The 56,591-nt window shown below is 69.9% G+C and carries 51 protein-coding genes (2 of these 51 only partly in view); 22 read left to right on the top strand and 29 right to left on the bottom strand.

Features of this window, described 5'->3' with window-relative positions:
* Positions 1-703, top strand: partial view of a toxin-antitoxin system, toxin component gene (locus ACIBGM_RS26815; protein WP_360534697.1) — the 3' portion only. 107 nt of this gene lie to the left of the window's left edge; 703 of the gene's 810 nt are visible here — the last part of the coding sequence; the start codon falls outside the window, past its left edge; its stop codon occupies positions 701-703.
* Positions 704-722: 19 nt separating this feature from the next.
* On the opposite strand, the gene ACIBGM_RS26810 is transcribed toward ACIBGM_RS26815, so the two are convergent.
* Both ACIBGM_RS26810 and ACIBGM_RS26805 read right to left on the bottom strand, forming a co-directional pair.
* Positions 723-1,148: a nucleoside deaminase gene (locus tag ACIBGM_RS26810; protein WP_396387061.1), complete on the bottom strand. Its 426-nt coding sequence runs from the start codon at positions 1,146-1,148 to the stop codon at positions 723-725.
* On the bottom strand, positions 1,145-1,993 hold the full coding sequence (locus ACIBGM_RS26805) for an LLM class flavin-dependent oxidoreductase (protein WP_396387060.1): 849 nt from the start codon (positions 1,991-1,993) through the stop codon (positions 1,145-1,147). Before ACIBGM_RS26805 ends, ACIBGM_RS26810 begins: the two co-directional genes overlap by 4 nt.
* A 94-nt stretch (positions 1,994-2,087) precedes the next feature.
* Between ACIBGM_RS26805 and ACIBGM_RS26800 the strand changes: the two genes are divergently transcribed.
* Both ACIBGM_RS26800 and ACIBGM_RS26795 read left to right on the top strand, forming a co-directional pair.
* Positions 2,088-2,567, top strand: coding sequence for an Lrp/AsnC family transcriptional regulator (locus tag ACIBGM_RS26800; protein ID WP_360534703.1), 480 nt, complete (start codon positions 2,088-2,090; stop codon positions 2,565-2,567).
* Positions 2,564-3,367, top strand: a complete 804-nt coding sequence (locus ACIBGM_RS26795; RefSeq protein ID WP_360534705.1) for a sugar nucleotide-binding protein — start codon at positions 2,564-2,566, stop codon at positions 3,365-3,367. Before ACIBGM_RS26800 ends, ACIBGM_RS26795 begins: the two co-directional genes overlap by 4 nt.
* A 54-nt stretch (positions 3,368-3,421) precedes the next feature.
* On the opposite strand, the gene ACIBGM_RS26790 is transcribed toward ACIBGM_RS26795, so the two are convergent.
* Both ACIBGM_RS26790 and ACIBGM_RS26785 read right to left on the bottom strand, forming a co-directional pair.
* Positions 3,422-3,856, bottom strand: a complete 435-nt coding sequence (locus ACIBGM_RS26790) for an OsmC family protein (protein ID WP_360534707.1) — start codon at positions 3,854-3,856, stop codon at positions 3,422-3,424.
* A gap of 30 nt (positions 3,857-3,886) precedes the next feature.
* The gene (locus ACIBGM_RS26785; protein ID WP_396387059.1) at positions 3,887-4,537 is read right to left on the bottom strand and encodes an SDR family oxidoreductase; all 651 of its coding nucleotides are present in this window, start codon (positions 4,535-4,537) and stop codon (positions 3,887-3,889) included.
* Between the two features lie 42 nt (positions 4,538-4,579).
* Between ACIBGM_RS26785 and ACIBGM_RS26780 the strand changes: the two genes are divergently transcribed.
* Complete coding sequence (locus ACIBGM_RS26780) at positions 4,580-5,362, top strand: alpha/beta fold hydrolase (RefSeq protein ID WP_396387058.1); 783 nt, start codon at positions 4,580-4,582, stop codon at positions 5,360-5,362.
* Here ACIBGM_RS26780 and ACIBGM_RS26775 read toward each other — a convergent pair.
* Positions 5,330-7,213 carry a propionyl-CoA synthetase gene (locus ACIBGM_RS26775; RefSeq protein ID WP_396387057.1) on the bottom strand — a complete coding sequence of 628 codons (1,884 nt, stop codon included), beginning with the start codon at positions 7,211-7,213 and terminating at the stop codon, positions 5,330-5,332. The two genes, ACIBGM_RS26780 and ACIBGM_RS26775, sit on opposite strands and share 33 nt — an antisense overlap.
* A gap of 26 nt (positions 7,214-7,239) precedes the next feature.
* Here ACIBGM_RS26775 and ACIBGM_RS26770 point away from each other — a divergent pair, with 26 nt between their 5' ends.
* Positions 7,240-8,160 carry a threonine/serine dehydratase gene (locus ACIBGM_RS26770; protein WP_396387056.1) on the top strand — a complete coding sequence of 307 codons (921 nt, stop codon included), beginning with the start codon at positions 7,240-7,242 and terminating at the stop codon, positions 8,158-8,160.
* On the opposite strand, the gene ACIBGM_RS26765 is transcribed toward ACIBGM_RS26770, so the two are convergent.
* A complete protein-coding gene (locus tag ACIBGM_RS26765) occupies positions 8,157-8,765 on the bottom strand; it encodes a rhomboid family intramembrane serine protease (RefSeq protein ID WP_360534717.1) in 609 nt (202 codons plus the stop codon). The two genes, ACIBGM_RS26770 and ACIBGM_RS26765, sit on opposite strands and share 4 nt — an antisense overlap.
* Before the next feature lie 108 nt (positions 8,766-8,873).
* Between ACIBGM_RS26765 and ACIBGM_RS26760 the strand changes: the two genes are divergently transcribed.
* Positions 8,874-10,073, top strand: coding sequence for a Cmx/CmrA family chloramphenicol efflux MFS transporter (locus tag ACIBGM_RS26760; RefSeq protein WP_360534719.1), 1,200 nt, complete (start codon positions 8,874-8,876; stop codon positions 10,071-10,073).
* On the opposite strand, the gene ACIBGM_RS26755 is transcribed toward ACIBGM_RS26760, so the two are convergent.
* The gene (locus ACIBGM_RS26755; protein WP_396387055.1) at positions 10,015-11,433 is read right to left on the bottom strand and encodes an APC family permease; all 1,419 of its coding nucleotides are present in this window, start codon (positions 11,431-11,433) and stop codon (positions 10,015-10,017) included. The genes ACIBGM_RS26760 and ACIBGM_RS26755 overlap by 59 nt on opposite strands.
* Positions 11,434-11,545: 112 nt before the next feature.
* Between ACIBGM_RS26755 and ACIBGM_RS26750 the strand changes: the two genes are divergently transcribed.
* Positions 11,546-12,505: a DUF389 domain-containing protein gene (locus ACIBGM_RS26750; protein ID WP_396387071.1), complete on the top strand. Its 960-nt coding sequence runs from the start codon at positions 11,546-11,548 to the stop codon at positions 12,503-12,505.
* 189 nt (positions 12,506-12,694) lie between these two features.
* Positions 12,695-13,642: a LuxR C-terminal-related transcriptional regulator gene (locus tag ACIBGM_RS26745; protein WP_360534723.1), complete on the top strand. Its 948-nt coding sequence runs from the start codon at positions 12,695-12,697 to the stop codon at positions 13,640-13,642.
* A 1-nt stretch (position 13,643) separates the two neighbouring features.
* Here ACIBGM_RS26745 and ACIBGM_RS26740 read toward each other — a convergent pair whose 3' ends face one another.
* Complete coding sequence (locus tag ACIBGM_RS26740; protein ID WP_396387054.1) at positions 13,644-14,273, bottom strand: HNH endonuclease family protein; 630 nt, start codon at positions 14,271-14,273, stop codon at positions 13,644-13,646.
* 241 nt (positions 14,274-14,514) lie between these two features.
* Here ACIBGM_RS26740 and ACIBGM_RS26735 point away from each other — a divergent pair, with 241 nt between their 5' ends.
* A complete protein-coding gene (locus tag ACIBGM_RS26735; RefSeq protein ID WP_360534727.1) occupies positions 14,515-15,843 on the top strand; it encodes an acetamidase/formamidase family protein in 1,329 nt (442 codons plus the stop codon).
* A gap of 20 nt (positions 15,844-15,863) precedes the next feature.
* Here ACIBGM_RS26735 and ACIBGM_RS26730 read toward each other — a convergent pair whose 3' ends face one another.
* Both ACIBGM_RS26730 and ACIBGM_RS26725 read right to left on the bottom strand, forming a co-directional pair.
* Positions 15,864-16,619 (bottom strand): YaaA family protein, encoded by a 756-nt coding sequence (locus ACIBGM_RS26730; protein ID WP_396387053.1) that lies wholly within the window; start codon positions 16,617-16,619, stop codon positions 15,864-15,866.
* Positions 16,620-16,734: 115 nt separating this feature from the next.
* A complete protein-coding gene (locus ACIBGM_RS26725; RefSeq protein ID WP_396387052.1) occupies positions 16,735-17,679 on the bottom strand; it encodes an aldo/keto reductase in 945 nt (314 codons plus the stop codon).
* A 34-nt stretch (positions 17,680-17,713) separates the two neighbouring features.
* Between ACIBGM_RS26725 and pepN the strand changes: the two genes are divergently transcribed.
* The 3 genes from pepN to ACIBGM_RS26710 all read left to right on the top strand — a co-directional run bounded on the left by pepN (position 17,714) and on the right by ACIBGM_RS26710 (position 22,184).
* Positions 17,714-20,170 carry an aminopeptidase N gene (gene pepN / locus ACIBGM_RS26720; RefSeq protein ID WP_396387051.1) on the top strand — a complete coding sequence of 819 codons (2,457 nt, stop codon included), beginning with the start codon at positions 17,714-17,716 and terminating at the stop codon, positions 20,168-20,170.
* A gap of 186 nt (positions 20,171-20,356) precedes the next feature.
* The gene (sepH, locus tag ACIBGM_RS26715) at positions 20,357-21,562 is read left to right on the top strand and encodes a septation protein SepH (protein WP_396387050.1); all 1,206 of its coding nucleotides are present in this window, start codon (positions 20,357-20,359) and stop codon (positions 21,560-21,562) included.
* A gap of 208 nt (positions 21,563-21,770) precedes the next feature.
* On the top strand, positions 21,771-22,184 hold the full coding sequence (locus ACIBGM_RS26710) for a hypothetical protein (protein ID WP_396387049.1): 414 nt from the start codon (positions 21,771-21,773) through the stop codon (positions 22,182-22,184).
* A 63-nt stretch (positions 22,185-22,247) separates the two neighbouring features.
* Here the strand turns inward: ACIBGM_RS26710 and ACIBGM_RS26705 are convergent, their stop codons facing one another.
* Positions 22,248-22,616: a helix-turn-helix domain-containing protein gene (locus tag ACIBGM_RS26705; RefSeq protein WP_360534739.1), complete on the bottom strand. Its 369-nt coding sequence runs from the start codon at positions 22,614-22,616 to the stop codon at positions 22,248-22,250.
* A 94-nt stretch (positions 22,617-22,710) separates the two neighbouring features.
* Between ACIBGM_RS26705 and ACIBGM_RS26700 the strand changes: the two genes are divergently transcribed.
* From ACIBGM_RS26700 to ACIBGM_RS26690, 3 genes are all read left to right on the top strand, one after another.
* The gene (locus tag ACIBGM_RS26700) at positions 22,711-23,508 is read left to right on the top strand and encodes an NAD(P)H-binding protein (protein ID WP_396387048.1); all 798 of its coding nucleotides are present in this window, start codon (positions 22,711-22,713) and stop codon (positions 23,506-23,508) included.
* A gap of 121 nt (positions 23,509-23,629) precedes the next feature.
* Positions 23,630-27,421 (top strand): discoidin domain-containing protein, encoded by a 3,792-nt coding sequence (locus ACIBGM_RS26695; RefSeq protein ID WP_396387047.1) that lies wholly within the window; start codon positions 23,630-23,632, stop codon positions 27,419-27,421.
* A 7-nt stretch (positions 27,422-27,428) separates the two neighbouring features.
* Positions 27,429-28,520 carry a Gfo/Idh/MocA family protein gene (locus ACIBGM_RS26690; protein WP_396387046.1) on the top strand — a complete coding sequence of 364 codons (1,092 nt, stop codon included), beginning with the start codon at positions 27,429-27,431 and terminating at the stop codon, positions 28,518-28,520.
* Here the strand turns inward: ACIBGM_RS26690 and ACIBGM_RS26685 are convergent.
* The 8 genes from ACIBGM_RS26685 to ACIBGM_RS26650 form a co-directional block, all read right to left on the bottom strand.
* Positions 28,517-29,074, bottom strand: coding sequence for a GNAT family N-acetyltransferase (locus ACIBGM_RS26685; protein ID WP_396387045.1), 558 nt, complete (start codon positions 29,072-29,074; stop codon positions 28,517-28,519). The two genes, ACIBGM_RS26690 and ACIBGM_RS26685, sit on opposite strands and share 4 nt — an antisense overlap.
* Entirely contained in the window at positions 29,071-30,324 is a 1,254-nt protein-coding gene (locus tag ACIBGM_RS26680) for an ROK family transcriptional regulator (protein ID WP_360534749.1), read from the bottom strand. The genes ACIBGM_RS26685 and ACIBGM_RS26680 overlap by 4 nt, the downstream gene beginning before the upstream one ends.
* Positions 30,325-30,386: 62 nt before the next feature.
* Positions 30,387-31,640 (bottom strand): enolase C-terminal domain-like protein, encoded by a 1,254-nt coding sequence (locus ACIBGM_RS26675; RefSeq protein WP_360534751.1) that lies wholly within the window; start codon positions 31,638-31,640, stop codon positions 30,387-30,389.
* Complete coding sequence (locus tag ACIBGM_RS26670; protein WP_396387044.1) at positions 31,641-32,516, bottom strand: NAD-dependent epimerase/dehydratase family protein; 876 nt, start codon at positions 32,514-32,516, stop codon at positions 31,641-31,643.
* Positions 32,513-33,394 carry a carbohydrate ABC transporter permease gene (locus tag ACIBGM_RS26665; protein WP_396387043.1) on the bottom strand — a complete coding sequence of 294 codons (882 nt, stop codon included), beginning with the start codon at positions 33,392-33,394 and terminating at the stop codon, positions 32,513-32,515. Before ACIBGM_RS26665 ends, ACIBGM_RS26670 begins: the two co-directional genes overlap by 4 nt.
* The gene (locus tag ACIBGM_RS26660) at positions 33,391-34,269 is read right to left on the bottom strand and encodes a sugar ABC transporter permease (protein ID WP_360534756.1); all 879 of its coding nucleotides are present in this window, start codon (positions 34,267-34,269) and stop codon (positions 33,391-33,393) included. Before ACIBGM_RS26660 ends, ACIBGM_RS26665 begins: the two co-directional genes overlap by 4 nt.
* Before the next feature lie 52 nt (positions 34,270-34,321).
* On the bottom strand, positions 34,322-35,701 hold the full coding sequence (locus ACIBGM_RS26655; protein WP_396387042.1) for an ABC transporter substrate-binding protein: 1,380 nt from the start codon (positions 35,699-35,701) through the stop codon (positions 34,322-34,324).
* Between the two features lie 129 nt (positions 35,702-35,830).
* Complete coding sequence (locus ACIBGM_RS26650; protein ID WP_396387041.1) at positions 35,831-36,607, bottom strand: alpha/beta fold hydrolase; 777 nt, start codon at positions 36,605-36,607, stop codon at positions 35,831-35,833.
* Between the two features lie 111 nt (positions 36,608-36,718).
* On the opposite strand from ACIBGM_RS26650, the gene ACIBGM_RS26645 reads away from it, so the two are divergent.
* Both ACIBGM_RS26645 and ACIBGM_RS26640 read left to right on the top strand, forming a co-directional pair.
* A complete protein-coding gene (locus tag ACIBGM_RS26645) occupies positions 36,719-38,635 on the top strand; it encodes a hypothetical protein (RefSeq protein WP_396387040.1) in 1,917 nt (638 codons plus the stop codon).
* A 40-nt stretch (positions 38,636-38,675) separates the two neighbouring features.
* The gene (locus ACIBGM_RS26640) at positions 38,676-39,143 is read left to right on the top strand and encodes an N-acetyltransferase (RefSeq protein WP_360536362.1); all 468 of its coding nucleotides are present in this window, start codon (positions 38,676-38,678) and stop codon (positions 39,141-39,143) included.
* Here the strand turns inward: ACIBGM_RS26640 and ACIBGM_RS26635 are convergent.
* Both ACIBGM_RS26635 and ACIBGM_RS26630 read right to left on the bottom strand, forming a co-directional pair.
* Positions 39,140-40,195, bottom strand: coding sequence for a DUF4185 domain-containing protein (locus ACIBGM_RS26635; RefSeq protein ID WP_396387039.1), 1,056 nt, complete (start codon positions 40,193-40,195; stop codon positions 39,140-39,142). The genes ACIBGM_RS26640 and ACIBGM_RS26635 overlap by 4 nt on opposite strands.
* Before the next feature lie 65 nt (positions 40,196-40,260).
* Entirely contained in the window at positions 40,261-41,043 is a 783-nt protein-coding gene (locus ACIBGM_RS26630; RefSeq protein ID WP_396387038.1) for an AraC family transcriptional regulator, read from the bottom strand.
* A gap of 55 nt (positions 41,044-41,098) precedes the next feature.
* Here ACIBGM_RS26630 and ACIBGM_RS26625 point away from each other — a divergent pair, with 55 nt between their 5' ends.
* Positions 41,099-42,070 (top strand): zinc-binding dehydrogenase, encoded by a 972-nt coding sequence (locus ACIBGM_RS26625; protein WP_396387037.1) that lies wholly within the window; start codon positions 41,099-41,101, stop codon positions 42,068-42,070.
* Here the strand turns inward: ACIBGM_RS26625 and ACIBGM_RS26620 are convergent.
* Both ACIBGM_RS26620 and ACIBGM_RS26615 read right to left on the bottom strand, forming a co-directional pair.
* Positions 42,067-42,885, bottom strand: coding sequence for a sulfurtransferase (locus ACIBGM_RS26620; protein ID WP_396387036.1), 819 nt, complete (start codon positions 42,883-42,885; stop codon positions 42,067-42,069). The two genes, ACIBGM_RS26625 and ACIBGM_RS26620, sit on opposite strands and share 4 nt — an antisense overlap.
* Positions 42,882-43,535: a thymidine kinase gene (locus ACIBGM_RS26615; RefSeq protein WP_396355888.1), complete on the bottom strand. Its 654-nt coding sequence runs from the start codon at positions 43,533-43,535 to the stop codon at positions 42,882-42,884. The genes ACIBGM_RS26620 and ACIBGM_RS26615 overlap by 4 nt, the downstream gene beginning before the upstream one ends.
* Before the next feature lie 121 nt (positions 43,536-43,656).
* Here ACIBGM_RS26615 and ACIBGM_RS26610 point away from each other — a divergent pair, with 121 nt between their 5' ends.
* Entirely contained in the window at positions 43,657-45,300 is a 1,644-nt protein-coding gene (locus ACIBGM_RS26610) for a S8 family peptidase (RefSeq protein WP_396387035.1), read from the top strand.
* Here ACIBGM_RS26610 and ACIBGM_RS26605 read toward each other — a convergent pair.
* The 5 genes from ACIBGM_RS26605 to ACIBGM_RS26585 form a co-directional block, all read right to left on the bottom strand.
* On the bottom strand, positions 45,297-46,409 hold the full coding sequence (locus tag ACIBGM_RS26605) for an alkaline phosphatase family protein (RefSeq protein WP_396387034.1): 1,113 nt from the start codon (positions 46,407-46,409) through the stop codon (positions 45,297-45,299). The genes ACIBGM_RS26610 and ACIBGM_RS26605 overlap by 4 nt on opposite strands.
* A gap of 16 nt (positions 46,410-46,425) precedes the next feature.
* A complete protein-coding gene (locus ACIBGM_RS26600) occupies positions 46,426-47,037 on the bottom strand; it encodes a DUF5998 family protein (RefSeq protein ID WP_396387033.1) in 612 nt (203 codons plus the stop codon).
* 57 nt (positions 47,038-47,094) lie between these two features.
* A complete protein-coding gene (locus ACIBGM_RS26595) occupies positions 47,095-48,744 on the bottom strand; it encodes an FtsX-like permease family protein (protein ID WP_396387032.1) in 1,650 nt (549 codons plus the stop codon).
* Positions 48,741-49,439: an ABC transporter ATP-binding protein gene (locus tag ACIBGM_RS26590; protein WP_360536384.1), complete on the bottom strand. Its 699-nt coding sequence runs from the start codon at positions 49,437-49,439 to the stop codon at positions 48,741-48,743. Before ACIBGM_RS26590 ends, ACIBGM_RS26595 begins: the two co-directional genes overlap by 4 nt.
* 108 nt (positions 49,440-49,547) lie before the next feature.
* The gene (locus tag ACIBGM_RS26585; RefSeq protein ID WP_396387031.1) at positions 49,548-50,609 is read right to left on the bottom strand and encodes a P1 family peptidase; all 1,062 of its coding nucleotides are present in this window, start codon (positions 50,607-50,609) and stop codon (positions 49,548-49,550) included.
* A 57-nt stretch (positions 50,610-50,666) separates the two neighbouring features.
* On the opposite strand from ACIBGM_RS26585, the gene ACIBGM_RS26580 reads away from it, so the two are divergent.
* On the top strand, positions 50,667-51,173 hold the full coding sequence (locus ACIBGM_RS26580; protein WP_360536388.1) for a DUF2087 domain-containing protein: 507 nt from the start codon (positions 50,667-50,669) through the stop codon (positions 51,171-51,173).
* On the opposite strand, the gene ACIBGM_RS26575 is transcribed toward ACIBGM_RS26580, so the two are convergent.
* Positions 51,166-53,865, bottom strand: a complete 2,700-nt coding sequence (locus ACIBGM_RS26575) for a GNAT family N-acetyltransferase (protein ID WP_396387030.1) — start codon at positions 53,863-53,865, stop codon at positions 51,166-51,168. The two genes, ACIBGM_RS26580 and ACIBGM_RS26575, sit on opposite strands and share 8 nt — an antisense overlap.
* A gap of 157 nt (positions 53,866-54,022) precedes the next feature.
* Between ACIBGM_RS26575 and ACIBGM_RS26570 the strand changes: the two genes are divergently transcribed.
* On the top strand, positions 54,023-55,072 hold the full coding sequence (locus ACIBGM_RS26570) for an SLC13 family permease (RefSeq protein WP_360536392.1): 1,050 nt from the start codon (positions 54,023-54,025) through the stop codon (positions 55,070-55,072).
* Positions 55,073-55,082: 10 nt separating this feature from the next.
* Positions 55,083-56,591: the 5' portion of an AMP-binding protein gene (locus ACIBGM_RS26565; protein ID WP_360536394.1), read on the top strand. It continues 201 nt past the right edge of the window; the window shows 1,509 of its 1,710 coding nt (coding positions 1-1,509); it begins with the start codon at positions 55,083-55,085; the stop codon falls past the right edge of the window.

The following is a 56,591-nucleotide window of genomic DNA, read 5'->3' as shown; positions in this document are numbered from 1 at the left end:
GCAGCCTCAGCAGTACCAGCAGCCGCCGCACCAGCAGCCGTTCCCGCAGCAGGGCCAGTTCCAGCAGCAGGGTCAGCCGATGCAGCAAGGTGCGGTGCAGTGCCGGTTCTGTGGTGGGTTCCCCGCCGTGCAGGCGACGGTGCGCGGGCACCAGGGCATGATCGTGGTGATGCGGCTCCTGAAGCTGCAGGGCCCGTTCTGCCGGACCTGCGGGATCGCGACCGTCCGGGACATGACCTCGAAGAGCCTGTGGCAGGGCTGGTGGGGTATCGGCTCGATGATCGTCAACCCGATCACGATGCTGATGAACCTCGAGCCGTGGTCGAAGTTCCGCAAGCTCCCCGAGCCGGCCCCCGGCGCCCCGGGCCGGCCGATGAACCCGGGCAAGCCGCTGCCGCAGCGCCCGGCGATCGCGATGCTGCTGCTCCCGATCGCGCTGATCGTCGCGTTCGTGGCGATCCAGCTGAGCATCACCACCGCGTCCGAGGCCACGGTCGGGTCCTGCGTGGTGAACAAGGGCACCTCGACGACCCCGGACGTCGAGGTCGTCGATTGCGCGTCGTCCGAGGCGGAGTACAAGGTCGTCGGCAAGCTCGACGACACCGTCGACGACACCAAGTGCGAGCAGTTCCCCGGCTACGAGGCGGCGTACACCTCCGAGGTCGGCTCGCAGCGCTACACGCTCTGCCTCGGCCCGATCTGATCGACGTGTGGGTGCCGGTCTACGGGTAGTACCCGTCGACCGGCACCTTCGCCTCGTCGTACAGCGCCGGACCCTCGAGCGGTACGGCGGGGAAACCGCCGGTGGACTTGAGTCCGTTGAGTTGCTCACCGGACAACGCGTAGACCACCCGGCCGAGCCCGGACCGCGCCAGCGCACCCGAGCACATCTCGCACGGCTGGCAACTCGTGTACATGGTCGTCCCCGCGGCCGTCCCCGGATCCAGCTCGCGGGCCGCCCACACCGCCAGCTTCAGCTCCGGGTGGAAGCTGATGTCGCCGTCGGTGATGGTCGAGTTCTGCTCCTCGGCGAGCACCGTCCCGTCCGGGCCGACCAGCAGCGACCCGAACGGCGGGTTGCCGGATCGCCGGGCCGCCGCAGCCAGCTCGATCGCGCGGCGCAGGAAGCCTTCTGCTTCGGGGGTCACGTGTTCTCCTGTCGTCGGTGCGCGGCGATCGTCGCCAGCGCCTGCCAGGCCACTTCGGGCCGCTCGCTCTCGGCAGGATCGCCGATGAAGGGGTCCAGTACGACGCTCCGCGCGCCGAGCTCACGGAGTGCGTCGAGGTCGGCGAGCACCTGGTCGAGTGAGCCCTCACCAGCGACCCGCTCGTCGTCGGGCAGCGGTGACGGGGTCAGCCGGAGCAGGATCCGGGGCGCGAAGTCTGGCACCGGGCGCTCCTCCTCGGCGGCGATCGCGCGCAGGCGGTCCAGTGCCGTGCGCATCCAGTCGAGCCGTTCCCGCAGCGGGTGCCAGGCGTCGCCGTACCGGACCGTGCGGCGCATGCCCGCCGTACTTCGGCCGCCGATCCAGATCGGGATCGAGCCGCCGCCGTAGTCCTTGTCGTTCTCCCAGGCTCGCCGGATCTCCACCAGCGTCTGATCGGTCACCCGGCCGCGTGCTTCGAAATCCGCACCGAGCGCCTCGAACTCCTGCCGGGCCCAGCCGACGCCGACGCCGAGGACGAACCGGCCGCCGCTGAGCTGGTCGAGGTTCGCCGCCATCCTTGCCACCAGCAACGGGTGCCGGTACGGCGCGATCAGCACGGTGGTGCCGAGCCGGACCCGCTCGGTGACGCCGGCCAGCCAGCTCAACGTGGTGAACGGGTCGAAGAACGGCGCCGGGTACTGCTCGGCCACGTCGGGCGTGATCGCCACATGATCGGAGACCATCAGCAGGTCGTAGCCGAGGCCTTCGACCGTGCGGGCCCAGTCGCGCAGCCGGGCCGGGTTCGTGCCGGGGCCGAAGTTGGGGACGTTCACACCGAGTTCCACGCCCATCAGGCTAGCCAGCCGCAAGCCCGGTTCTGAAGAGAATCCTCCCGGCGTACGACGGCTTCGGCCGGGGAATCGCCGGTATTCTCGCGGTATGACCGAGAGTCTCGATCCGACCGACTGGGCCATCCTGGCCGAGCTGCAGAACGACGCCCGGATCTCGCTCACCGAGCTCGGCCGCCGGGTGAACCTGAGCGCCTCGGCGACCACCGAACGCGTCCGCCGGCTGGAGTCGGCCGGGATCATCACCGCGTACCGCGCCGAGGTGGACCTGACGAAGGTGGGCTACCCGGTGCTGGCCGTCGTACGGCTGAAGTACCCGGGCAACAAGCACGAGCCGCTGCACCGGCTGCTGAAGGAACGCCACGAGATCCTCGAGTGCCTGCGCACCACCGGCGAGGACTGCTACACCCTCAAGGTCGCCGCTGCCTCGATGCCGCACCTCGAAGAGCTCGTCAACGAACTGACCGACTTCGGCAGCACGACCACCAACCTCGTCTACTCCCAAACCCTCCCCCTCCGCGGCCCGCGGCAGACGCCGGAGTCGACGGTTCCGCGTAGGCTGAGCGGGTGAGGGTGCTCGTCACTGGGGCCGGTGGGCTACTGGGGAGCGAGATCGCGCGGGTGGCTGAGCACGAAGTGGTACCGGCGTACTACAGACAGCCAGTGCCGGGTGGGGTCCGGATGGATGTCCGGGATCGGGGTGAGGTCGACGACGTCATCCGCAAGGTCCGGCCGGACGGCATCATCCACGCCGCGTTCCTGCAGTCGGACTGGGTGACGACCGCGGACGGTCCGGCCAACGTCGCACTCGCCGCGCGGGGCACACGACTCGTCTTCGTCTCGACCGACGTGGTCTTCGGCGGCGGCGATCAGCCGTACGACGAGGACGCGAGCCCGTGCCCGGTCACGCCGTACGGCGCTGCGAAAGCCGCCGCCGAGACAGCCGTCCGGGCGATCGATCCGGCAGCCGTCATCGCCCGGACCTCCCTGATCATCGGGTACGACGGGAAGTCGTCGACGGAACGCCTCGTGCACGCGTTGGCCGCCGGCGGACCGGGTGCCCTGTACACCGGGAACATCCGCTGCCCGGTGCACGTGACCGACCTGGCGACCGCGCTGCTCGAGCTACTCGAGTCCGACGTGCAGGGTCCGGCGCACGTGGCCGGACCGCAAGCCGTCAACCGTCTCGAGCTCGGCCGGATGATCGCGGCCCGGGACGGCCTCGACCCGCAGTCGCTGCCCTTCACCCCTGGCCCGCCGTCGGATGTCCGGCTGGCTGGCGAGCGCACCCAGAAGCTGCTCACCACCCGGCTGCGGCCGGTCGCTGAGTTCCTCGCCCCAGGCCCGTCACGCCTGGACCGGCCCGCGTAGAGCCGGCCCGCCCAGGCCGGCCCGCGTAGAGCCGGCCGGCCCAGGCCGGCCCGCTCAGACCGTCTCGTCGACCGTCGTGGTGACCGGCGCGCCGAGCTCGACCGTGCGGCTGACCGTGCAGAGCCGGTCGTGCGACATCTTCACCGCGCGCGGCAGCGCCTCCCGCGCCTTGTCGCCGTCCTCACCCTCCGGGAAGCGGATGGTGAACTCGACCGCGAGGTTCTCCATCCGGTTGCCCTCCTCGGGGTCGCGGACCTTGTCACCGCGGACGACCGCCGTGAACTCGGTCGGCTCGGCCCGGCGGCTGACCACGATGTCGACGTCGATCGCCGAGCAGGTGCCGATCGCCGCGAGCAGCAGCTCGACCGGGGTGAAGTCGGTGTCCTCGCCGCCCGACCCGACCCGGATGCTGCCGCCCCGGGCGTTGCGGACCTCGTAGCTGCTGTTGGCCAGGCGCTCGAAGTGCACCTGCCGGAGAGTGTCGCCCATAACCGTCACATTCTGTTGCTTGTGGCAACGTCAGAGGTTCTTCAGTGCCTCGGCCGCCGGGGTCTGGCCGGCGACGAGTTCGAGGGTCCGGCCGATCGCGGCCGGGGTGTCGCAGAGGCCGGCCAGCACGAGGGCCACGTCGTCGCGGCTGATCCGGCCGTTGCCGGTCTTGTCCTCGAGCCGGACCAGGCCGGTGCCTGGGTCGTCGGTCAGACCGCCCGGGCGCAGGATGGTCCAGTCGAGGTCGCGGCGGCGCAGGTTCTCCTCGGCGGCCCACTTGGCCTTGAGGTAGACGGTGAACACCTCGTCGTCGGTCAGCGAGTCGGCCCGGTCGGCGCCCATCGAGCCGACCTGGATGTGCCGCCGGACGCCGGCCTGCTCGGCCGCGTCCGCGAACAGCGCCGCGGCCCCGCGATCGACGGTGTCCTTGCGCGCCTTCCCGCTGCCCGGCCCCGCGCCGGCGGCGAAGATCGCCACGTCGGCCCCGGCGAGCACCTCGGCGACTGCGGCCGCGTCGACCTGCTCGAGATCCAGTACGGCGGCCTGCCCGCCGGCGGCGGTGATGTCGGCTTCATGGTCGGGGTTGCGCACCAGACCGACCACCTCGTGCCCGTCGCCGGCCAGCAGCTTGGTCAGCCGCAGCGCGATCTGCCCGTGTCCACCCGCAATCACCACTCGCATACCCCGAGCCTAACTCGCCACCGAATCCGGCAGACTGCTCCCGTGCCGCACGCAACAACAGCCGATGGTCAGCGGATCGCCTACCAGGTCCGGGGCGCCGGGCAACCGCTCGTCCTGCTGGCCGGCCAGTCCAACAACCACACCTGGTGGGACCCGGTTCGCGCCGACTTCGAAGCGTCGTACCAGACCGTCACGCTGGACTGGCGTGGCACCGGCGACAGCGACAAGCCGGACGAGGTCTACAGCACTCCCGGATTCGCCGAGGACGTCGTCGCAGTGCTGGACGATCTCGGGCTGGCTGCGGTGCACCTCTACGGCACGTCGATGGGTGGGCGGGTCGCGCAGTGGGTCGCCATCAACCACCCCGATCGGGTGAAGGGGCTGGTCCTCGGGTGTACGTCGCCGGGTGCGGCGCACGGGTACGAGCGAAGCCAGGAGATCCGCCGTGCGCTGGCCGACTCCGCGAAGGCCGAGCGGGTGTTGCTCGAGCTGATGTATACGCCGGGCTGGCTGGCGGCGAATCCAGGCCCACATCCCGTGCTCGGTGACGCGAGCATGCCGTCATACGCGAGGGCGCGGCACCTGGTCGCGAGCAACAGGCACGACGCGTGGGACGGCCTGCCGGGCATCACCTCACCGACGCTGATCCTGCACGGGTCCGACGACGTCTTCAGCCCGGCCGCCAACGCGCAACTGCTGGCCGACCGCATCCCGCGAGCGCGTGCCGAGCTGATCGAGGGTGCCCGGCACGCGTACTTCCACGAGTTCCATGAAGTCGCCGGACCGGCGGTCCTACGGTTCCTGGCTGCGCAGGATGGGTCGTAGGGCTTCGAGTACGGCGGGATCCTCGATCGTCGACGGGATCGGTTCGTCCCGGCCGTCGGCGATGCCGCGCATGGTCTTGCGAAGGATCTTCCCCGACCGGGTCTTCGGCAGCGCGTCCACCACCGATACGTCCCGGAACGCGGCCACCGGCCCGATGTCCCGCCGTACCGCGGCCACCAGCTCCTCCTGCAGGACCTCCTCGGGGATGTCCGCACCGGCCTTCAGTACGACGAGGCCACGCGGAAGCTGGCCCTTCAACGCGTCCTGCACTCCGATCACCGCGCACTCGGCCACCGCCGGATGCGCGGCCAGCACGGCCTCCATGCTGCCGGTCGACAACCGGTGTCCGGCGACGTTGATGACGTCGTCGGTGCGGCCCATCACGAAGATGTAGCCGTCGTCGTCGAGGTAGCCGGAGTCGCCGGTCAGGTAGTAGCCGTCGTACCGGCTCAGGTAGTTGTCGATGTAGCGCTGATCGTCACCCCACAGCGTCGGCAACGCACCCGGCGGCAGCGGCAGCTTGATCGCGATCGCGCCCTCCTCGCCGGCCGGCAGCTGGTTGCCGACGGCGTCCAGGATCTGCAGGTTCCAGCCGGGCATCGGGACGGTCGCCGACCCGGGCTTGGTCGGCAACGGCTCGAGACCACGCGGGTTGGCGGCGATCGGCCAGCCGGTCTCGGTCTGCCACCAGTGGTCCACGACCGGTACGCCGAGATGCTCGTGCGCCCAGTGGTAGGTCTCCGGGTCCAGCCGCTCACCGGCGAGGAACAGCGTCCGGAAGCCCTGCAGGTCGTACTTCCCCAGCTCCAGCGCCTCCGGATCGAGCCGCTTGATCGCACGGAACGCGGTCGGCGCGGTGAACAACGCCTTCGCGCCGTGCTCGGAGATGACCCGCCAGAACGCGCCTGCATCCGGGGTACCGACCGGTTTCCCCTCGTAGAGCACGGTCGTGGCGCCGACCAGCAGCGGCGCGTAGACGATGTAGGAGTGGCCGACGACCCAGCCGACGTCGGAGGCCGTCCACCACACGTCACCCGGGCCGATGTCGTAGACCGCGCGCATCGACCAGGACAGTGCGACGGCATGGCCGCCGTTGTCGCGGACCACGCCCTTCGGCTTCCCCGTCGTACCAGACGTGTAGAGGATGTAGAGCGGATCGGTCGCGGCGACCGGCACCGGGTCGGCGGGCTCGGCGCCGGCGGTGAGCTCGGACCAGTCCAGGTTGCGGTCGCCGAGCTTCGCGAGCGCGGCCTCGCGCTGCAGCACGATCGTGCGCTCCGGCTGGTGCCGGGTGAGCTCGAGGGCGGCGTCAATGATCGGCTTGTACTCGACCACGCGGGTCGGCTCGATCCCGCAGGACGCGGCGACGATCACCTTCGGCTCGGCATCGTCGATCCGGGCCGCCAGCTCCTTCGGGGCGAAGCCGCCGAAGACCACCGAGTGGATCGCGCCGAGCCGCGCACACGCGAGCATCGCGACTGCGGCCTCGGGGACCATCGGCATGTAGACGATCACCCGATCGCCCCTCCCGACGCCCACAGACCTGAGCGCCCCGGCGAAGACTGCAACCTCGTCACGCAGCTGCTGGTACGTCAGGGTCCGCTTGGTCGCAGTGACCGGTGAGTCGTAGATCAGCGCGGTCCGGTCGCCGTGGCCGGCTTCGACGTGCCGGTCGAGCGCGTTGTACGACGTGTTGAGCTCACCGTCGGGGAACCAGCGGTAGAGCGGTGCGCCGGTGGCGTCGAGGGCCTGCGCCGGTGGCCGGGTCCAGTTGACCGCGCCGGCCTCCTCCAGCCAGAACGCTTCCGGATCGTCGAGACTGCGCCGGTGGCTTTCCTCATACGCGCCCATGTCCCTCATCGTGGCAGGGTTGGCGCATGACGGTAAGTGTCGAGGACATCCGCGCGGCGGCGGAGCGGATCGCCGGGCGGGTCCGCCGTACGCCGGTGATCGAGGTCGCGCCGGGCCTCACCTTCAAGCTGGAGTTGCTGCAGCACACCGGGTCGTTCAAGCCACGCGGCGCGTTCAACCGGCTGCTCACCGCCAAGGAGGACGGCCACCTCACCGGGACAGGTCTGGTCGCGGCTTCCGGTGGCAATGCCGGTCTCGCGGCCGCCTATGCAGCGCGTGAGCTCGGGATCCCGGCGCGGATCTTCGTCCCGGTCACCACGCCGGCGGCGAAGGTCGCCAGGCTGCACACCCTGCAGGCCGAGGTCATCCAGGTCGGAAACGAGTACGCCGAGGCCTACCAGGCGGCCCTGGAGGCGCGAGACGAGTCGGGCGCGCTGCTGCTGCACGCCTACGACCAGCCGGAGGTCGTCGCCGGGCAGGGCACGATCGGGCTGGAGCTGCTCGACCAGGTCGGCGGGTTCGACACCGTGCTGGTCGCGGTCGGCGGCGGCGGGCTGATCGCCGGGATCGCGACCGCCCTGGGAGACCAGGCCCGTGTCATCGGCGTCGAGCCCGAGCTCGCACCGACCTTTCACCGCGCACTGGCAGCCGGCGAGCCGGTCGATGTTCCGGTCGGCGGGGTCGCGGTCGACTCACTGGGCGGCCGCCGTCTGGGCGACCTGGCCTTCGCAGCGGCGACGCAGTACGGGGTCGCCTCACTGCTCGTCGACGATGACGCGATCGTTGCCGCTCGCAATGAGCTCTGGCGCGAGCATCGCCTCGTGGTCGAGCACGGCGCGGCCGTCGCGTACGCCGCCCTCGCGTCAGGGATCTACCGACCCGCGGCCGGCGAGCGGGTCGTGGTGATCGTCTGCGGAGCCAACACCGACCCCGCAACCCTCGGCTAGGTGACGCGTTTGGGCCGGTCGTCCGCGAGGATCCAGGCGGCCAGAACGCCGGCGATCGCGCCGAACAGGTGACCCTGCCAGGAGATGCCGTCCTGCGGCAGCAGGCCGCCGAGCAGCGCACTCCCCCAGACCAGCACCACCAGTACGCCGACGAGCACCTGACTCAGCCGGCGGTTGAAGATCCCGCGCGCGATCAGGTACGCCGCGAACCCGAAGACCAGCCCGCTTGCGCCGATGGTGATCGTGTTCGGCGGTGACACCAGCCAGGTGCCGAATCCGCCGATCACGGTGACGATCGCAGTGACCGCGAACAGCCGGGTCGCACCGCTGAGCGCGATCAGCGCGCCCAGTGTCACCAGCGGCAGCGTGTTCGAGATCAGGTGGCCGAAGCCGAGGTGCAGGAACGGCGCGGTCACGACCCCGAGCAGGCCTTCCGGATCGCGCGAGATGATCCCGTACTGATCGAGCGAGCCGTTCAGCGCGGTGTCGACGATCTCGCACAGCCACATCAGCCCGACCAGCAGCACGAGCAGCCTCAGGCCGCCGCCGATCCGGGCCGTGTCGACACTCCGTCCGGTCCGTCGAGCTGGCGTCTGGAAGCTCATGTCTCAACGATGCCGTATCCACCCAAGTCTCAGTCTGTGGCAGGCGCGGCGACAGCGGACGGTGATCTTTGCGATACTCCGGGTTGCAGTCGAGGGTGGGGGAACGTGATGCCGGTAGCCGTCTACGTCCTTGGCCTGAGCATCTTCGCTCAGGGCACGTCCGAGCTCATGCTCGCCGGACTGTTGCCTGAGCTGTCAGCAGACCTCGACATCTCCATCCCGCAAGCAGGTCTGCTCATCTCCGCGTTCGCCGTCGGCATGCTGGTCGGCGCCCCGGTCCTCGCCGTCGTCACGCTCACCTGGTCCCGCCGTACGGCGCTCCTGCTCTTCCTGGCCGTGTTCGCGCTGACCCACGTGGCGGGTGCGCTCACCCCGAACTACGCCGTACTGCTCGCGACCCGGATCGTCGGCGCCTTCGTCTACGCCGGCTTCTGGTCGGTCGCGGCCGTCACCGTGGTCGCGCTCGTCCCGGCGAACACGCGCGCCCGGGCGATGAGCGTCGTCACTGGCGGCCTCACCGTCGCCACGATCGTCGGACTCCCGGCAGGCACGGTCATGGGCCAGCATCTCGGCTGGCGTACGGCGTTCTGGACCGTGGCCGGACTGTGCGTCCTGGCGATGGCCGGCGTACTCGCCACGATCCCGGCCGGACGCCCCACGCCCGAGCAGATCCCTCGACTCCGCAACGAACTCCGGGCACTCGCCAACTCCCGGCTGTGGCTGGCGTTCTGCACCACCGCACTCGTCACGTCGAGCATCCTGGTGGTGTTCAGCTACCTCGCTCCCTTGCTGATCCAGACCACCGGGCTGCCCCCGGAAGCCGTGCCCGCCGTCCTCGCCCTCTACGGCCTGGGCTCGTTCGTCGGCATCACGCTCGGCGGCCGGACCGCGGACGCACTGCCCTTCCACACTCTGTTCACCGGCATCGCCGGTCTCAGCATCCTGTCCGCGGTCCTCACGCTCACCGCGACCAGTCCCGTGGTCGCGATCGCGGTCATCGTGCTGCTCGGTGGCTTCGGCTTCGCGACCAACCCGGCCCTCAACGCCCGGGTCTTCAGCCTGGCCGGTGACGCCCCCACGCTGGCGACCGCGACGAACTTCTCCGCGTTCAACGTCGGGATCACCGCAGGGCCGTGGCTCGGCGGCTTGGCGATCGACGCCGGCACGGGCTACGCCGCACTGGGCTGGATCGCCGTGGCCACCGGGCTCACGGCCCTGGGCACTGTCGTGGTGGCAGCGCTGCTGCCGGTCAGTTCACCGGACCACTCGGGTCGATATGGCTCGGGTCGAACTCGGCGTGCCGCTTGAACACGTACTTGTTCAGCAGCCAGGTGAGCGCCCACAGCCCGACGCCGATCAGCATCAGCCAGCCGGCGATCTTGTAGTCCGCCGAGGCCCGCCCGGACAGCGGGCTGGCCAGGTACACGCACAGCACGACGCCCAGCACCGGCAACGCGGTCGGCGCCTGGAAGTGCTTGTGCTCCACCTGGTCCCGGCGCAGCACCAGCACCGCGACGTTCACGATCGCGAACACGCACAGCAGCAGGAGCGCCGTCGTACCACCGAGCGCGGCCAGGTCGGCGTATCCGATCAGGAAGAACGCCAGCAGCGTGGTGAACAGGATGGCGATGTACGGCGTGCGGCGCCGGTTCAGCACCCGGCCGAGCGGGCCCGGCAGGACCTGCTCGTGCGCCATGCCGTAGAGCAGCCGGCTCGCCATCAGCATGTTGATCAGCGCCGAGTTGGCGACCGCGAACATGGTGATCCAGGCGAACACCTCGAGCGGGAAGCCCGGGGCGCCGGCCGAGACGACCTTCAGCAGCGGCGTCGAGCCCTGGTTCAGCTCCTCCGGCGACACCAGGGTGACCGCCGAGATCGCGACCAGGACGTAGATGACACCGGTGATGCACAGACCGGTCAGCATGATCTTCGGGAAGATCCGGACCGGGTCCTTGGTCTCCTCGGCCATGTTCACCGAGTCCTCGAAGCCGACCATCGCGAAGAACGCCAGCGCGGTCGCCGCAGTGACCGACCCGAAGGCGGTCTCACCCGACGGGGTGTTGAAGTCGGTCAGCCGGGACGTGTCGCCGTCGCCGCTGCCGATCGCCCAGACACCGATCGCGATCACGATCAGCAGACCGGACAGCTCTACGCAGGTCAGCACGACGTTCGCCTTCACGCTCTCGCCGACGCCGCGCAGGTTCACCAGCGCGATCAGCGCCATGAAGCTCAGCGCGGTGATCATCAGCAGCGAGCCGCGCTCAGGGTCGATGTCGGCGGCCGAGAAGAAGTTCGCCGCGAACGCCTTCGACGCGCTGGACGCCGAGGTGAGGCCGGAGCACATCACTGCGAAGGTGAGCAGGAAGGTGAGGAAGTGGATCCCGAACGCCTTGTGCGTGTACACCGCGGCGCCACCGGCCCGCGGGTACTTGGTGACGAGCTCCAGGTAGCTGGTCGCGGTCAAGAGGGCCACGATGAACGCGCACAGGAACGGCAGCCAGACCGCTCCGCCGACCTCACCTGCCACCTTGCCGGTCAGCGCGTAGACGCCGGTGCCGAGAATGTCCCCGACCACGAACAACAGCAACAGGCCCGGGCCCATGACCCGTTTCAGCTCGGGGCGCTCACCGGCCTTGGGTGCAGCAGCGGCGCCAGCACTCTCACTCATCGTGCCTCCCTGGATTCGGTGCGTCAGTGGACCACATCCGGGGGTGCATGCGCAGAGCGGCGCTCAGGCCGTGACCGGAAGGTGACCGGCGGCCTGGGAGCATTGGCCCGTGATGCACCTTCGTCTCATCGTCCCACCGGATCGCAGCGAGCGCGTCCTGGACACGCTCGTCGACGATCCGCGCGTGACCAGCATCGTCCGGCTGCCGGGCGCCGCCCAGCGGCCGGCCGGTGACGTGATCGACTGCGACGTCACCCGCGAGGCGACGTCGAGCATCCTCAGCTGGCTCAAGCAGCAGGGCCTGTACGACGAAGGGTCGGTCGCGGTCGCCGTGGTCGACGCGGCTCCGTCGCGGAACGCGCGGCTGACCGAGAAGGCCGCGCCGGGCGCCCCGGACGACGCGGTGATCTGGGATGCAGTCGTCGACCAGGCCTACAACGAGGCCAAGGGCTCCTGGGTGTACTACGTGTTCCTGACCCTGGCCACGATGATCGCGGCCGTGGCCGTGGTTACCGACTCGTCGATCCTGGTCGTCGGCGCGATGGTGGTCGGGCCTGAGTTCGGCGTGGTCGCGGCAGTCGCCGTCGGCCTGGCCCTGCGCGACCTGCACCTTGCCCGGCGCGCGTCGTTGGTGCTGGCCTGGGGATTCCTGCTGGCGATCGCGCTCACCACCGTCGCGGCGTTGCTGGCCCGGGCGGTCGGTTGGATCGACGTCGGGGACGTGACCGCCGAGCGGCCGTTGACCGGGTTCATCTGGCGTCCGGACAAGTGGTCGGCGGTGGTCGCCGTACTGGCCGGGTCTGCCGGGGTGCTCTCGCAGACGGCCGGGCGGTCGAACGCGCTGGTCGGAGTGTTCATCTCGGTGACCACGGTGCCGGCGGCGGGCGACCTCGCGTTGTCGATCGCGTTGTGGGCTCCGCACCACATCGGCGGCGCGGCAGCGCAGCTCGGGATCAACCTCGTCGGGATGACGGTGGCCGGGGTGATCACGCTGCTGCTGCAGCGGCGGATCTGGCGGGCCTACCTGCGGATGAAGAGCAGGAAAGGCGCGGGCGCGCGCGTTGAGGCTTGACCGGGCGTCCCCTGTCCGGTCCGCGCGCGCCCTGCTCAGCTAGTCGTACCCCATTCGGGGGTCGCTCGCACCACTGACATTGCTGACGTATGTCGGACATGGCGCGAAGTCGCCAATCACGTGAAAACGAATCCACAGCATCCGGCCGACGAGATAGCCTGTCCGGGGTCCGGTCGCGCGGGAGGGATGATGCTGGAGTCGCTGGGGGTGGAGCCGGCGGACGAAGAGGCCTATCGGGCCCTGCTGGCTGCACCGGGATGCGAGCTGACCGAGTTCGTCAAACGTCTCGACCGGGACGAGAAGGACGTCGTCGCGACGGTCGAGCGGCTCGAGGCGGCCGGGCTGCTGACCACCACTGCCGACGATCCGCCCCGACTGCTGCCGACCCGCCCGGACGTGGCCGTCGACGCGCTGGTCGCCGTACGGCGTGCGGAGCTGGACCGGGTGCGCGCCGAGGCCCGGGTCTTGCTGTCGGAGCTGCGGGCGCAGGAGCAGCACCGGCCGGAGAACCTGGTCGAGGTGATCGTCGGCCAGGAGGCGATCGCTGCCCGGTTCGCGCAGTTGCTGAACGGGACGCGGGAGCAGTTGCTCGTGCTCGACCGGCCGCCGTACGCGTCCCGGCCGGGTGAGTCCGATCCGCGGGTTCGCGGGCTGCTCAGCGACGGGGTGGTTGTCCGGGGCATTTACGACCCCGACTCCCTCGACGTGCCGGGCGGCGTGGACGAGGCGTACAGCGCGGCAGATGCCGGCGAGACGTCACGCGTGCATCCGCAGGTCCCGATGAAGCTGGCCGTGTTCGACCGCAAGATCGCGCTGCTGCCGCTGTCGGTCGACCAGTTGGTCGACACCGCGCTCGTCGTACACCCGTGTGCGCTGCTGGACGCGCTGATCGAGATGTTCACGCTGTTGTGGGACCAGGCGGTTCCCGTGGTGCCCCCGGCTACGACGGACCCGCTCGACGCGCGGCTGATGACGCTGCTCGCCGCTGGGTTCAAGGACGACGCGATCGCCCGTCAGCTCGGGCTGAGCAGCCGCACGGTCGGCCGTCGGGTCGCGGAGCTGATGGAGACGCTGGGTGCGCGGACCAGGTTCCAGGCCGGGATCCACGCCCAGCGCCGCCATCTGCTCGAGGACTGAATCAGCAGGTGCCGAGCATCTGCTGGAGCGCGGTCTTCTCCGCGGACTGCAGCGACAGGCCGTAGGTGTGCTTCACCCAGATCCACTCCCGGGCGTAGATGCAGTGCACCGAGGTGTTCGGCGGCTTCCAGACCGACGGGTCCCGGTCGCCCTTCGAGCGGTTGCTCGACGCCGACACCGCGATCAGCTGCGCGATGGTCAGGTCGTTGGCGAACTGCTGCCGGCGCGAGGTGCTCCACGTGTTGGCGCCGGACTTCCACGCCTCGGCCAGCGGCACGATGTGGTCGATGTCGACCGACGAGTCGTCGGTCACCCAGACTGCGTCGTACACGCTGTACCACTGGCCGACGGTCGGCTCGCACTGGCTGTCGACCGTGACGCCGGAGCCGTCGCGCTTGAGCACCTGGTCGCGGGTGTCGCAGGTCCCCGACTGGGTGATCCAGTGCGGGAAGAGGTCCCGGCTGTAGCCGGTCGTCGAACCCTCGGCCTTGACCGTGAGACCGGCGAGCTGCGTCGCCGCCGTACTGGCTGACGGCGGCGTTGGTGGGTAGGCCTGCGCGGGGCCGGTACCCAGAGTCCATGCCGTCACCGCGGCAACGGCAGTCATGACGAAGGTGGTGAAACGTCGCATCAGTCAGGCCTCCGAAGGGTCGGGCGGGTCCCCCCTGACGTGCTACCCTCAGCCTTCCCCGATCACGCGCTGTAAGAAACCACTCACTGATGAAACGACGGTGAACGCTCGCGCTCAGGCAGGTTCGAAGCCGGCCGGCATCGTCTCCAGCGCCCGTCGACATCCCCTGGTTACAAGGCTTCACGGTGCCGAAATGCCGTACCGGTATACAGACGACACCATCCAAGTGAGGAGACTGTCGATGGCAACCATTGGTGAACAGGCCGCCGCTCTGCTCCGCTCCGGCCTCGGCCGCCGGGACTTCCTGCGCGCGAGCGCGGCCGTCAGCGCCGCCGGTGTCGCCGCCTCGGCGAGTACGGCGGGTCCCGCGCAAGCTGCCGTACCGCGGGAGGTGTTACAGCCGGGCAAGGGACCGATCCACGGCCGTCACTACCTGCGGTCGATGCCCGACCAGGTCCGGTGGGGGTACGTTCCGTCGCTCGACAGCGACCCGGTACTGCGCGTGCGGTCAGGTGAGACCGTCACCGTCGACACCGTCTCCCACGAGGGCATCCTCGAGGACCAGGGCCGGAACCCGGTCGAGTACTTCGCCCAGCACGGCGTCACCAGGTCGTCGGTCCTGGACGACGCCGTCGCGATCGCCCGCCACTACGACCGGACCACGCGGAACTTCGACGTCGACGGGCCGCATGTCGTCACCGGTCCGATCTTCGTCAAGGACGCGAAACCTGGCGACGTCCTCAAGGTCGAGATGCTGACGATGCTCCCGCGCGTCCCGTACGGCGTGGTGTCCAGCCGGCACGGGAAAGGCGCCCTCCCCCGGCCGGCCGGCGGCGGTGTTCCGGCCGGCATCACGCTCGACGAGATCATGCCGCCGGTGGCGGCCGACGGCCGGGCGACCGGCGACCCGACCCGCTACGGGAATGTCTCGGTGTTCACGCCGATCCGTGGTGGGCGCGGGGTGATGTCACGCGGCACGCGACGTGCGGTGACCTTCCCGCTGCAGCCGTTCATGGGATTGATGGGTGTCGCGTTCGCCGGTTCGGCGTCGCCGACAGCCCCGGAGCTGAACTCGATTCCGCCGACTCTCGGCGGCGGCAACATCGACATCAACCTGCTGGCCGTCCGGTCCGCGTTCTATCTGCCGGTGTTCGCCGACGGCGCGCTGTTCCACGTCGGCGACCCACATTTCGCGATGGGCAACGGCGAGGTCGCGCTCACGGCCTTGGAGGGCTCGCTGCGGGCGACCTTCCGGCTGACGGTGTGCAAGCCAGGGTCCGGCGACGCACCGTCGGTGGCGTTCCGGTACCCGTTCGCGGAAACGCCGGACGCCTGGGTCCCGATCGGCCTGTCGGACCCGGACGGCAGCCAGAACGGTCAGGGCAGCGACCTGAACGTCGCCATGCGCCGCGCGGTCGTCAACGCTCTCGACTTCCTCGAAACCGACCAGGGCATGGACCGGGCGACGGGCTACGCCTACCTCTCAGCCGCCGCCGACTTCGAGATCTCCCAAGTCGTCGACCGCACCACCGGCGTCCACGCCATCATCAGAAAGTCCGACTTCGACTAGGGCCCAGCGCCTGGCTGGTCTCATTCCACCACGGTCAGAGTCCAGCCGGCGCCGCTCCGGTCGAGCTCTGCGTTCCAGTGCTCGCTCACCAGTTTGTGCAGGGCCTTCGGTGTGCCGGGGTCCTTGCCGGACTCGAGCAGGTGACGGGCGACCAGGCCACGGGTGTGCTTGGCGTTGTGCGAGACGACCGAGCGGACGCCGTTGCGCTCCCGGACCACGTTCACCGCGACCCACTTCGCGGCCTGATCGCCAGTGGGTCGCCAGGCAGCCACGTACGTGGACGAGCGGCAGTCCACGATCACGCCGTCAGCGTCCGCGAGTGCCGTGGCCAGCGGCTCGCGCCACACCGACGCCAGCGGTCCGAGGCCGGGCAGCGTCGTACCCATGGACAGCCGGTACGGCGGTACGCGGTCAGCCATCCGCAGTGCGCCCCACGCGGCCGACACGACGAGCAGCCGGTTGCCGGCCCGGCGCTTGCTGCCGGGGGACAACGTCGCGTAGCCGAGTGCGTCGTACAGGACCCCGGAGTACAGCTCCGAGACCGGCACGGCCGGTTCCGTCCGCCACCGGGTGTTCCGGTCGACCTCGTGCTGGAGCGATGCGCCGACACCGAGTACGTCGTACGCGTCGGACGAGGCGGAGACCTTCGCCAGCGCCTCGAGGACCTGCTCGCGGACGGGATTGAGTTCCGGGAAGGACAGCGACGCGTGGTCGACGGCACGGCCGCGAGTCCGCCCGGTCTTGCCCTCCGACGGCGGCAGCAGGATGAGTGTCATGGGGCCTCCCGTCCTGGACTGAGGAGCGGAGGGAGCGAAGCGACTGGAGTGACGAGGGAAGGACGGGAGTCAGAGCCCCGTGACACCCGCGCCGGAGGCGCGGCATTCAACACTGTCACGTCAGGTCGTCCAGGGCGGCCAGGTCGGCGGCGGTCGGGTCCCACAGGCCGGCCGCGACGTTCTGCTGGATCTGCTCCGGCGTGGTCGCTCCGGCGATCACCGATGCGACCGCGGGCTGCGCCGCGAGCCCGCCGATGGCGACGTCGATCATGGTCAGGTCGCGCTCGGCCGCGAAGGTCTCGAGCGCCTCGATCTTGTCGAAGTCGGCGCGGGCCAGGCGCTCCGGCTGGGTCGCCAGCCGGCTGCCCTCGGGTGCTTCCTCGCCACGCTTGTACTTGCCGGTGAGCAGGCCCGCCGCGAGCGGGAAGAACGGCAGGATGCCGATCCCGAGGTGCTCGCAGGCCGGGGCCAGCTCGTCCTCGACGTCGCGCTCGAGCAGGGAGTACTGGTTCTGCGCGCTGATGAAGTGCTCCAGGCCGGCGGACTTGGCGACCCAGTCGGCGTCGACCACCTGCCAGGCCGCGAACTGGGAGCTGCCGAGGTACCGGACCTTGCCCTCGGCAACGAGTTCGGAGAGCGCCGCGAGGGTCTCCTCGATCGGGGTGACCGGGTCCGGGAAGTGCAGCTGGTAGAGGTCGATCCAGTCGGTGCCGAGCCGCTGCAGGCTCGACTCGACCGCCTTGCGGATGTACCGGCGGGAGCCGCGGACACCCCAGTCCGGGCCGTTCACGCCCTGCATGTCACCGCCGAACTTGGTCGCGATCACGACCTCGTCGCGGCGGCTGCCGAGCGCCTTGCCGAGCAGCTCCTCGCTGTAGCCGTGCTCACCGTGGTAGATGTCCGCGGTGTCGAACAGCGTGATCCCGGCGTCCACCGCGGCGTTCACCACCGCGTCCGTCCCGGTCGCGTCCAGCCGCCGCCCGAAGTTGTTGCAACCCAGTCCCACCACACTCACCGTGAGACCCGAGTCACCCAGCTGCCGGTACTCCATATCGGTCATGGGTTCAGCGTAGTAACCGCATAGAGTTGCCGGCATGCCGAGTCTCACCGTCGCCGGCGCCCGTACCCGGGCCGCCGCACTCTCCGTCCACTCGTACGACGTCGACCTCGACCTGACCCAGGGCGAGCGGACGTTCGGATCGACCACCACGATCAGCTTCGCCGCCACCAGCACGACGACGTGGGTGGACGTGAAACCGGACGAGCTCGTCTCGGTGACCCTGAACGGCACGGCCGTCGACGTCGCCGGGCTGACCGACGGCCGGCTCGAGCTGACCGGGCTGCAGCCGGAGAACGAGCTCGTCGTGGTGGCCACGATGCTGTACTCCCACGACGGTGAGGGGCTGCACCGCGCGGTCGACGCCGCGGACGGACTCGCCTACACCTACGCGATGTCGTTCCTGGACGCCGCGCCCCGGATCTTCGCGTGCTTCGACCAGCCCGACCTCAAGGCGCCGTACCGGATGAAGGTCACCGCGCCGGCCGAGTGGCTCGTGCTCGGGAACGGCGCGGCCACCCAGGTCTCCCCCGGTCGGTGGGAGCTGGCCCAGACGCCGCCGCTGTCGACGTACTTCGTCACCGTGGTGGCCGGGCCGTACCACCAGCTCACCGACTCCCACGACGGGATCCCGCTCAGCGTGGTCGCCCGGCAGTCGCTCAAGGAGGCGCTGGAGCGGGAGGCCGAGGACATCTTCACCGTCACCAAGCAGTCCTTCGACGAGTACCACCGGATGTTCGGCTACCGGTACCCGTTCGGCGAGTACCACCAGGCCTTCGTGCCGGAGTTCAACGCCGGCGCGATGGAGAACCCGGGCTGCGTGACCTTCCGCGACCAGATGGTGTTCCGCTCGGCCGTGACGGACGGCGAGCGCAGCAACCGGGCCCGGACCGTCGTGCACGAGATGGCGCACCAGTGGTTCGGCGACATCGTCACGATGGAGTGGTGGAACGACCTCTGGCTGAACGAGTCGTTCGCCGAGTACATGGCGCACCGGGTGTCGACCGACGCGACCCGGTACACCGACAACTGGATCGACTTCGCCTTCACCCGGAAGTGGTGGGGACTGCAGGCCGACCAGCGCTCGTCGACGCACCCGGTCGCGGCCGACCCGGTCAAGGACGCCCTCGCCTCGCTCGACGACTTCGACGGCATCTCCTACGCCAAGGGCGCCGCGGTCCTCAAGCAGCTGGCCGCCTACCTGGGTGACGACGTCTTCCTGGCCGGCGTCGGCGCGCACATCCGGTCGAACGAGTTCGCCAACGCGACCTTCGCCGACCTGGTCGCCAAGTGGACCGAGGCCGGCGCGACCGACCTCGACACCTGGGCCCGGAACTGGCTGCGCACCCCCGGCCTGGACACGATCAGCGCCGCGCGGACCGAGTCGGGCATCGTGCTGCGCCGGGTCGCGCCGGCCGAGTTCCCGGCCGAGCGCCCGCACAAGCTGACCGTCGGCGGGTACGACGCCGACGGCCGCAGTACGGCGGTCGCCGTACTGCTGGACGCGGACGAGGTGGCGGTCGCGCTCGACCCGTCAGTCGCGGTCGTGATCCCGGACGCCGCGGACGACACCTGGGCCAAGATCCGGCTCGACGCGGACAGCCTGGCGAACCTGCCTGCCGTACTGCCGAAGATCGACGACGGCGTGACCCGGGCCGTCGTACTGAACAGCATCCGGGACGCGGTCGCCGACGCGGAGCTCGACCCGAAGCTCGGGTTCGACGTGCTCGCCGGGATGCTGCCGGACGAGACCAGCGACATCGCGGTCTCCACGATGGTCGGCTGGGCCAACACCCACCTGCTCGGCATCTACCTGCCCTACGAGCCGTACCGCGGCCGGTTGGCCGAGGCTCTCGCGGCACGGCTGCGTACGGCGCCGGCCGGCAGCAGCCTGCAGCTGTCGGTGGCCCGCGGGTACGTGCGATTCACCGAGGAGGTCGACGTACTCAAGGGCTGGCTCATCGGCGCGGGCGTGCCGGAGGGGCTCGCGATGGACGCCGACCTGCGGTGGACCGTCCTGCTCCAGCTCGCCCGCCTCGGCGCCGCCGCGCCGGCCGACATCGACGCCGAGCTCGAGCGCGACACGTCGTCGGAAGGCATCGTGCACGCGACCCGGTGCCGGGCCGCGCTGCCGACGGCGGAAGCCAAGGAGCAGGCCTGGGCGCTGATCACGACCGACGCCGACGTCGCGAACTACGAGCTGTACGCCGCGTGCGAGGGCTTCTGGCATCCGGGTCAGGTCGAGCTGACCGCGCCGTACGTGGACCGGTTCTTCGCCGAGATCGGTGGCACCGAGAAGCTGCGGTCGGGCTGGGTTGTCGCCCAGAGCGCGAAGCTCGCGTTCCCCCGCTACGCCGTCGAGCAGCAGGTCGTGGCGCGGGCGTCGGACCTGGTCGCGGACGACTCCGTCGCGGCCGGAATCCGGCGATCCGTCGGCGACGGCGTCGACGATCTGACCCGCGCGCTGGCGGTCCGTTCGGCCTTCGGCGGCTGAAGCGAGTCGCGGTCACACCGTGTTGTGACTAATGTGACTGGTGTGATCACAAGGACCCTTGTGAGCAGGCAAGATGTGATTTCGTGACGTAACCTCCACAATGACCGCGCGGCACGGCGCGCCGGTCTTGGTCAGGCAGCACGTCCCGGGAGAGACTGTCGAGAACCGCACAGGAGAACAAAGGCAATGCGCGAGGCGAGGCTCGTCGGTCTGAGTCAGGATGGCAAGCAGCTCATCCTGGCGATGGCAGAGACGGGTGAGGAGTTCGCCGTCCCGGTCGACGACCGGTTGCGTGCGGCCCTGCGCGGCGACCGTGCCCGACTCGGCCAGCTGGAGATTCAAATGGAGAGCGCGCTGCGCCCACGAGACATCCAGGCTCGTATCCGCGCCGGCGAAAGTCCCGAGGCGGTCGCTGCGGTCGCCCAGATGCCGATGGAACGTGTGATGGCGTTCGCCGGTCCGGTCCTGGCCGAGCGGGACCACATCGCGAGCCTCGCGCAGCGCGCGTCCGTCCGGCGCCGCGGCGGCGGCGACGCCCCGACCCGCAACCTGGGCGCGTGGGTGACCGAGCGGCTGCGCACCCGCCAGGTCGACCCGGCCTCGGCCGAGTGGGACGCGTGGCGGCGCGACGACGGCCGCTGGGCGGTCCGCGTCTCGTACTTCGTCGAGAGCGCCGACGAGGCCGAGCAGAAGGACGAGAAGACCGCAATGTTCGCGTACGACGCCCCCGGGCGGTACGCGGTCCCGGACGACGACGAGGCCCGCTGGCTGGTCGGCGAGCAGGCGCAGGTAGCGCCGCCGCCCGTGCAGCCGCAGCCCGGTGAGCGCCGGCTCGCGGCGGTCGCCGACATCGACATGTCCATCGCGCCCGACCACGGCGCCGACAGCTACGAGGCGGGCTTCGAGGACACGGTCAGCCTGCCGCGCAGAAACCAGCCGGTTTCCCGTGAGCCGGTGCGCGAGACCGTGCGTGAGACCAGGCGCGAGACCACGGCCCGCGAGAGTGGTCCGCGCCGGGTGCACTCGGTTCCGGATCCGGACACCGAGCCGACGCTGATCGACGTACCGATCGAGCAGCCGCCGACGCTGCGCCCTGCGGTGCGCGCTGTCGAGCGCCCGACCGAGCTCCCCGTCGAGGCCGCCTCGCTGGCGCCGCCGGAGGAGCGTCGTACGCCACCTCCGGTCGAGGACCGCGAGGCCGCGCCGGTTGTCGAAGAGCCCACTCCGCCACCGGCAGAGCCGGAGCCTGAGCCCGAGGCTGCGCCTGAGCCGGTCACCGCGACTGCGGAAGAGACCCAGGCCGAGCCCAAGAAGAAGCCGGCCCGCCGTAACAACAAGCGCGCCAGCGTCCCCAGCTGGGACGAGATCATGTTCGGCAAGAAGGCCGACTGACCCGGCCCGCAGGCTGGTTGACACATCACGGACAGTTGTCCCAGATGGCGGACGGTGTTTGGCATCGGACCGGGGCTCTGCCATGATCTTCGGCATGCAGATGCTGTGTTGTTGCTGTTGTCGCTGACGCGCGCCGTCTCCGGCGCACGAGGCCCTGTCCTTTCCGTGGCCCGCCCGCCGACACCAGCACTCACAGGATCTTCCGCACATGAATCTCCCGGCCTTCGCCGACCTGCTCGCGTCCCGCGGCCTCCGGCTGCTGCCCGGCTCGCACGCCGTCCCGGTCGAGCTGCTCGTACAGTTGCCTGACGCATCGATCGCCCGGTTCACCGCGCGCGGCACCACGCTCCGGCTCAGCCGCTTCTCCCCTGACGCGCTGACCGCGATCACCATCGCCGCCGAGTGCGGCTGCGGCGACCACCACCCGCAGACCGGCCCGACCCGCGTGACGCTCAGCCGGTACGCCGTACCGTTCGACGAGCGCACCATCGACGGCGAGCTGCTCTTCGGCTGGCAGTCCCACGAGGCCGGCCTCCTCCGCCTCCCCGACGCCGCCACCCACTTCTTCACCCTCCTCGCCGACGCCCCAACCCCCGAGCGCGTCCTGGTCGGCGTCGCCTGACAGCGACCTTGAGAACCCACCGACCATCTCAGCCGCCGAAAAGTGGTCGGTGGCTTCTCAAGGTCAGGGGTGGCGGGTGTCGTAGTGGCGGCGGGCGGCTTCGACCTTGGCGAGGTTGGGTGACCACTCGGCGAGCGAGTGGAACAGCGGCGCGAGGCTGCGGCCGAGGTCGCTGATCTCGTACTCGACCCGCGGCGGGACCTCCGGGTAGTACGTGCGCAGTACCAGGCCGTCGCGCTCGAGCTGCCGCAGCCGCTGAGTCAGCACCTTCGGCGTGATCACGCCGATCCGGCGCTCGAGCTCGACGAACCGCTGCCGGCCGAACTCGTTCAGCGTCCACAGGATCGGCGTCGTCCACCGGCTGAACACCACGTCGACCACCGGCGCGATCGGACAGGCCTGCACCGGGTCCACCGGTGTGGCGTCGACCACAATCAACCTCCTATCCCAATACTTTCCTCTAGGTACCTAGTATGCCCAGGCAAGTAGCGTCCTCGTCAGATCCCACCGAACGAGGAGCGAACACATGATCGTGGTCACTGGTGCAACCGGAAACGTCGGACGGCCGCTGGTGGAGGCACTCACCGCCGCCGGCGAGCAGGTACGCGCGGTGTCGCGCAAGGCAACCGGCTTCCCGGCCGACCTGACCGAGCCCGAAACCCTTAAGCCCGCACTCGAGGGAGCCGACGCGGTCTTCCTGCTGACCTCCGCCGACTTCCTGGCGCGCGGCAACCTCGGTGACGTCATGGGCGTCGTTCGCGGCGCCGGCGTCGCGCGGGTCGTACTGCTGTCCTCCCAAGGCGTCGGTACCCAACGTCACCCCTCCGGCCTGGAGGACGTCGTGAAGACGTCCGGACTCGAGTGGACGATGCTGCGACCGGGCAACTTCGCCTCGAACGCCTTCCAGTGGGCCGAGTCGGTCCGCACCCGCCGCCTGATCGAGGCGCCGTACGGCGACATCGCACTGCCCGCCGTCGACCCGTCGGACATCGCCGAGGTCGCGGGCGTCGTACTGCGCGAGCCCGGCCACGCCGGCGCGATCTACACGCTGACCGGTCCGGAGCCGGTCTCACCACGGCAGCAGGCGGCCGCGATCGGCGAGGCGGTCGGTGAGCCGGTGCAGTTCGTCGAGCTCAGCCGCGCGGACGCACGGAGCCGGATGCTGACCTTCATGCCGGAGCCGGTCGTCGAGTCGACCCTCGACATCCTCGGCGAACCGACCGCCGAAGAACAGCGCGTCAGCCCGGACGTCGAGCGGGTGCTGGGTCGCCCGGCCCGATCGTTCGCGCAGTGGGCAACCCGCAACGCGCCTGCGTTCAGATAAGCCGGACGAGCGGCAGGAAGACCTCGTCGAGCAGGGTCTTGAATTAGTAACACGCTTGGTTTAACTTAATCGCGCAGCTGCCGAAGCGTGTACTTCCGGACCGCCACCTGGAGGTTTCAGCATGACCAGACGCCTGCTCGCGGGGTTGTTCCCTGCTCTAGTGCTGGCCGGCGTGCTCGTCGCGCCGGCCGCCCAGGCCGCCACGATGTACCCGAGCGGCGTCGGCGCCGACCTCGGGCCGACCCCGACCACGCTCGGCGTGCAGCCTGCCGCGGGTGACGATCCCGCCGGGCTGCAGACCGGCACCGAGCTGGGCCGCAGCTTCTGGCGCACCAACCAGGCGGCCAACACGAGCTACTTCGAGTTCGACGTCGACCGGGACTACGTCGACGAGATCGGCACCGAGGACGTCCTGGTGACGGTGACCTATCTCGACCGCGGCACCGGCACCCTCGAGCTCCAGTACGACGCCGCCGACAACCCGCAGGCAGACGCCGAAGACCTCCAACTGGCGGACACCGGCCAGTGGCAGACCGGCACCTTCGCGCTCACCGGCATCGGCTTCACCAACCGCCTCGGCGACGCCGACCTCCGCCTCTTCGGCAGCGCGGACATCACCATCTCGAGCCTCCGGATCAGTACGGCGGGCGCCGCCGTACAGCTCGGCCAGTCGCCGATCCAGCAGGGCATCACCCCGCGAGTCGGCGACCGGCCCGAGAACCTCGTCACCGGCGTGCGGGACGGCCGCCCGTACTGGCAGACCGACCGGACCGCACCGTCGCCGGGCACGAACTTCTTCTACATGAACGTCGCCGACACCTACCTCTACGACAACCGCAGCCTCGTCCTGGTCAGCGTCGACTACTTCGACGAGGGCAACGGCCAGTTCGGCCTGCACTACGACTCCCCGGGCGAGACGATCCCGGAGAAGTTCAAGAACTCCGAGGTCGTCCGCTACGGCGACACCAGGACCTGGAAGACGCACACCTTCGCGCTCCCGGACGCCGTGATGACCAACCGCTCGAACGGCTCCGACTTCCGGATCCACAACGGCGACGGCGCGGTCGACCTCAAGGTCGCCGCGGTCCGGGTCGCCAAGGTCGCGACCACGCTCGACGTCACCGAAGGCCTGCTCGACCTGATCGACGAGGCTGCCCGGACCGAGAAGGCCGCCCGGGAAGGCACCCGCGACGGCCAGTACCCGGCCGGCAGCCGAGCCACCTTGCGTACGGCGATCGACGAGGCCCGGGCGATTGCGGCCACGCCGGGCGTGACCGACGTACAGGTCAAGGAAGCACTGCAGAAGCTGCAGGCGAAGCTGGACGCGTTCCAGCCGATCGACACGAACTTCGCCCCGGACGGAACGGCGACCGCAAGCAGCGGCACCGGCGCGACCAATGTCAACGACCGCGACCACAACTCGGCCTGGACCAGCGGGCCGGGAGACTCCTGGCTGCAGCTCGACCTCGGCAAGCCGCGGCGCGTCAACGACGTCCGTGTGGAATGGGCGCAGGCCTACTCCCCGGACTACACCGTCCAGGTCTCGAACGACGGCACGACCTTCACCACCGTCGGCCGCACCGGATCGCCGGGCGCCAACCAGATCAGCAAGACTCGCTTCGCCATGACCGCCGCGCGCTACGTCCGGGTCGCGATGACCGGCGCCGATTCCTTCGTCGTCAAGGAGCTCCAGCTCCGCGAGTCCCCGGTCGTCACCCCGGAGCCCCGCCTTGTCCAGACGGTCAAGCCGACCGAGGACGGCGTGATCGCGGACCTCGACGCCACCGAGAACGGCGCCGACCGCAGCGGCCGCCGTGACTCGACCAAGGCGATCCAGCAAGCGATCTACGCCTGCCAGGACGCAGGCGGCGGCACGGTCTGGCTGCCTGCCGGTCACTACCTGGTCAGCGACACCGTCGAGGTGCACGCCTTCTGCACCCTGCGCGGCGACATCGACCACACGGTCGTCGTCGCGAACCTGCAGAGCGGCGACGACGGCCCGAGCCTGTTCCGGATCGGTGGCAGCGCCGGCGTCCTCGGCGTCACCACCTTCTACCCGAACCAGAACGCGACCGACCCGGTCCCGTACAACTACACGTTCGAGATCCCCGGCGGAGCCTGGATCGGCAACGAGAACTACATGATGGCCACGGTCGCGGACGTCACCATGCTGAACTCCTACCGCGGTATCGGGATCAGCACGATGCCCAACGACCGCGGCAACGCGCCCAGCTCCGGCCAGGTGCACGAGTCGTCGACGATCCGCAACGTCCGCGGGACCGCCCTGCTCGAAGGCGCCCGCGCGTACAACGGCGCCGACGTCGGCACCTGGGAGAACGTTGCGTTCAGCAACTCCGTCTGGGCGTCGGCGCCGGCGAAGTACAACGCGCCGTCGCGGCAGGCCCTCGACGCCTGGACCCGGGCGCACGGCACCGGCCTCGTCCTCGGCGACCTCGAGTGGGACCAGTTCCACCGAATCACGCTGTCCGACTACCGCGTCGGCATCCACGTCGTGGCCGGCCAGCGGGCCCAGTTCACCGGCAGCTTCCTGCAGCCCGACGTACGCCGTACCGACATCGGCATCCTCGTGGACGTGATGGACGACCGCTGGGGCATGACGCTGGCCGCCGGCCGGGTCGAGGGCAGCGAGCACGCGGTCCTGAACAACTCCCGCGGCTACGTGAAGATCACCGGTACGGCGCTCACCGGCGCGGTCGACGGAATCGTCCACCGGATGTCGGGCACGGCGCCGACGTACCAGACCGAGCCGCTTCCGAAACCGAAGCAGGCCCTGAACGTCGTCGACGCGCCGCACGGCGTCGGATACCTCCCGGCAGCCGACGCGACGAGCGCAGTGCAGAAGGCACTCGACAAGGCCGGGCGAGCGGGCGGCGGCATCGTCTACCTGCCGGCCGGGTGGTACCGGATCAGCACGCACCTCACCGTCCCGGCGAAGGTGGAGCTGCGGGGCGCGTCCGCCGTACCGAACCGGGACCAGTCCGGGGCGAGTGGAGGGACCGTCCTGCACGCCTTCGAGCGGAACACCGAGACGGCTCTGATCACGCTGAAGCAGCAGGCAGGTGTGCGCGGTCTGCGCGTGTTCTACCCGGACAACAACCCGGGCCGCGCCGAAGGCGTCGTCGCCTACCCGTTCGCGGTCCGCGGGCACGCCGGCGGCAACTACGTCATCAACGCCGGCTTCCCGAACACCTGGAACGGGATCGACCTGCGCGGTGACGACATCGTGGTCCGCAAAGTCGCGGGCGCGTTCTTCGACCACGCGATCAAGCTCGGCCCGGGCCGCGACGGCCGGATCGAGGGCGTGCTGTCCAACGGCAACGCGGTCACCCGGGTCGGCTACCAGCAGCCGTACTGGATGAACGAGGGCAACATCTTCGAGCTCGTCATCGACAAGTACATGCGCAAGACCGCCAAGATCGTCACCGTCGACGGCGCGACCGGGCTGACGCTGCTGAACGTGTTCGCGTACGGCTTCCACGACGGGCTCGTGGTGAACAGCGGCCAGGTGGACGCCTTCAACCTCGGCACCGACAACCTCGGCGCCGACGGCTACACGGTGCAGGTCGTCGGCGGCGACGTCGAGGCGACCAACCTCGCCCGTTACAACGGCGCTACCAGCACCGGCCCGGTCACGTTGCGGAACGTGATGGTGATCAACGTCGTCCAGCGGCGCGTCTCGGTCGCCGCCAACGGCCCCGGCTCGGTGAAGATCGCCCGCAACGAGTCCGAACCCGGGACGTACGAGGTCGGCGCGCAGGTCACCGTGACTGCGAGACCAACATCGGATAGCGTTTTCCAGAACTGGACCGTCGACGGTGTGGTGGTTTCGGCCGAGACGTCGTACACCTTCACCGTGAGCACGGACCAGGTACTGACCGCGAACTTCACGTAGGAGCGAGATGGCTGACGCTACGAACCACCAGGTCGCGATCGTGGGCTGCGGCATCATCGGCCGCACCCACGCGGACACCGTCGCAGAGCGGCCGGACGCCACCGTGACGGCCCTCGTCGACGGCGACGCCGCCGCCGCGGCGGCGCTGGCGGCCCGGCTGAAGGAGGCCGGGCACCCGGAGCCCAAGGTGTACGACGACCTGTCCGCGGCGCTGAGCGGGTCCGACATCACGCTCGTCGCGATCTGCACCCCCAGCGGGACCCACGCAGCGCTGGCCGAGGAGGCGCTGAACGAGAAGAAGCACGTCGTCATCGAGAAGCCGCTCGACGTCGACCTGACCCGGGCGCGGCGCCTCGGCGCGGCCGCCGCCCGGGCGGCGAGCCACGGCCTGGTGTCGTCGGTGATCAGCCAGCACCGGTTCGACGCGGGCAGCGCAGTGGTCCACGACGCGATCCAGGCCGGCCGGTTCGGCCGGCTGACCTCGGCGGTCGCGACGGTCGCCTGGTGGCGCAGCGACGAGTACTACGCGTCGGCCGGCTGGCGCGGGACCTGGGCGCAGGACGGCGGTGGCGCGCTGATGAACCAGGGCGTGCACACCGTCGACCTGCTGCTGTGGTTCATGGGCCGGCCGGTCAACATCCAGGCCCAGGCGCTCCGGGCGGCGCACCACGAGATCGAGGTCGAGGACACCGTCGTCGCGACGCTGACGTTCGAGTCCGGCGCCGTGGCGACCCTGCACGCGACGACCGCGGCCTTTCCTGGTGGCCGGACGCGGGTGTCGGTGCACGGGACGCAAGGCGGCGCCGAGGTGGAGGACGACCTGCTGCGGCGGTTCAACGCCGACGGCTCGACCGACGAGATCCCGGTCGACGTCGGCCCGCCCGGCAAGCACAAGGCGCAGTACGACGACATCCTGCGAGCGATCGCGGACGGCGGCCGGCCGGGTATCACCGTCCAGGACGCGATCGACGCGCTGGCCACGGTCCGGGCCGTCTACATCGCCTCGACGCTCCAGCGCCCGGTGAAGTTCATCGACGTGCTCGAAGGCCGCTACGACGACGTGGAGGTCTCCCGCGGCATCGGTCTGCCGCCCAGCTAGGCGCCAGGCTCCCGGTCGTTGAGGATGCGCTGGTAGAGGTTGCAGTCCCGCCAGGCGCCCGCGATGTGCAGGTAGGTGGGCGCCATGCCGATCTGGACGAAGCCGGTGCGCTGGAGAACGCGTTGCGAGGCAACGTTGTTCGTCAGCGTGCTGGCTTCGACCCGGTGCAGCTTCAGCTCGGTGTCGGCGATCTCCAGGGCCGTCTCGACGCCGCGGGTCATCAGGCCGCGCCCGACCGCGTCAGCCGCGAGCCAGTAGCCGAGCGCCGCGCTGCGGAACGGTCCGGGCACCAGGTCGTTGAGCGTGATCGCGCCGATGATGCGGTCGCCTTCGGCGAGCACCCACGGCACGGTCCGGCTGTCCTTGTACCGCTCCAGCTGGCCGGTCAGCTTCTCCCGCTGCCCGCTCACGGTGAACCAGCTGTCCGGACGGTCGGGCTCCCACGCCTTCAGGTAGTCCCAGCTGCGGGTGTAGGCGTCAACGAGGCCTTCGGCGTCGTCCAGACTTGCGATACGGAGCTGTACGTCGGCGGTGAGTGAGCGGGGTGAAATCACTTCGGCAGCCTACGCGCCTGACTGGACCCACTGACCCGCGGTGTGAACGCGTCGTGGAAGATCGTCGACGCGGCGCCGACAGCGGCCGCGTCGGTCTGCAGCATCGACTCCTCCACCGCGACCGGCCGGGTCTCGCGGGCGACCGGATGCGCGTTGACCGCGCGGCCGATCTCCGCCAGGAAGACCTCCGAGATCTCCTTGCCGAACGCCGGCCCACCGAGCACCACCAGATCGATATCGAGCAGGTCGACCAGTCCGACCGCGCCCTGACCGACCACCCGGGCGATCCGCGTGACCGCCTTCACCGCCGCCTCGTCACCGTCGGCGGCAGCCTTGCACACCGCCCGGTACCGCTTGGCCTCGTCGGTGGCGCTCGCGTCGGTCTCGACGTACCCGTACTCCGCCGCGATCACCGGCAGCGAGGCGGTCGGGTTGCACTCGGGCAGCATCCGCGGCCCGTCCTCGGCGTCCCACTCCCCCATCCGCAGCGCCGCGACCTGGCCGAACTCGCCGGCGTTCGCCGTACCGCCGCGGTAGATCGAGCCGTTCAGGATCAGGCCGCTGCCGACGCCGGTGCCGAGGTAGAGGTAGGCGAAGTCGCGGTCCCGGGCCGAGCGGCCGATCCAGCGCTCGCCGATGGCGGCCGCCGTACCGTCCTTCTCCACCAGGACCGGGTGGTTGAGCTTCTGCTGGAGCAGGTGCCGGATCTTCAGGCCGCGCCACGCCGGCTGCAAAGGCAGGGCAAGCAGCGTGCCGTCGGCGTTGATCGGACCCGGTACGGCGACGCCGACACCGAGCATCGAGTCGAGGTCGACCTGGCTGATGCTGAGCGCCGCGGTCACGGTCGCGGCGGTCAGGTCGACGAGCTTGTCGGCGCTCAGATCGTCCGCCAGCTCGACGGTCTCCCGGCGGACGATCGTGCCGTCCAGGTCCACCACCGCGACGGTGAGCAGCTCAGGATCGATGTGGATGCCGACCGCGTGCGCGGCGTTCGACCGCAGCCGGACCGGCGTCCGCGGCTTGCCCAGTCGCTCGGCCCGCTCCTGCGCCTCCTCGACCAGCAGTCCCTGCTGCAGCAGGATGCGCAGGATCCGCGACACCGACTGCTGGGTCAGCCCGGTCCGGCGGGAGATCTCGGTCCGGCTGATGGTGCCGGCCAGCCGGATCGTCTCGATGATCACGGCCTCGTTGAACGAGCCCAGGTCGTACTGGTTCGCGCCCGCGCGCCGCAGGTCCTGTTCGTCCGGCACCACTGCCCACCTCCCCGTTCCTGTCCGTGACTAGCCGAGATCGTACTGCGGGAGAGCAGCTGTCACGGCGCTTCCAGGGCCCCGTCGATGCGTCGTACGCCGGCTGCCCACTCGTCGTGTCCGGACAGTTGCGCGGGATAACGGGCCGCCGCCTCGAGGTCGATGTCGATGCCCCAGCCGGGCGCGTCGTTCGGCGTCAGCCAGCCCTCCACGATCCGCAGCGTGCCGGGGAACACCTCGTGCGTCGCCTCGTTGTAGAGGTGGCCCTCCTGGATGCCGAAGGCAACGGAACTGACGTCGAGCGCGACGTTGGCCGCAGCGCCGATCGGCGACGTGTCGCCCGGGCCGTGCCACGCCGTACGGACGCCGCACAGCTCGGCCAGGTCGGCGAGCTTGCGCGCCGGGGTGAGCCCGCCGATGTCGGACACGTGTGACCGGATGAAGTCGACACCGCCGTCACGGACCAGGCGGACCGCGTCGCCCATCGAGGTGGTCAGCTCGCCGACCGCCAGCGGCACCGGCGACGCGGCGCGCACCTCCGGCAGGCGGTCCCAGTGCTCCGGCGGCAGCACGTCCTCGAGGAAGAACAGCCCGTACGGCTCGAGCGACCGTGCCAGCAGCACCGCTTCCTTCGGCGTCAGCCGCGAGTGCACGTCGTGCAGCAGCTCGATGTTCGCGGGCAGCGCCGAGCGGCCCTCCTCGAACAGCTCGGGCGTCGTGCGTAGATAGTCCCGAGCCGACCAGCCGTTGTGGTACGGCGAGTTCGGGTACAGCGTGTCCATCCGCGGAGCGCCGTACCCGCCGCCGCCCGGGGTCGACATCTGCAGCCGGATGTGCCGCCAGCCCTGCGCGACGAACTTCTGCGCCTGGTCGAGGGTCTCCTCGATCGTCCGGCCGCTGGCGTGGATGTAGGTGTCGGCCGCGGCCCGGACCTTGCCGCCGAGCAGCTCGTACACTGGCATGCCGGCCCGCTTGCCCGCGATGTCCCACAGCGCCTGGTCGATCCCGGAGATCGCGTTGTTCGTCACCGGCCCGCCGCGCCAGTAGCCGGAGAACCCGGCCAGCCGGATCAGGTCGCCGATGTCCCCCGGGTAGCGCCCGACCAGCAGCCGGGCCAGGTGCTCGTCGACGAACGTCTGCACCGCCTTCCACCGCTGGGTGAACGTGGCGCAGCCCAGGCCGTACAGTCCCGGCTCGGTGGTGTCGACCTTCACCACGACCAGCGGGATGCCCTGCGGCGCGGTGACGATCGCCTTCACCTCCCGGATGCGGACGTCGTCCCGGACCGGCCAGGGCTGGTCGAAGTTCGAGGGCATTCAGATCTCCAAGGGAAGGGTCGGCAGGTCGAGCTCGTGGCGGGCCTGGAAGCCGAGCACGCTCCGGGCCGGGGTCAGGTCGATCGGCACCTCACGCCCGCCGAACCGCCGCAGCCGCGGCACGTCCGGCGCGAAGGCGTCCAGCAGGGCATCCGTCTCGTACGGCGCGTTCGTGGTGTTCGCGGCGACCAGAAAGCTGTGCGCCCCGGACAACGGCGCCGTCAGCCCCAGCTCGATCGCGTACGCCGCGTCCCGGGTGTCCAGGTAGCTCCAGCCCTCGCGGACGGCACCCGCCGGGTTGTCCCGGTGGCCGTCGGCCTGCCGCCGCAGGACATCGGCGGAGTTGACGTGCGGGAACCGGAACGCGACCACGTCGATCCCCCAGTGCCGCCACGCCATCCGGGCGGTGTTCTCGTCGTTCTGCTTCGACAGCGAGTACCAGTCGCCGACGTCGGAGGGCATCGTCGTGTCCAGCGGGAAGTACGCCGGCAGCGGTTGGTGCGGGTTCATCGCGACGCCGTACGCGTTGATGCTGCTGGCGATGACCGCCCGCTTCACGCCGAGCGCGCCGGCCTGGGCGAGCACGTTGAACGTGGACACGACGTTGCCCGAGTACACGTCGTACGGCGAGCCGGCGTCGCGATGCGCGAGCGCGGCCAGATGGACGACCATGTCGACGCCCTCGAGCGCGCCGGCCACGTCGTCCTCGGACCGGGTGTCGCCGATGATCACCCGGTCGGCCTTCAGTGACGGGTCCTCGACGATGGTCAGCGCGGTCACCACCGCACCGAGGTCGGCGAGATGACCGACGGTGACCGATCCGATCCGGCCCGCCGCCCCCGTCACCAACACCCGCCGGCCGTTCAGCGTTGTCACTCCTTGATCCCTCCCGACATCCCGACACCTCTCAGGAACTGCTTCTGGAACACCAAGAACAAGATCACCGGGATCAGCACCGCCAGGAACAGCGCGCTCATCTGCAGCGAGATCTCGGTGGTCTCGGCCACCCGCGGCAGGGCCACCGAGATCGGCTGCAGCCGGGGGTCCGGCAGCACCAGCAGCGACCAGAGGTAATCCTTCCAGGAGCCGATCACGGTCAGCAGGGCGACCACCCCGACGATCGGTTTCGACAGCGGCAGCACCAGCGACGTGAACAGCCGCAGGTTGCTCGCGCCGTCGATCCGGGCCGCCTCGATCAGCTCGCGCGGGATCGAGTCGAAGTACCGCTTCATCACCAGGATGTTGAACGCGCCGGCCGCCTGCGGCAGCCAGACCGCCCAGAAGGTGTTCTGCAGGTTGAACCCGAGCACCGGCATCTTCAGGATCGTCAGGTAGAGCGGCACGAGCGAGATCACTCCAGGCAGGAACAGCGTCGCGAGTACGGCGCCTGTGACCACCGGTCCCCACTTCGGCCGCAACACACTCAGCACGAACGCGCCCGTCGTACACACGAACAGCGTGGACAGCAGCGAGCCGATCGCGATGATCGCGGTGTTGCCCAGGTACGAGCCGATCTGGACCCGGGTCCAGGCGTCGGGGATGTTCTGCCACTGGATCCCGGACGGCCACAGCTGCATCGGGCCGCGCAGGATGTCCTGGCTGGTCGACAGGCCCGACTTGAGCAGCCAGAGCAGCGGGCCGACACCGGCGATCAGGACCCCGATGAACAACAGCACCTGGATCGCCGGCAGGCCGTAGCGGATCAGGCCCCGCTTCCGGTCCGCAACGGAGATGATCCCGCGTTCGTGACTCATGTGATGCTCCAGCGCCGGGTCAGGAAGTGGTAGACGACCGACAGCACGCACAGCACCCCGGCCAGCAGCACGCTGAGCGCGGTCGCGGCGCCGAAGTCGCCGTTGATGAACGCGTACCGGTAGATCAGCAGCAGGATCGTGGTGGTCGCGTTGTCCGGGCCGCCGCCGGTGAACAGGAACGGCTCGGTGAACACCTGGAACGTGCCGATCAGCTGCAGCAGCATCATGATCAGGATGATTCCGCGGATCTGCGGCAGCGTGACGTGCCAGACCCGCTTCCAGATCCCGGCGCCGTCCAGCTCGGCCGCCTCGTACAGCTCGGTCCGGACCCCGGTCAGCGCGGCCAGGTAGATGATCGACGTGGCGCCGGCCCCGGCCCACGTCGCCTCCAGCACGATGGCCGGCATCGCCAGGTCCGGCGAGTTCAGCCAGGCGAACGGCCCGATCCCGAACCAGCCCAGTACGGCGTTGAACACGCCGGCGCCACTGGGGTCGTAGAAGAACTTCCACAGCAGGATCGCCGCCACCGGAGGAACCACCGCCGGCAGGTAGGACAGCACGTTGTAGAGCCAGCCGGTGCTGCGCAGCTCACTGATGAACACGGCCAGGAACAGCGGGACCGGGAAGCCGAAGATCAGCGCGAGCAGCGCGAAGTACAGCGTGTTCACCGCCGCCTGCGGCAGCTGCGGGTCGGTCAGCACGTAGCTGAAGTTGGCCATCCCGACCCACTCCGGCGTGGTCACCAGGTTGTTCTTCTGGAAGCTGAGCACCAGGCCGCGGACGATCGGGCCCCACGAGAAGTACAGGAACGTCAGCACCAGGGGCAGGGCGAAGATGATCGCGCTCAGCCCGCCGGAGCGGTACCAAGTGGCCAAGAAATGGACACCGCTCCGGCTCGGCTTCGGCGTACGTAGCAGCGACATCGGGTTACCGGGCCAGGCGGGCGTCGATCTTCGATGCGGCGTCGGTGAGCAGCTTGTCGATGTCCGCGTCCTTCTTGGTCAGCACCTGCTGGACCACCGGGTCGAGCAGCGCGTAGACCTCCTGCGCCTTGTTCGACGGCTCGGGAATCAGCTTGAGCGTCTTGGTGGACTCGACGTAGCCCTTGAACTGCTCGACCGGGACGTTGTTGTACGGCTGCCGCCAGCCGTTGTAGCGGTCGTAGGTCTCCTGGCTCAGCGGCGTGATCCCGGGCCGGCCGACGAAGCCCTTGTCCGCGATGGTGTCCTTGGCGTTCTGCACCGCGAGCTGTTCGTCGGTGTACTTGTCGAACTCCTGCGACTTGATCCACTTCAGCGCGGCGACGATCTCGTTCTTGCTCGCCTTCGGGTTGATCATCTTGATCGAGCCGCCGGTGAGCGTGCCGTGCGGGCCGCCGTCCTGCGGCAGCGCGGCGTGGCCGTAGTCGGCCGGCTTCATCCCGAAGTTCTTCACGCACATGTCGTAGGCGTCCGGCGCCTGCAGGACCATGCCGATCTTGCCGGCCGCGAAGTCCTGCCGGACCTCCTCCTGGTTGTAGAGGAAGTTGCTGCCCATCGTGTTGTCGGTCCAGCGCATGTCCTTCAGCAGCTGCAGCGCCTTCTTGGTCGGCGCGTCGTTGAAGGTGCTCTTCTTCCCGTCCTCGCTCTGGACCGAGCCGCCCATGCTGTAGGTCATCGTGGTCAGCATCCAGCCGCCGGTGTTGTCCTTGGTCAGCTGCGCGTACCCGGCCTTGCCGGTCTTCTCGGTGATCTGCTTCGCGAACTGGCGGACCTCGTCCCAGGACGTCGGCGGCTTGTCCGGGTCGAGCCCGGCCTGCTTGAACAGGGCCCGGTTGTAGGCCAGCCCGACCGAGAACACGTCGATCGGGACGCCGTAGATCCGGCCGGCGTCGTCCTGGACGATCTTCAGGACCTCGGGGTTCAGGTCCTTGGTCAGGTCGACCAGCTTCAGCTCGTCGGTGATGTCCGGGAGTTGCTTGTTCGGGATCATGTTGGCCGGCTCGGTGAAGCTGATGTTCATCACCGTCGGCAGCGAGCCACCCGCCACCTGCGCCTGGAAGGTCTGCGCGTCCCACTTGGTCTCGGTCGACTTCACCGTGATGTTCGGGTGCGCGTCCATGAACTTCTTGATGTTGCGCTCGAACGCGGCGATGTCGTTCGGCTTGTCCGGGGTCGGGCGGTCCCCGATCGTGATCGTCACCGGCGCGTTCTCGTCGATCGCGCCACCGGCGTCGGCGCCGGGCGTGGTCCCGTCCGCACAGCCGGCCACGGCGAGCACCAGTCCGGCCAGCCCCAGCCCGGCGCCCCACCTGCTCACTCTCGTCATCGGAACTCCTCAGGTTTCCGGATGCCGCCGGTGTGCTCTGAGCCACACACCGGCCAGGTTCCGAGTAAGTTAAACCAAGCGTGTTACTTTCTCAATGGTCAGCAAGGTACCGATTTGAACAGCGGTCTGTCAGAGGTCGCCGAGCGGCATGAACTTGGGCGTCTGGGTGTCCGCGAGGAAGTCGAGAAGGAGGCGATTCACCAGATCGGGCTTCTCCAGCGGTACGGCGTGCGAGCCGCCGGGGATCACGGCGAGCTGCGCGTCCGGGATCGCCCTGGCCAGGTCCACGTTGTGCTCGATGCGCACGCAGTCGTCGTCGCCCTGCATGAGCAGCACGGGCATCGGCAGGTGCCCCAGTTCGGCCGGCTCGATGTCGGGGATCGAGGCCCACATCCGGGCCCACTTGGCGAAGACCGTGCCGAAGTGCTCGGGACCGTCCGGCGACAACCGCTCGTAGTCGGCCTTGGCGATCCCCTCCAGCCGCGCGAGGCCTTCGGGTGTAGTCATCAGGCGGTCGTTCGCGGGCGTGCCACCGGCCCGGGTGAGCTCGGTGCCGATCATCACCAACTTGCGGACCAGGTCCGGTCGGCTCAGCGCCATCCGCACCGCGACCTTGCCGCCATCGCTCCAGCCGACGACGTGCGCCGTACCGAGGTTGAGCGCTGTCATGAACGCGATCAGGTCCGCGGCGTAGCCGTCCATCGTCGCGGGGCCCTCGGTGTCCGGGGTCCGGCCGTGCCCGCGGCGGTCCGGCACGAAGACCCGGTACCGCTCGGCGAGCGCCGGCACCTGCGCCGCCCAGCTCTCCCCCGTGGTCGCGCCGCCATGGATCAGGACGAGCGGCTCGCCGTCGCCCGCGACCTCGTAGTACGTCCGCAGTCCCCCGGCATCGACGTAATCACCCATGCCCACATCATCCGCCGACTGAACAAGTTCGACTTTGGGCCATGACCGAAACCCATATGTGAGCTAGCCTGGTCGAGGCAATTACGGGCCTGACCGAAACGGGTGGTTGACGTGATTCCTCGGCGAAGAGTCCTCCAGCTCGCGGCGGCGGCCGGTGGCGCGGCGCTGTGGCAGGGCGAGACCGCGTACGCCGCGCCACCCCGCGGGACCGTCACCGACCTCGGCCCGGCCAGCGTCACCACGCCGCTGGGCAACGCCGACTTCGCCGGTTCCGTCCTGTACGCCGGGACCCGCGGGCTGGCGCCCAACGTGGTAGGCGCGTACGACCTCGGCCAGGACCAGGTCACGGCACACTTCGACATCCCGACCGGGATCGGGATCTGGGCGATGTGCGCGGTCGGGACCGACATCTACGTCGCCACCCACGGCCAGTCCGACCTCTACCGGCTCGACACGATCACGAGCCAGGTGACCAAGGTCGGCAGCTACCCCTGGCCGTACATCTGGAACATCGCCTCCTCCCCCGACGGCAAGGTGTACCTGGCGATCTCCGACCCGGGCCGCGTGGTCGAGTACGACCCGGCCACCGGGGTCAGCCGCGACCTCGGCGAGATCGTGCCCGGCGAGGCCTACGCGCGCAGCGTCGCCGCCGATGAGAAGACCGTGTACGTCGGGATCGGCCCGCACGCGCACCTGGTGGCGATCGACCGGGTGACCGGCGCGAAGACCGCGATCCTGCCGGCCGAGCTGGCCGCCCGGGACTTCGTCGCCAGCATGCACATCTCGGACACCCACCTCGCCGCGGGCATCTCGTCCAACGGTGAGGCGATGCTGCTGTCCAAGGCCACGCCGACCGACTACCGCGTGATCGCGGCAGCCGGCGAGAAATACATCACCTCGGTCCTCCTGCACGACGAACACCTGTACTTCGCCGGGCGACCGACCGGCATGCTCTACCGCACCCCGATCGCCGGCGGCGAGATCGAGCAACTCGGCATCGCCCAGCCGGAGGCAGCCACCCACCGCCTGCTGTCCCACGAGGGCAAGGTGTACGGCGTGCAGGACGGAGCCGTGTTCGTCTTCGACCCGGCGACGCACGAGCTCGGCTTCGTCAACCTGGTGCAGCGCGGCTTCAAGGCCGCGCCCGAGCAGCCGATGTCCGTGCACTCCGACGGGAAACGCGTGTACGTCGGGGGCAAGGGCGGGGCCGACGTCCACGACCTGGCGGCCGGCACCAGGACCCGGCTCGGCATCCCGGGTGAGCCGAAGACAGCGCTGACGATCAAGGACACGACGTACCTCGGGGTCTACACGCAGGGCCTGCTGTACGCGCACAGGCCGGGCGAGGAGTCGGCGCAGCTGATCGGCAAGACGGGCAACCAACAGGACCGCCCGCGCGACCTCGCCTACGACCACGCGACCGGGCTGATCGCGATGACGACCCAGCCCGAGCCCGGCCAACTCAACGGCGCGCTCACACTGCACTCACCACACACCGGCGAATGGACGACGTACCGCGGTGTCGTCCCCCGGCAGAGTCCGTACGCCGTCGCCTGCCACGCCGGCGTGGCCTACCTCGGGACGAACATCCAGGAAGGACTCGGCCTGCCGCCGGAGACCACGACCGCTCGGCTGGCCGCGTTCGACCTTCGCCGCCGCAAACTGCTCTGGCAGCTCGAGCCCGTCGCCGGCGCCGCGGTCATCCCCGGCCTCGCCTACTCCTGCGACCACCTCTACGGCATCACCAGCAGCGGCTGGGTCTTCGAGTACGACGTACGCCGTCGCAAGGTCACGCGGACAGTCAGAGCAGGCACGAAGGGGTCCGACCTGCATATCGTCGACGGCACCGGGTACTCGACCGACGGGAACGCCGTCCACGCCATCGACCTCGAGACGTTCACGGTGACGCCGTTCGCGAGCGGTCTGGCCGCCGAGTGGTTCGGCGGGGAGCCGAAGCTCGCGGTGGATCCACGCGGCTCCGCGCTGTTCACAGTCCAGGCCCGCAACCTCGTGCGGATCCAGCTGTAATCGGGTGGTGGGGATGTCGCGGGTCGGAGAGGATGACGCCATGCTGCTCCGACCCGCGACCGCCGACGACTTCACGTTCCTGACCGAGATGCTGCTCGAGGCCTACAACTGGGACGGGACAGCGTGGTTCACGCTCGACAAGCTGCGCGCCGAAGACAAGGCATGGCGGTACGTCGCCGACTGGCCGCGCGCGACCGACTTCGGAGTGGTCGCCGAGGTGGACGGGACGCCCGCCGGAGCCGCGTGGGCACGCTGCCTCACCGCTGACCGCCCGGGCTACGGCTACGTCGCCGACGACGTTCCTGAGCTGTCACTCGGTGTATCCCTTGACTTCCGCCGCCGCGGTATCGCCCGCGCCCTGATGACCGAGCTGATCCGGATGTCGCCGTACCCGAAGCTCAGTCTCAGCGTCGATCCGAAGAACCCGGCCGCCGAGCTCTACCGCTCGCTCGGCTTCGAGAGGGTCGGCACGGTCGAGACGTCCGACACGATGGTGCTGGAGCGCTAGCCGAAGTTGCGGACCCGGAACTGCATGACGCGGTAGGGCCAGCCGGCGTCGGTCTTCCACTGGCTCACCGACAGGTGCATGTCGCTGAGGGTCGAGCCGGGGATGATGTAGCCGCCGTACAGCTGGGCCACGTGGTTGTCGTCCTCGTTGCCCCACGCGCCACCGTAGATCAGGGTCTGCCGGTAGGCCGTGTAGAGGTTCGACGTCGGGGTGTCCATGATGATGCCGTCGATCCGGTAGTCACCGGCGTTGAACCAGGTCAGCACCCACTTGCCGCCGAGCGGCCGCAGGCACAGCTCGCCGAAGCTGCCGGTCAGGATCGGGGTCGCCGGGTTGCCCCAGGCCCACACGCCGTCGCGGTAACCCCACGGCTCGTACGCCGCCGGGTCGGCGATCTGGGTGCTGCGGACCCGCTTCAGGATGATCGGCTTGTTCCGCTGGAACCCGGTCGAGTCGACGTAGACGTAGCCGTCGTTGCCCTCACCCCAGGTCAGGCACTGGAACATCCCGCCGTCGATGTTCGGGTCGAACTTCGCGCCGGTGTGGTACCAGCTGGCCCCCGAGTTGTCGCTGCGCCAGATCTCGGTCCAGACCACGTTGCCCAGGCCCTTGTTCACCATCGCGTGCAGGTACATCGACCCGCCGATCGTGATCACGTCCGACGGCAGCACGGTCGAGAACACCGGGTTGTCGTGATCGTACTCCCACAACTGCTGAGCAGCCGCTCCGCCGACCGCGCCGGACCAAGTCACGCCGCTGTTCAAGTCGGTTGTGGTCGACCACAGCGCCACCGGCGAGCGCCACCAGCCGCCGCCGACCCAGGGCTGCTCGAACGTGTCGCCGAACATGAACAGCATCCGGCCGTCCGGCGTCCGCACCGGAATCCCGAGGTCTGTCGCGGCCATCCGGAACCGGTCGGTCAACCCGGGCCCGGTCAGGTCGGCCACCTTGTTGGTCAGGACGGCCTGGCTCCGGGCGAACGCCGGCACACCGGGTACGGCGGCGACGACACCGGCGCCGAGTGCGGCGCGAAGGAACGTTGATCGCTTCATCTGTGACTCCCAAGGGGCGGTGGAAATCGATTTCTCAGGACCATCCCGCACTCCGCCCCCGGGCGTCAAGAGCTTCCACCAGCGCCGAAAGGCGGCGCCGTCCGGTAGCGGCCCGGGGTGGTGCCGACGAGGTTGCTGAAGGCCGCGATAAAGCTACTCGGGTTCGACCAGCCGCACGCGTGCGCGACGCGGGTGGTGTCGTGTCCGTCGGCGAGCAGGACGAGGGCGTGATACACGCGGAGCTGGGTGCGCCACTCGTAGAAGGTCATGCCGAGCTCGTCGTGGAACAGCCGGCTGAGAGTGCGGGCGCTGGCTCCGACTCGCTGCCCGAGCTCGGCCAATGCGGTGTTGTCAGCTGGGTCTTCGTACAGCAGCGCTGCGACCGCTCGCAGCCGGTCGTCGCGTGGCTCCGGCAGCTGGAGCGGCCGCTCGGGCGCTTCCTGAAGCTCGTCGACGAGGACGCGGCGGAGGCGGGCGCGAGCTGCGCGGTCACGCTGGTTCGGGCCGGTGAGCGTGAGCAGAACCTCGCGGGCCAGGCCGGAGACCATGAACACCGCCGGATGGCCGGGGACGAGCCGAGCCAGCGCGGCCGGCAGGAAGAGGATCCGCATGTCCGTGCTGCCGTGCGCGCGGTGGTAGTGGCTGAACCCGGCCGGGATCCATGTGAGCCGGTTTGCCGGAACGATCGAGGTTCCCTGCTCGGTGTGCACCGACAGGACACCTCGGGCCGCGTACACCAGGTGCCCGCGTGGATGAGCGTGCTCCGAGCTCGTGCCGCCGGACGGCCACAGGTGCATCCCGGCGCCCGGCCAGAGCTGCGACTCGGGAACTTGGCGGCCAACGGGCATAAGTTGGCATTTTACCGGTGGCCGGTCAGCGGGCTTGCTGACGAGACTGCAGGACATGATGCGAGCAGCAGTGTGTGTGAGACCAGGCGGCCCGGAGGTTCTGGAGATCCGCGAGGTGCCGATTCCGGCGGTTCGGGAGGGCTGGAGCCTGGTGCAGGTGAAGGCCGCGGGCCTGAACCGGTCGGAGTTGAGGACCAGGAAGGGGCACTCGCCGAGCGTGACGTTCCCGCGGGTGCTCGGAATCGAGTGCGTGGGCGTCGTGGCGGCGTCGACCGATCCACGGTTGCCCGACGGGACGACCGTCGCGGCGGTGATGGGCGAGATGGGCCGCGCGTTCGACGGCGGCTATGCGGAGTACACGCTGTTGCCGAACGACCTGCTGATGCCGGTCACGACCACGCTCCCCTGGGAACTCTTCGCTGCACTACCCGAGACCTACCTGACCGCGCAGGGCGCACTGGATGCATTGGGCGTCGTAGAAGGACGGCTGCTGATCCGTGGCGGGACGTCGTCGGTGGGGTTGGCGGCGGCGTCGATCGCCTCCGGCCACGGCGTCCACGTCGAAGCGACGACTCGCCGGCGCGGCAAGATCGACGCACTCAAGGCGGCGGGTGTGGACCATGCCCTCGTCGACACCGGCGATCCGCTGGCGCCGAGCCTGCACGAGGTTTGGCCCGAAGGACCCGACTACGTGCTGGATCTCGTCGGCGCGCGTACGACGGTGGAGTCACTGAACTTGGTGCGGCCTGGCGGGACTGTGTGTGTGGCCGGTTCACTCAGTGGGTGGTCGATCCCGGACTTCGAAGCCATCGCGATGATCCCGTCCGGTACCAAGCTCACGGCCTTCCACAGCGACACCCTCAAGGGCAGTGCGGGCGCAGCCATCCTGCAGCGGGTCGTCGACCAGGTCGCGGCCGGCGTCTACCAGCCCAACCTCGACAGGGTCTTCGACCTCGATGACATCGTCGCGGCGCACCGCTACATGGAGAACGACGAAGCCGCCGGGAAGGTCGTCATGGTGCCTTAGGCGGTGCCGGTGGCGACCGGGCGGGACGGGTCGGTGATCCACTCCGACCACGAGCCGACGTACACGGTCGACGGGATGCCGCTGACCTCCAGCGCCAGCGCTTCGTGGGCCGCGGTGACTCCGGAGCCGCAGTAGACACCGACCTCAGTGGAGTCGTTCGCGCCGAGCTTCTCGAAGCGTTCCCGGAGCTCGTCGGCCGGGAGGAAGCGACCGGTCTCGTCGACGTTCGCTGTGGTGGGCGCGTTGACGGCGCCCGGGATGTGGCCGGCGACCGGGTCCATCGGCTCGACCTCACCGGCGAAGCGCTCCGGCGCCCGCGCATCCAGCAGTACGCCGGTCGCGGCAACGCCGGCCGCGCCGTCGGCGTCCAGCAGCGGGATGTGCCCGGCGGTGGCGATGAACGAGCCGTTTCCGTCGGCCGGGACCTCGGTGGTCACCTCTCCCCCGGCTGCCTGCCAGGCCGCGAGTCCGCCGTCGAGCACGCGGACGTCGCGGACGCCGAAGTACCGGAAGATCCACCAGGCCCGCGCCGCCGCCGTCGAGTTGGCCGCGTCGTAGACGACGATCGGCGTGCTCGGGCCGACGCCGGCCCGGCGCAGCGCCGCGGTCACGGTGGTTGCCGCGGGCAACGGGTGGCGGCCGGGGCCGGGCGGTCCGGCGAGCTCGGTGTCCAGGTCGACGAAGTACGCGCCGGGGAGGTGGCCGGCGTCGTACGTCTGCTTGGCGGGCGGGCCCGCGAGGTTCCAGGTCGTGTCGATCAGCACCGGGCGCTCGGTGAGCGCACGCAGTTCCTCGACGGTGATCAACGGGCTCATGACGCGGCTCCTCCGAACGGCAGTACTTCAGGTGACAGGGTGGCGCGGGCGCGGGCCTGGGTGAGCCGGCGCCGGTGGTGCCGCCTGCACAGCACCTCGTACGCGACCTCGTGGTCCTGGGTCACGATGTCGCCGACCACCAACTGCTCGCCCTCCGTCACCATCTCTCCACCGATCGTACGGGCGTTGTGTGTGGCCCGTTCACCGCACCAGCACAACGCCTCGACCTGCAGCAACTCCATCTTGTCCGCCAGCTCCACCAACCGGGCAGAACCCGGGAACAACGTGGCCCGGAAGTCGGTCAGGATGCCGAAGGCGAACACGTCGATCTGGAGCTCGTCGACCAGCCGGGCCAGCTGCTCGATCTGCAGCGGGCTGTAGAACTGCGCCTCGTCGCACACCACGTAGTCGATGCGTCCACCGTGCGTGAGCTCGCCGACGACGTACTCCCAGAAGTCGAACTCCGGCCGCACCTCGATCGCCTGCGCGGCCAGCCCGAGCCGGGACGAGAGCACCGACTCACCGGCCCGGTCGTGGCTGGTGAAGATCCGGCCGAGCCGGCCCCTGGCCTTGTGGTTGTGGTCCATCTGCAGGGCGAGGGTGGACTTGCCGCAGTCCATGGTCCCGGTGAAGTAGAGCAGCTCAGCCACGGGCGATCATCCTGCCAAGTCAGCGGATCACCTCGCACCTCGGGGTGGCGCGTCGTACCAGGTCGATACCGTTCCCGGGGGTCGGCTTGGGTTCTGAGCCCCGCTCCGGTTTGAATGGATCGTGCGCAAAGCTCTGGTCCTGCTCCTCGCGGCCTGCATGATGACCGCGTCCGCCACCCTTCCGGCGGCCGCCGTGCCGGAACGCGCCGAGGCCGGGCTGCGGGCGTACTTCGTGATCACCGAGCCGAAGCAGACCGCCAAGGTCACCGGAGCGATCACCTCGAACGGCGGCACGGTCTACGCGTCGTACGACGCCATCGGGGTGGTCGTCGCGCACTCGAACGCGACCGACTTCGCGAGCAAGATGCGTGGCGTCGAGGGCGTTCAGAAGGCCGGCGCCACCCGGACGTCCGACCTGCCCGCGGACATCGGCGCACCCGCCATCCCGGCGCAGGTCCCCGAGGCGCCGAGTACCACCCCGGAGACGGACCGGCCGGACATGGCCCAGATCGGCGCCGACCGGGCCTGGGACAAGAACCCGGGCGTCAAGACCATCACCGTCGGAGTGCTGGACACCGGCGTGGACGACCAGCACCCGGACCTCAAGGCGAACTTCGACGCCACCAAGTCCGCCTCCTGCGCCTACGGCAAGATCGACACCCGGCCCGGCGCCTGGCGGCCGGTCGGCGAGCACGGCACGCACGTGGCCGGCACGATCGCGGCGGCCCGCAACGGCACCGGCATGATCGGCGTCGCTCCCGGAGTGAAGTTCTCGTCGATCCGGGTCGCCGAGGCCGACAGCCAGCTGTTCTTCCCGGAGAACACCGTCTGCGCGTTCATGTTCGCCGCCGACAAGGGGGTGTCGGTCACCAACAACAGCTACTACACCGACCCGTGGCTGTTCCTGTGCCCGTCGGACCAGGACCAGGACGCGATCGCGGAGGCGGTACGGCGCTCGGTCGCGTACTCGGAGACCAAGGGCGTGGTGAACGTGGCCGCGGCCGGCAACGAGGACTACAACCTGGCCGACAAGACCGACGACGACTCCAGCCCGAACGACTCGACGCCGGAGCTGCGGACGGTGACCGACGACTGTCTGAGCCTGCCGACGGAGCTGCCGAGCATGGTCGTGGTCGCCTCCGTCGACGGCAGTGGCGCGAAGTCGCGGTTCTCCAACTTCGGCGAGAACAAGATCAACGTCGCGGCCCCGGGTGAGAACGTCTACTCGACGGTCCCCGGCGGCGGCTACCAGTCGATGAGTGGCACCTCGATGGCCTCACCGCACGTCGCCGGTGTGGCGGCGTTGTTGCGAAGCCTGAACCCGAAGGCGACGCCGGCGGAGGTCCGCGGCCAGCTCGCCCAGCAGGCGAACGACCTGGCCTGCCCGCCGGGCGCCGCCGGCGAGTGCATCGGCACGCAGGCGAACAACTCGTACTACGGCGAGGGCATGGTCGACGCGGCCGAGGCGGTCGGCGCCGCGGCCGCGCAGCCGAACGGCGCCATCTCGATCACCAAGCCGGGCGATCAGCTCGGGGTCGGCGGATTGCCGGCGATTCCGCTGCTGCTGAAGGGATCCGGTGGGTCGGGCGAGATCAGCTACTCGGCGACCGGCCTCCCGCCAGGCCTCGAGATCGACGCCGAGCGCGGCTGGATCACCGGAGTCCTGACCCCGGGCTCCGGGCGCTACAAGGTGACCGTCATCGCTCGGGACGGCGAGGCGAAGACCGCCCAGACCAACTTCTTCTGGAACGTCTGGAGCTTCTAGGCGCCCGGGTCGACCAGCAGCGGGATCGCCATCTCGTCGTCGGTCAGCGAGCCGTGCAGGCCGATCAGCCCGGCCTCCTGCGGGTAGCGCCTGCTCGCGACCAGCGCGACCGGACCGAGGGACGCCACCACGACATCGCCGAGCCGTGGCGCGACCCGATCCTCGACACCGCCGAACCATCCGAGCTCGACGGCTTCCTCGCGGCTGAGCACGAGCGCCTTGTCGCCGAGCCGCTCCCGGTACGCCGCCAGCACGTCGGCTTCGGCGCCGTCCACGCAGTACAGGTGCCGGAAGCGCGACTCACCGCCGATGAGCCGGAGGCCGTCGGTCAGGGCGGGCTCGGCGTCGAGGTCGACCCGGTTCTCCGGTGAGACGTCGACCATCCCGTGGTCCGCGACGACGATCAGTACGGCGTCCCGCGGCAGCGCCGATCGCACCTGCGAAGCGAACAGGTCCGCGGCGGCCAGTTCCTTGCGCCACTGCCACGAGTCGCAGCCCTGGTTATGGCCGGTGTAGTCCAACTGCGAGTCGTACACGTAGACCAATGACGACTTGCCTTCCCGGCTGGCGAAGCGGGTCGCGTCCAACCGGTCCTCAACCGTGTCCGCGCCGCGATGGGCACTCCCCCGGAACGCTGCAGCCGTCAGCCCGGATGTGTCGAAGCGTGCCTTGCTGACGTTGCGGGTCGCCACGCCGGACGCCGCGACCCGCTCGAACACGGTCCCGTGCGGCTGCCACCTGCGTGGGTCCACCGGTGCATCCCAGGCCAGCGCGTTCAGCAGCGCACCGGACTCGGGCACGATCGACGTGTAGCCGACGATCCCGTGCGCACCCGGCGGCAGGCCGGTCCCGAGGCTGGTCAGGCTGACCGCAGTCGTCGACGGCACCCCGGCGGTCAGGCTGCGACCTGTCGGCAGCAGCGACGCCAGGTACGGCGCGACGTCCGCATGCCGTTGCAGCAGGTGCCACCCCAGTCCGTCGAGCAGCAGAACGGCGTACCGCGGTGCAGGCGGGAGACCGAGCACGTTCTGCTCGCCCGGGACCGACAACGCACCGGCCACTGAGGGCAGTACGTCGGCGAGCGCCCCACCGCCGTACTGTGGGCTCACCGGCGTCAGCATGGCACTACCGGCTGGTGGCGAACGACAGCGCCTGCGCGAAGTCGAGCACCTGCCGGATCCCGGCCGGACCGTCCGCGGCCGCGCTGATCCGCAACGAGATGTCGTCGGCCGCGACCGATCCGGTGTAGCCGTGGTCGGCCTCGCAGTTCGGGTCGGCGCAGACGGCCGGCTCGAGGTCGATGCGGTTCACCATCCCCCAGCCGATCGTCAGCACCACTTCACCACCGCCGGACACCGCCGGGTCGGCCTTGCCCGTGGCGTAGCCGGCCGGGTTCGGCACCACGCGGTTGACGACCACCGCGTTCACCCGGTGCAGCGGGATTGCCTCGGTGGAGGTCGACGCGTACGGCGCGCGGATCAGCTCGTCGGCCGCGTGCTCGTCGGTGTGCCCGACGATCAGCCGGGTCGGGGTCAGGGCCAGGATGGTGATGTGCCGCCGGACCTCGTCGCGGTCGAAGGTCGGCTCGTGCTGCAGCACGAACGAAGTGATCGGTTCGCCCGCGATCGCGACCGCGAGCGAGTCCGTCACGACGTCCGGGTAGTAGCCACACCGGTCGATCGCCTCGCGCAGGGCGGGTGAGACATCCGCGAGCTCGGGCACATTCAGGTCACGCATGCCCTCATCCTTGCACGATCCGGTGCAAGAGCGATTTCGCCTTGTGGACAACCGCGATCAGTTCGCACTTGCCTTCCGCAGCACCGGCGCCCCGGCCACTCCGGCGACCGCGACCAGCACGAGGCCGCACAGCACCTGCCCGATCAGCACCAGAAGGCCCGAATTCCCCTCGGTGATCACCCTGCCACCGCTCACCGCCAGCCCGCACAGCGCGCCGAACCCGACCACCGGCAGCCCCACACCGATGACCGGTACGACGGCCGCCAGCCGGGCCGACCGCTCGATCACGGACAGCGGCACACCGGACCTCCGGAGCGCACGGGCGGGCGCCGCCTGGTCCAGCGCCGTACCGACTGCTCCGGCTGCCGTCGAGGCGGCGACCGTCAGGAACACCAGCCCCAGCAGCAGCACTACTCCGATGCGCAGATCCTGGTAGGTCGGATCGTCGTCGCCGGGCGGCATGAACACCGACATGAAGCCGGTGACGAAGCCACTCAGCACCAGCGCAGCCACCGGCCGGAATGCACCCTTCGGGTCGTCGACCAGCCGCCGGCCGGCCAGCAGCGTGACCGGACCGTTGGCCAGGTTCGCCAGGATCCTGCCGATCAGCTGCACAGCCCACGGTCCGATCACCCGTACGGCGAGCGCCGCCAGCCCGACCCCGATCAGCACCGGGAGCAGGCCGGTCTGCATGCCGTAGTACGCCAGCACGATCGGTCCGATCACCAGGAACACCAGTCGCAGCGCACTGGTCGCCTTGCGGGTCTGGCCACGGACGACACCGAGCGGCGTGATGCTGACGCGCCCGAGACCGATGAGTGCACTGATCACCGACAGCACGGGTACAGCGGCCAGCACGATGAGCGCGGTCCACCAGTTGACCGTGATGTCGGACAAGAACCATCTGCCGCCACCGAGCGGGATGCGTGCGATCAGCGGAGTCAAGGTCGTGTAGCCGACCAGACCGACGACTGCGCCGGCCAGGCCGAGCACAGCCTGCTCCACTGCACTCAGCGACAACACCTGTGTCCTGGTGGCACCTGCGAGCCGCAGACCGGCCAGGCGGTGCTCGCGACGCTTTGCTGCGACTCCTGCCGCTTGCCCGACCAGGCTGAGGATCGGGAACAGCACCAGGGTGATGCCCAAGGCAACTGCCATCAGCAGTCCGAGCATCCGGCTGTCCATCACGTCCTCATGCCAGCTGGCGACGTACTGCGGGTGCTCCCCCACCGCGGTGGGCGCGACCCCGCGGATGAGCACCAGCTCCTGCGGGGACGACAGGCCCTTGTCGCTGATCAGGCCGGTCGGCTGCTCGTCGCCGTACTCCTTGCTGATGCTCGACCAGTGCTTGGCGAGTTCGGGTGACACGAAGACCTCGCCCGGCTTGGGGGCGTGGTCGAGACCAGGTGGTGGCGGTAGCTCGTTGGGGCGCAGGGTTGCGAGGTCGATGCGGAGCATGTGGAGCCCGTCGACCCTCAGGTCGTCATCTTGGTTGATCGCGCCGATCGCTGTGGCCGGGTCGGCCTTGTCGCCGCTGCGCCAGCCGATCCGGTCCGAGCGGTGGACCAGCCCGAGTGACCCGGCGATCAGGAAGGTGACCAAGAGCGCGACGACGGCCGTGGCGCCGAGGGCGGCGAGGTTGGCCGCGCGACCACCCGGACCCGGCCGGCGGACGAAGCGCAGGCCGAGATCGGTCATCGGGTTCATCGGCCGGCTCCTAGCGATTCGCTGACGCGGCCGTCGACGATTGTCAGGACTCGGTGGCAGCGGGCGGCGACCGCGTTGTCGTGGGTGACGACGACCACGGCGGCACCGCGGTGGGTGGCGGCGCCGACGAGCAGGTCGATCACCTGGGCGCCGGTGGCGGCGTCGAGTGCGCCGGTGGGCTCGTCGGCGAAGACGGCCTGTGGCTCGCCGACCAGGGCTCGGGCGATCGCGACGCGCTGGGCCTGGCCGCCGGACAGCTCGCCAGGCCGCCGACCTGCTTCTGCGGACAGGCCGACCTGGGCGAGCATCATGCGGGCCCGTCCGATCGCATCGCGCCGGTTGACACCGTCGACCATCATGGGCAGGGCAACGTTCTCGTCGGCAGGCAGCTCGGCGAGCAACTGGTTGTCCTGGAAGACGAAGCCGAGCCGGCGGCGGCGCAGGACCGTCCGGGCGGCGTCGTTCAGCTTGTCGACCCGTTCGCCGGCCAGCCAGACCTCGCCCTGGTCCGGAGTGAGGATGCCGGCCAGGACGTGGAGAAGGGTTGTCTTGCCGTTGCCGCTGGGACCCATGACGGCGAGGGCTTCACCGGACCTGACGGCGACGTCGACACCGGCGAGGCCGACGACGTCGCCGTAGTACTTGACCAGGCCGTGACCGCTGAGGACAGCCTGCTGGGGACTCTGAAAGCTCATGCTGCTGAGCTTTCCGCGAGTCGGCCGGTGGAGCGTCGGCCCGCAGACCGGTCTTGCCGTCGCCTTCCGGAGTCGTTCGTCGGGCCCACGTCGTACTGGAGTCGTACGTCAGGTGGTCCGGAAGGCTGACGGGTAGGCGTCGCGGTAGCTCGGGATCGTTCCGGCCGGGGTCTCGACAGTCTCCGCATTGAGCATCGCGTGGACGACCGCGCGGGACAGCGTCCGGGCGCCGGCCGCGTAGACGGTCTCGAGCTGGCCGAGTGCGGTCGGATCGGTCACGCTCAACCGGGGCCGGTCGTCGTCCGGGATGCGGGGCGAGAGCGCGAAGATGCTGTCGCCGTCGACCAGCGTGTGGATCGGGTCGATCGCCCGGGCCAGGCCGTCGTGCGCGATCATCGCCATCCGCTGCGCGGCCGCCTTGTCCAGCGGTACGTCGGTCGCCACCACCGCGATCACCGTGTTGGTGCCAGGACCGGGGATCAGGTTCCGGCCGGGTACGACGAGGGCCGGCTGCTCGGTGGGGGTGCGAAGAAACGCGAACTCGTCGCCGAGACCGAAGCGAGCGCCGTACAGCCGGCCCTGCTCGTCCACGGTCGAGCCGGCCGCGTTCACGATCACCAGCGCGCCGACCGTCGTACCGTCGTCCAGCCGGACGCTGGCCGAGCCGACGCCGCCCTTGAGTGATCGCGCCCGAGCGCCGGCACCGGCACCATGGTTGCCGAGAGCAACAGGACCGTCGGTGGCGGCGGCGATCGCGTCGGCGCCCCAGGACGGCTCCGGCCGGGCCTTGAAGTCACCACCGCGGCCGAGGTCGAAGATGACCGCGGTCGGCACGATCGGCACCACGTCCCGGTCCCCCGGACCGACCCGCACCCCTTGCCCGCGTTCCTCGAGCCACCGCATCACGCTCCCGGCGGTGTCCAGCCCGTACGCGCTGCCGCCGCTCAGCACGACCGCGTTCGCCCCCGGGTTGGCGTTCACCGGGTCCAGCAGATCCGTCTCCCGCGTACCCGGCGCACCCCCGCGAACATCCACCCCAGTCACCGCGCCGGCCGGCACATGCACAACCGTCGTCCCCGTCAGGTACGGCGCCCCCACCCGCTCCACCTGCCCCACCACAACCCCCGGCACATCGGTAATCGCGTTGCTGGGACCCGGTGTCATCGTCATGAGCACTGTCTAGCATCCCGCCGAAATCCGGTTGCAGTTGTGGTTAGCGTGGAACGCATGAATGCTGATTTGCTCTGTGGGTTGCTGGCTGAGCCTTCGCGGTTGCGGGTGTACTCCGCGGTCGTGCTCGGGGCGAGCACGCCGGAGCAGGTTGCCGGGAGCACCGGGTTGGCGGCGGCCGTCGTACACAAGTCGCTGCAGCGGTTGGTGAAGGGTGGGCTGGTCGTCGAGGCCGCCGGGGGGTTGCGAGCGGAGGAGGACGCGTTCAAGCACGCGGTGCGGGAGGGCCGGCCGGAGCGGGTGCCGCTCGACCCGGATCCTCATCGCGACGCGGTGCTCAAGTCGTTCATCCGGGACGGCAGGCTGACGCACTTCCCGACGATTCCGGCCAAGTTCCGCGTCGTCCTGGAGTACCTCGCGGCGAGCTTCGAGCCGGGCCGCAGCTACCCCGAGTCCGAGGTCAACGAGATCCTCAACCGCTGGCACCCCGACCACGCGGCCCTGCGCCGCGAACTGGTCGACGCCGGCCTGCTCAGCCGCGCGGACAGCATCTACGTCAGGTGAGGCGCCGGGCAGGGGTGTCCTGACGGGGCTTCTCGTTCGGGGCGATCCGGATGCAGGCGTCGAGCACGGTGGCGCCCTGGGCTCCGACCAGGACCGAGCGGAGGTCGAGCTTGACGACCTCCTCCAGGTCCAGGGTCAGCCGAGAGACGCGGTGCAGGAGGTTCTCGATCGCGGAGATGTCGACCGGGTCGCTGCCGCGGTAGCCGTACAGCAGCGGCGCCGCCCGCACCTCACGGACCATCTCGGCGGCGTCCCGGGTGGTCAGCGGCGGCATCCGGTACGCGCGGTCGCCCAGCAGGTCGGTCGCGACCCCGGACAGGCCGAACGACACGACCGGGCCGAACGACACGTCCTCCAGCGCCGAGATCACCACCGGCACCCCGGGCGGCGCCATCTTCTGCACGACGAACTGCGCGCGCTCCGGGTCGGAGGCGACCCCGAAGGTCCGGGTCATCTCGTCCCAGGCCCCGCGCATGTCGTCCTCGTCGTGGATGTGCCGCCAGATGTCGGCCAGGTCGGGCCGCATCCGCCACTGCTCGGCGGTCGCCTTGAGGATCACCTCGAACCCGAGGTCGGCGGCCCGCTCGACGGCCTCGTCGGCGCTCTGCACCGGGAACGCCGGCAACACCGAGATGCCGTAGAAGCTGAGCAGCATCTGCCGGTCCGCATCATTCAGGTCGGCGCCGTGCGGATGCCGTTGCAGGTACTCCGCGACGAAGTCCTCGGCGGCTCTGGTGTCCACGTCCGGGAGGTCCGGGATCCGGCTGTCGGACCGCCGCCGCCACTCCGCGTACTGCGTCGCCTTGGCCAACGCGCCCACGGCGTACTGCGGGTTCAGGAAGGACGGGATCGAACCGCGGGCCGCGCCACCATGGCCGTCCGGCACCCGGAGCTCGGCCGGCACACTCCGCGACGCGAGGAACGTCGACACGACCGGCTTGTCCGACCCGGCCGCCGCCGCAGCCAGCACCTGCGCGACCTCGGCGCCGTTGGACTGGACCGGCGGTGTGTAGATGACCACGACCGAGTGCACCCGCTCGTCGGCGAACACCTCGGACAGCGCGGCCCCGAAGTCCTCCGCGGTCGCGTCGGCGCTCAGGTTGCGCGGCTCCCCCGCGACGTCCAGGCCGCAGCCGGCCATCGTGTCCAGCGCCAGCAGCGTCAGCGCGTCGGAGTTGCTGACGATCGCGACCCGGCGTCCCTTGGGCAGCGGCTGGTGCGCGAGCAGCTGGGCGACGTCGAACAGCTCACCGGTGGTGTCCACCCCGATCAGCCCACTCTGCCGGAACATCGACTCGACGGTCGCGGCCGGCAGCTGGCTGCGCCGCACCATCTGCCCTAGCGGCACCCCTTGGGTGGTCCGGCCCGACTTCAGCGCGACCACCGGCTTGCGCCGGGCCAGCCGGCGCGACACCCGGCTGAACTTCCGCGGGTTGCCCAGCGACTCCAGGTACAGCAGCACGACCTCGGTCGCCTCGTCGGAGTACCAGAACTGCATCAGGTCGTTGCCCGAGACATCGGCCCGGTTGCCCGCCGAGACGAAGCTGGACAGGCCCAGGCCACGGCGGACCATGTCGGCCAGGATCGGCACCCCGAGCGCGCCGGACTGGCAGAAGAACGCCACCCGGCCCCGGCTCGGCATCAGCGGCGAGAGCGTCGCGTTCAGCGACACCCCGGCCGCGGTGTTGATCAGCCCGAGCGCGTTCGGCCCGATCACCCGCATGCCGTACGACCGGGCCAGGCCGGCCAGGTACCGCTGCCGCTTCCGCCCCTCGTCCCCGATCTCGGCGAACCCGCTCGACACCACGACCAGCCCGCGCACGCCCTTGTTCGCGCAGTCCAGCACCACGTCGGCGACCATCTCGGCCCGGACGGCGACCACGGCCAGGTCGATCGTGTCATCCACGTCCCGGATCGTCGGGTACGCCGGGACCCCCTCGATCTCGTCCGCGTCGGTGTCGGTGTTCACGGCGTACAGGCGACCGGTGAACCCGCCGTCGCGCAGGTTGCGCAGCAGCGCGTTGCCGATCGTCCCCTCCCGTCGGCTGGCCCCGATCACGGCGACCGCCGACGGCGTCAGCAGCCGCGCGATCGACAGCGCCTCGGAACGCTGCTCGCGGGCCTGCATCACGCCGAAGGAGGTGTCGGTCGGCGCGATGTCGAACTCGACCATGATCACGCCGTCCTCGAACTCGCGCGCGACTTTGTAGCCGGCCTCGGTGAAGACGGTGATCATCTTGCGGTTGTCCGGCAGCACCTCGGCGACGAACCGGGCGATGCCGTTCTCCCGGGCGCCCTGGGCGAGGTGCTCGAGCAGCAGCTGGCCGAGGCCGCGGCCTTGGTGCGCGTCCTCGATCAGGAACGCGACCTCCGCAGTACGGCGGCCGGTGCGCTCGTAGCGCCCGACGCCGATCATCTCGCTGCCGACGGTGACGATCAGCGCCAGCCGGTCGTGGTAGTCGACCTGGGTGAACCTCGCCACATCGCGGTCGGACAGCTGTGGGTAGGGGGCGAAGAAGCGGTAGTACTTCGAGCTGTCGGACACCCGGGCGTAGAAGGCGACCAGCAGGTCGGCGTCGTCCGGCGTGATCGGCCGCAGGTGCGCGGTGGCGCCGTCGCGCAGGACCACGTCCGCCTCGAACTCCGCCGGATATCCGGCGGGCGGCTGGGAGTCATACTGGTCCGGCGTCATGGGGCCTCCCGTCCTGGACTGAGGAGCGCAGGGAGCGAAGCGACTGGAGTGACGAGGGAAGGACGGGAGTTCCAGCCCCAGGACCCCGCCGGTGCCGGAGGCCCGGCCAAAAGCACAGTCACTCGGCCAGCCTACTCAACTCGTCATCGCGGAGGTCATGAATTTGGTCGCACGGATTGCGCCCGTGCTGGTCTTCCTGATCGCAGTGACCGTGATCGCCGAGCTGGCCGACCAGGCGAAGGTTTTCGACGTCGCCGCCCGTGAGGCCGCGCACCTCGCCCGCGGCCGGGTGTGGCGGCTCTGGCTGCTGGTGGTCGTGCTCGCCACCGGGCTGACCATCGTGCTCTCGCTGGACACCTGCGCGGTGCTGCTGACGCCTGTCGTGCTCTCGATGGCGCGTCAGCTGGGCATCCCGCCCAAGCTGTTCGCGTTCACGACCGTGTGGCTGGCCGGCACCGCGTCCCTGCTCCTCCCGGTCTCCAACCTCACCAACCTGCTCGCGCTGCACCAGTTCGAGCACCTGCACAACTATCTGCGGGTCAGCTGGCGGCCCGCCATCGCAGCGATCCTGATCACGGTGACGGTGCTGGCCGTCTTGTTCCATCGCGATCTGCGGCGGACGTACGTCGTACCGCCGACGCCGCATGTGGACGACAAGGTGCTGTTCTGGGGATGCGCAGGCGTGTGTCTGCTCCTCGGGCCCGCGTTCGTCTCCGGGATCGAGGTCGCCTGGCCGGCGAGTGTGGGCGCTCTGTTGCTGGTTGGGCTGTTCGCGATCCGGCGGCGGAGCGCGCTGCGGTGGTCGTTGCTGCCGGTCAAGCTCGTGACGACTGTGGCCGTGCTGTTCGCCGTGGTCGGCTTCCTCAGCGCACACGGGCTCCAGGAGGTGCTGAGCCGGATCGCCGGCAGCACGTCCGAGCTGCGGCTGAGCGCGACCGCCGCGTTGGGTGCGAACCTGGCCGACAACCTGCCCGCCTACCTGGCCATGGAGCCCGTCGCCGCCGACAGCCCGCACCGCATGATGGCGCTGCTGATCGGCGTCAACTGCGGCTGCCTGCTCACGCTCTGGGGTTCGCTCGCGACGCTGCTGTGGCGCGACCGCTGCGACGCCGCCCGAGTCGACATCTCCTGGTGGTCGTTCCTGTGGCGCGGCCTGATCCTGACACCGCTCGTCGTGGCGGGCTCGGTGCTCGCGCTCGGTGGGTAATGTGCGGAACATGGCTACGGAGCGCAGCACTCAGGACGTCACGCGGGAGTTCCGGACCGCCCGGGACTTCCTGGTGGCACACCGCGAGGACTACGAGACGGCGTACCGCGATTTCCACTGGCCGGCGTTCGACCGGTTCAACTGGGCCCGGGACTGGTTCGACGCGCTCGCGGTCGAGCAGCCCGGGGTCGCCGCGCTCACGATCGTCGAGGAGGACGGCGAGGTCAACTCCCGGACGTACCGCGAGATGGCCGAGCGGTCCCGCCGGGTCGCCGGCTGGCTCACCGAGGCCGGGCTGCAACCAGGAGACCGGGTCCTGATCGTGCTCGGCAACACCGTGCCGCTGTGGGAGACCATGCTCGGCTGCATCCGGGCCGGCGCGGTGATGATCCCCGCGACGACCCTGCTCACCGACGCCGACCTCGCCGACCGGATCCAGCGCGGCGGCGTCCGGGCCGTGGTGACCAGCAGCGCCGAGACCGGCCGGTACGCCGGGATCGCCGACCACTGCCTCCGCGTCGCCGTCGGTGAGGCCGTCGACGGCTGGCTGCACTACGACGACTCGGCGCAGTACGACGGCCCGGTGCCCGAGGTGGACACCTCCGCCCACGACTCGCTGCTGCTCTACTTCACCTCCGGTACGACGAGCCAGCCCAAGCTGGTCGAGCACACCCAGGTCAGCTACCCCGTCGGCCACCTGTCGACGATGTACTGGATCGGGCTGCAACCGGGCGACGTCCACCTCAACGTCTCCTCCCCCGGCTGGGCGAAGCACTCGTGGAGCAACGTCTTCGCGCCCTGGAACGCGGGCGCGACCGTGTTCCTCTACAACTACACGCGCTTCGACGCCGAGAAGATGCTGCGCGTCCTGCAGACGTACGGCGTGACCACGTTCTGCGCGCCGCCGACGGTCTGGCGGATGCTGATCCAGGCCGACCTGTCTGCGGTGGAGGTCCGGATCCGGGAGTGCATCTCGGCCGGTGAGCCGCTCAACCCCGAGGTGATCGAGCAGGTCCGCAACGCCTGGGGCGTCACCATCCGGGACGGGTACGGGCAGACCGAGACGACCGCGCAGATCGGCAACCCGCCCGGCCAGCCGGTCAAGCTCGGCTCGATGGGCCGCCCGCTGCCCGGGTACTCGATCGCGCTGATCGACCCGGCGACCGACGAGGTCGGCGCGGACGGCGAGATCTGCATCGAGCTCGCGCCGGCGCCGGTCCCGCTGATGCGCGGCTACCGCGACGCGCCCGAGCTGACCGCCGAGGTGATGCGCGGCGGGCACTACCACACCGGCGACGTCGCGAGCCGGGACGTGGAGGGCTACATCACCTACGTCGGCAGGTCCGACGACGTGTTCAAGGCCAGCGACTACCGGATCTCGCCGTTCGAGCTGGAGTCGGTGCTGATCGAGCATCCCGCAGTCGCCGAGGCGGCCGTCGTACCGTCGCCGGACCCGGTCCGGCTCGCGGTCCCCAAGGCGTACGTCGTCCTGTCCGCCGGGTACGAGCCGTCCCGCGAG

This window comes from Kribbella sp. NPDC050470, from assembly GCF_044458365.1.
In the GTDB taxonomy this organism is placed as follows: Bacteria; Actinomycetota; Actinomycetes; order Propionibacteriales; family Kribbellaceae; genus Kribbella.
This window is presented reverse-complemented; position numbering and strand designations above follow the sequence as displayed.

Coding starts and splice junctions, on each gene's coding strand:
- ACIBGM_RS26580 (WP_360536388.1), top strand. CDS start 50,667: ATGAATGCTGATTTGCTCTGTGGGTTGCTGGCTGAGCCTTCGCGGTTG.
- ACIBGM_RS26640 (WP_360536362.1), top strand. CDS start 38,676: ATGCTGCTCCGACCCGCGACCGCCGACGACTTCACGTTCCTGACCGAG.
- ACIBGM_RS26695 (WP_396387047.1), top strand. CDS start 23,630: ATGACCAGACGCCTGCTCGCGGGGTTGTTCCCTGCTCTAGTGCTGGCC.
- ACIBGM_RS26775 (WP_396387057.1), bottom strand. CDS start 7,213: ATGGGCGCGTATGAGGAAAGCCACCGGCGCAGTCTCGACGATCCGGAA.
- ACIBGM_RS26570 (WP_360536392.1), top strand. CDS start 54,023: ATGAATTTGGTCGCACGGATTGCGCCCGTGCTGGTCTTCCTGATCGCA.
- ACIBGM_RS26690 (WP_396387046.1), top strand. CDS start 27,429: ATGGCTGACGCTACGAACCACCAGGTCGCGATCGTGGGCTGCGGCATC.
- ACIBGM_RS26725 (WP_396387052.1), bottom strand. CDS start 17,679: ATGACCGATATGGAGTACCGGCAGCTGGGTGACTCGGGTCTCACGGTG.
- ACIBGM_RS26650 (WP_396387041.1), bottom strand. CDS start 36,607: ATGGGTGATTACGTCGATGCCGGGGGACTGCGGACGTACTACGAGGTC.
- ACIBGM_RS26625 (WP_396387037.1), top strand. CDS start 41,099: ATGATGCGAGCAGCAGTGTGTGTGAGACCAGGCGGCCCGGAGGTTCTG.
- ACIBGM_RS26635 (WP_396387039.1), bottom strand. CDS start 40,195: ATGAAGCGATCAACGTTCCTTCGCGCCGCACTCGGCGCCGGTGTCGTC.
- ACIBGM_RS26785 (WP_396387059.1), bottom strand. CDS start 4,537: ATGCGAGTGGTGATTGCGGGTGGACACGGGCAGATCGCGCTGCGGCTG.
- ACIBGM_RS26760 (WP_360534719.1), top strand. CDS start 8,874: ATGCCGGTAGCCGTCTACGTCCTTGGCCTGAGCATCTTCGCTCAGGGC.
- ACIBGM_RS26770 (WP_396387056.1), top strand. CDS start 7,240: ATGACGGTAAGTGTCGAGGACATCCGCGCGGCGGCGGAGCGGATCGCC.
- ACIBGM_RS26575 (WP_396387030.1), bottom strand. CDS start 53,865: ATGACGCCGGACCAGTATGACTCCCAGCCGCCCGCCGGATATCCGGCG.
- ACIBGM_RS26700 (WP_396387048.1), top strand. CDS start 22,711: ATGATCGTGGTCACTGGTGCAACCGGAAACGTCGGACGGCCGCTGGTG.
- ACIBGM_RS26595 (WP_396387032.1), bottom strand. CDS start 48,744: ATGAACCCGATGACCGATCTCGGCCTGCGCTTCGTCCGCCGGCCGGGT.
- ACIBGM_RS26750 (WP_396387071.1), top strand. CDS start 11,546: ATGCACCTTCGTCTCATCGTCCCACCGGATCGCAGCGAGCGCGTCCTG.
- ACIBGM_RS26590 (WP_360536384.1), bottom strand. CDS start 49,439: ATGAGCTTTCAGAGTCCCCAGCAGGCTGTCCTCAGCGGTCACGGCCTG.
- ACIBGM_RS26790 (WP_360534707.1), bottom strand. CDS start 3,856: ATGGGCGACACTCTCCGGCAGGTGCACTTCGAGCGCCTGGCCAACAGC.
- ACIBGM_RS26800 (WP_360534703.1), top strand. CDS start 2,088: ATGACCGAGAGTCTCGATCCGACCGACTGGGCCATCCTGGCCGAGCTG.
- ACIBGM_RS26600 (WP_396387033.1), bottom strand. CDS start 47,037: ATGCGTGACCTGAATGTGCCCGAGCTCGCGGATGTCTCACCCGCCCTG.
- ACIBGM_RS26585 (WP_396387031.1), bottom strand. CDS start 50,609: ATGACGATGACACCGGGTCCCAGCAACGCGATTACCGATGTGCCGGGG.
- ACIBGM_RS26730 (WP_396387053.1), bottom strand. CDS start 16,619: ATGACACTCATCCTGCTGCCGCCGTCGGAGGGCAAGACCGGGCGGACT.
- ACIBGM_RS26755 (WP_396387055.1), bottom strand. CDS start 11,433: ATGAGTGAGAGTGCTGGCGCCGCTGCTGCACCCAAGGCCGGTGAGCGC.
- sepH (WP_396387050.1), top strand. CDS start 20,357: ATGCGCGAGGCGAGGCTCGTCGGTCTGAGTCAGGATGGCAAGCAGCTC.
- pepN (WP_396387051.1), top strand. CDS start 17,714: ATGCCGAGTCTCACCGTCGCCGGCGCCCGTACCCGGGCCGCCGCACTC.
- ACIBGM_RS26675 (WP_360534751.1), bottom strand. CDS start 31,640: ATGCCCTCGAACTTCGACCAGCCCTGGCCGGTCCGGGACGACGTCCGC.
- ACIBGM_RS26655 (WP_396387042.1), bottom strand. CDS start 35,701: ATGACGAGAGTGAGCAGGTGGGGCGCCGGGCTGGGGCTGGCCGGACTG.
- ACIBGM_RS26710 (WP_396387049.1), top strand. CDS start 21,771: ATGAATCTCCCGGCCTTCGCCGACCTGCTCGCGTCCCGCGGCCTCCGG.
- ACIBGM_RS26620 (WP_396387036.1), bottom strand. CDS start 42,885: ATGAGCCCGTTGATCACCGTCGAGGAACTGCGTGCGCTCACCGAGCGC.
- ACIBGM_RS26735 (WP_360534727.1), top strand. CDS start 14,515: ATGGCAACCATTGGTGAACAGGCCGCCGCTCTGCTCCGCTCCGGCCTC.
- ACIBGM_RS26740 (WP_396387054.1), bottom strand. CDS start 14,273: ATGCGACGTTTCACCACCTTCGTCATGACTGCCGTTGCCGCGGTGACG.
- ACIBGM_RS26765 (WP_360534717.1), bottom strand. CDS start 8,765: ATGAGCTTCCAGACGCCAGCTCGACGGACCGGACGGAGTGTCGACACG.
- ACIBGM_RS26745 (WP_360534723.1), top strand. CDS start 12,695: ATGCTGGAGTCGCTGGGGGTGGAGCCGGCGGACGAAGAGGCCTATCGG.
- ACIBGM_RS26665 (WP_396387043.1), bottom strand. CDS start 33,394: ATGAGTCACGAACGCGGGATCATCTCCGTTGCGGACCGGAAGCGGGGC.
- ACIBGM_RS26630 (WP_396387038.1), bottom strand. CDS start 41,043: ATGCCCGTTGGCCGCCAAGTTCCCGAGTCGCAGCTCTGGCCGGGCGCC.